Below are 56,096 nucleotides of genomic sequence, written 5' to 3' on the forward strand. Positions count from 1 at the left end.
GTGTAGTGGCTGAGGCCGTTCACCGCCTTGATGGACATCACCGGGCCTTCGAAGGTGCTCATGCCGTAGAAGGCAACGGAGGTCACCAGCATGCGCAGGACAGGGTCGGTGCGCAGCTTGTCCCAGGCGCCCGAGAGCGTCATCAGGCCGTTGATCATGCCACCCCAGGAGGGCATCCAGAGCATGATCGAGAAGGTCATGCCGAGAGTCTGCGCCCAGTCCGGCAGCGCCGTGTAGTGCAGATGGTGCGGACCGGCCCAGATATAGAGGAAGATCAGCGCCCAGAAGTGGATGATGGAGAGCCGGTAGGAATAGACCGGACGCTCCGCCCGCTTCGGGATGTAATAATACATGATGGCGAGGAAGCCGGCGGTCAGGAAGAAGCCGACCGCGTTATGGCCGTACCACCACTGGGTCAGTGCATCCTGTACTCCGGAGAAAGCCGAATAGCTCTTCGCGCCGGCAAGGGAGACCGGCAGGGAGAGGTTGTTCACGATGTGCAGCATCGCGATGGTGATGATGAACGCGAGATAGAACCAGTTCGCGACATAGATGTGCGGCTCGCGGCGTTTCCAGAGGGTGCCGAGGAAGACCAGCAGATAGGCCACCCAGACGATGGTCAGCCAGAGATCCACATACCATTCCGGCTCCGCGTATTCCTTGCTCTGGGTGATGCCCAGAACATAACCGGTCGCGGCCAGCACGATGAAAAGCTGATAGCCCCAGAACACGAACCACGGCGCAAGACCACCGGCCAGACGTGCCTTGCAGGTACGCTGCACCACGTGAAAGGAGGTCATGATCAGCACGTTGCCGCCAAAGGCAAAGATCACGGCGGAGGTGTGCAGAGGTCGCAGGCGTCCGAAATTCGTCCAGGGCAGGTCGAAATTCAGCACCGGGAAGGCGAGTTGCAGGGCAATGACCAGACCGACGGTGAAGCCGACAATGCCCCAAAGAGTGGAGGCAATGGCCCCGGCACGGATGACGTCATCCATATAGCCGACATCGTCACCGGCAACGGGAGTTGCTGGGTTTTCGGCCAGATCGTAGTGCCGCTTCACCAGCACGAAGCAGCCAAGTGTGAAGAATGCGAAGAACAGGAAGGCATGAAAACCCAATTCGGGGCTATCTGCTTTCGCCATCCAAAGCAGGCTGACAATGGAACCAAGCGCGAAGAGCACGCCCATGATCCATGCGCCACCGCTGTCGCGGTTTGCGGTTAGTGTGCTGTTCATGACTTCCCTCGCGATACTGAACACACCGGATTGACCATTCCGTTCCGGGAATGGCCGCTAATGGCACGCTAGGAGCGTTTGATCGCGGATACATTGATCCAGATCAAATTCCAGCGTCACCTCTGGCCCTGAGGCCGAAATTCCATCAAAAGGCGCGACGCGGCCATGTGGCCGGAACGCGCAGCGGCAAAGCGCCGCATTTTTGAGCGTGGAATATCCTCTGGCTGTCATACGGCCTGTGAATGCCGCGCTTTTCCCGTTTGCAGGTAGGCATCGAAGCATGCGGCCACGACGCGAACATAGGGACGGCCATCCGTGGTGATTTCGAGCACCGCGCCATCCCAGCTCAGGAGACCGTCCACCTGCATTTCTTCAAGGGCGGTCTGGTTGCCGAGTAACGTGCGAACGTCCATGCCCGCCTCGGCGCAACGCGTGGCGACGTCCGTCCTGCCGGCGCACATCAGGTCTTCGATGATCTGTCTGCGCAATCGATCCTCGGCACTGACGGCAATGCCGCGGGCAATCGCGAAACCGGTCTTGCGGATGCTTTCCTCGTACAGGCGCGTGTTGGCGATGTTCTGGATATAGCCATTGGGGAGCGAGCTGATGGAGGATGCTCCAAGCCCGAGCAGTGTGGCGGCATCGTCCGTGGTGTAACCCTGGAAATTGCGTTTCAGGGTACCGGCCTCGGTCACTTCGGCCATGCTGTCTCCGGGGCGTGCGAAATGATCGAGACCGACTTGCACATAACCGGCAGAGAGCAGCGTTTCTGTCATTGCCACTGCCTGGTCACGCCGGGCTTCCGCGCCCGGCAGGGCCTCGGCCGAGATCAGGTTCTGGTGCTTGCGCATCCATGGAACATGCGCATAGCCGAAAACGGCAACCCGGCTTGGCTCCAGGCTGAGAGCCATTTCGACACTGCGGACGGCGTCGCCGGTGCTTTGGTAGGGAAGCCCGTACATCAGATCGAAATTCAGGGCATCGATACCGGCGGCCCGGAGGGCGGCAACGCGATCCGCGACCAGATCAAACGGCTGCTCGCGGTGGATGGCGGTCTGCACGGCAGGGGTGAAGTCCTGCAAGCCGAGGCTGGCCCGGCTGATCCCGGCAAGCGCGTAGGCCTCGACAAGGCTGTCATCGAAACTGCGAACATCGATCTCAATAGCGATTTCCGCATCTTTCGCAAGCGTGAACCGATTGCGCAAAACGGCCATCAAGCTGCTGAAATCATGTGCATTCAAGCGGTTTGGCGAGCCGCCGCCCCAATGTATATGGCGGACGGTGCCCGGCTGTCCGATATGGCTGGCGACGGTTTCGATTTCCCGCTCCAGCACGCGGGCATATTCCGAAACAGGCCCGTATTTCCGGGCAACTTGGGTGGCGCACCCGCAATACCAACAGAGTTCCTTGCAGAAAGGGACATGCAGATAAAGTGACAGGGAGGTGTCGGCGTCCAACGCCCCAAGCCAGCTTTTATAGATCTCCGCATCGACGCCTTCATGGAAGTGCGGTGCCGTCGGATAGCTTGTGTAGCGCGGCACGTTGCGTGTTCCGTATTTTTGCAGAAGTGCCCGCTCTGTGATGTCTGCTGTACACATCATGTTCATTGGCTGGTTCACCTGAGTTTTATGATGGTTCGGGTTGTTGCTAGAGGCGGAGTTTTTGCTCGCCGGGAACGTGGTCGTTGGCTGGTTCCCGCGCGCTCTGCCAATCCAGGATCTCCTGGCGCAGGGAGCCGAACTGGTCTTCTCTCTGGTTGCCGAAAATCGGGTCCGCGATGTCGGAAAGGTCGGCGTCGAGAGAGTCCCAGTCTTCTCTGGTCAGAACGCGCAATGCCGTCGGGAAGAAGATGCTTTCCTCCATCCGGATGTGACGGCGCTGGGACTCGATGAATTCGAGTGCTGCATTCGTGAACTGGCTGCGGGTGATGATGCCCGCACCGAGGACATTCGAGAGCGCGGCGGCGAAAGCCTTTATGAAGGCTTCGCAGGCTTCGTGCTCTTCTTCGAGCGGGCCGATTTCCTGCGCGGCGGCAATGTCCCGTGCGGCGACCTTCTCGTAGATCCTGTCTTCTCGAACGTGGTGAAACTCGGCGGGGTAGGTGAGGAAGTAGTCGACGATCGCGGAAACAATGTCGTAGTCGGGCTCGCCCGTGAGGTGCGCGTCTTTCACCTGATTCTCGAGGATTGACAGCAAGATGTCGTGGTGCCGGTGGTCTTCTTCCAGGAGTTTCAATATTTTAGGCATGACGACCACCCTTGCTAGGTCTTCGGTAGCAAGAGCGTATGTGATCTGATCCCGGCCGACGTTGACCTATGTCAAAGAAGGTTCAGAAGAGATTTTACGGTCGCGAGTGTGGCCTCCACCGTGTCCCCGGCATCTATTTTTTGCCAGTCGCCGAGTGCGCCGTGCCCTTGTTTCGCCTGGGTAAGCATCACCGCTTCGGTGGCGTCCGATGCGTCATTGGACCGTCCGGCAATCCGCGTTGCCATCACCTCTTCGGAAACGTCGAGCCAGAAGCCTTTGAATGGAACGGAGCGGGACTGCGCCAGGGCCGCGATGGCACCCCTGTCTTCGGCGCGGTCATTCACCGCATCCATGATCACGGGATAGCCCGCCTGCAAGGCTTCATCGGCCCGGCGCAGCATGGTTTCGTAGACTTGTGCGCTGACGTCCGCGCTATACGCGGAAGCGGGAAGACGTTCCGTCGGGGCGCGCCCGTGAAGCCGTTTCCGGATGACATCGCTCCGCAGATGGATGGCACCGGGGGCCGGTAGGCATAACGGGGCAAGTGCCTGTGCCAGGGTGGACTTGCCGGAGCCGGAGAAGCCGCCGACTGCGATCAGGACAGGCTCCGCCGGTTGGAGCTGATGCTGTGCTGCCTGGAAGGATTGGCACGACTGTTCCAGCATTTCCGCTCTGCTGGACCGGTCCTCCTGTGCGTCCGCGCCACTCACCATGATTTTCGCGCGTATGGCGGACCGGGTGGAGATGAACAGGGGCAGGCACGGCAGGCCGTCATATCCGCCGTCGATGAAGTAACGATTGAAGGCCCGACTGGCGAGGTCGGGCAGACCCCGGATATCGAGATCGCTCAGGAAGTAGGCCAGATCGTAGAGCGTATCGATACAGGCGAAGCGCGGGTTGAATTCGAGACCGTCAAACAAGGTCGGCGTGCCGTCGATAACGCAGATGTTCCGCAGATGCAGATCGCCATGGCAATGTTTCGCCTGTCCGGCCTCGACCCGGGCGTCGAGCAGTGGCGTCACCTTCAAGAGCGTCTCGCGAGCACGGGCCGTATAGGTTTTTGCTTCGTCTGGCGCAAAGTGCTCGGGCTGGGAGGCGAATTCCTCGAGATTTTCCTCGATCACCCAACGCATTCCACCGGAGCCTGCCCCCGGAGCATCCTCGGCCGGGAGCGGTTCCGCCGCATCGTGAAAGGCGCGAATGCGCTCGGCCGTCTGCTCAATCAGCGCCGGGGTCAGCCGGCCTTTTTCGGCCATCCTGTCGAGCAGCAGCTCCTGATCGAAGCGCTGCATTTCGAGGACATATTCAATGGTCTTGCCTGCCCCATCAAAGGCAATTGTGCCGTCTTCCTCTCGTGTCAGACAGCGAATACCGAGATAAAGCGCGGGCGCGGTCCGGCGATTGAGCTCCAGTTCCGCTTCCGTGAACCTCTTCCGGCGCTCGAGAGTGCCGAAATCCATATAGGGGAAGGAGACGGCACGCTTGAGCTTGTAGGCCCGGTCTCCAGCAAGAAAGACATGTGAGCCATGGGTGACGATATGCTCGGGCTCTTCCGCCGGCCGGAGATCATGGTTCTCCGCGCGAGCCAGAAATTCCAAAGCCGCACTTTGGTCCTCGGTTTCTTCCATGGTTCGATGGCTCATGATGATCCGGTCCCGTATTTCGGTTGAGCGCCGACCCTGGCGCAGTGCCGTCTACGCGACCATGACATGACTCAATTAGGGACATGACTCAATCCGGGCCGTGCTCAATCGGACCGGGCGAGCGAAGGAGGAAATTGTGGGTAGAGCGGAAATCGACACAGCAAAGCAGGCTGGACCGTCAGAGGCGACACGCGCGCTGGCGGATTGGATCGTTTCGATCGGGGCTAATGATATTGGCGCCGCGCCGCGTGCCTGGGCGACCGATGCCATACTCGACTGGTTTGGTGTAACCATCTCAGGAAGCCGGGAGCCGTTGAGCCATATTCTCGCCGAAACCATGGGTGAGGAGGGTTCCGGGCCCGCACGTCTGATTGGCCGCGCCAATGCATTGAGCCCGCTCAATGCCGCTCTGGTGAATGGCGCTGCGTCCCATGCGCTCGATTATGACGATGTGAATTCCCGGATGCTGGGGCACCCGACCGTGCCGCTGGTTCCGGCATTGCTGGCGATTTCCGACATGCAGCCGGTATCCGGACGCGCCTTCCTCGAGGCCTTCATTGTCGGCTATGAAGCGGAAGTCCTGACGGCGGAAATGGTGGGCGAGGGGCATTACAATCTCGGCTGGCACATGACGGCCACTGTCGGCACCGTTGGCGCGGCTGCTGCCTCGGCCCGTCTGCTTGGGCTGGATGCCGAACAGACGGCGCACGCGCTTGGTCTTGCCATCGCGCAGGCCGCGGGTCTCAAGTCGATGTTCGGCACCATGTCCAAGCCTTTCCAGGTCGGCAAGGCGGCGATGAACGGATTGCTGGCAGCCCGGCTGGCGAAAAAGGGCATGACCTCGCGCACCGATGCCATTGAATGCGCGCAGGGCCTTGCCGATACCCAGTCCGACGGATTCTTCCCGGCCGAAATAACCTCCGGCGGCAACCGGGCCTTTGCGGTGGAGGGCAATCTCTTCAAGTATCATGCGGCCTGTTACCTGACCCATTCACCGATCGAGGCCGCCCGCCGGCTTCGAGAGCTTCACTCTATTAAGCCAGACGCGGTGGAACGCGCGACCATCGAAGTGAACAAGGACGCTTTGACCGTCTGCAATATCGATCGTCCGGACACTGGCCTGCAGATCAAGTTCAGCCTGAAGCATACGGTCGGCATGGCGCTAAGCGGGATGAATACGGGGGCTCTCGACACCTATACGGATGAGAATGCTCAGGATGAAACCCTGCGCGATCTTGGCAAGCGTTCCGTCGTGGTTGGTGTTGAAAGCGATATCTGGAGCCACGGCCGGGTTAAACTCGACCTGAAAGATGGGTCGTCGGTGGAAGAGGTAGAGAATGTGGGGGTTCCCGCATCCGACCAGCCGGAGCAGCGCCGGCGCCTGCTGGCCAAGTTCGGGACATTGAGCGAGGAGATCCTCGGCGCCAGCCGGGCTGACGAACTCGCGGATCGCATTCTGTCGCTGAACGAGATTGCGGACGCCAGCGTTCTTTCGGAAATGGCGCAGGCGGGCTGACGGCCCTCAGGCCAAGGCCGATCAACTCACTCCCGATGCGATAGCCGAAAGGGCCTGCAGGTCGGGGATAATGACCAGGGACGGGCGCGGCAGCCGGATGATTTCGGCTTTCTTGAAGCTGGACATAACCCGGCTGATGGTTTCCGGCTGCATGCCCAGATGATCGGCAATGCGTTCCCGCCGCATGCCGAGCTTCAGCTCTACCCCGCGCCTGGTTGCCTGGCCGGTACGTTCTGCCAGATCCAGCAGAAAACCGGCGAGGCGCTCGGCAGCGGATGAGCGGGCTAGCAGGAACATCCTGGATTGGGTGCGGCTCACTTCATCCCGGGCCGCACCGTAAAGAGCTTTCAGCAACCCTGCAGAGCCGGGCGCGCTGCGCGCAATTGGATCGACGGAGATGATGCAGAGCTCGGTCGGTTGTACGGCTTCGTAGAATTCGCGGATATCACCGGGCTTGAGGTGCGGCAATGGCCAGGACAGGTCGCCATTGGTCTTGAAGGCCGCTATATGGCGGCGTCCGTCCTCGGAAACATGCTCCTGCATGAGCATGCCGTTAACCACACGAAAGACCGTATCGGGGGCAAAGCCCGCGACATCCAGCTTCTCCCCCGCACGCGCGGACATTCGGGTCACGGCATTTGAGCATGTAGTGAGATCTGCCTCGCCGAGAGCCTGACGGATGGGGCAGGTCAGCTCTTCACACCCATGACAGGGCATGAGGCCGGTTTGTTTCGTCAGCTCGGGGGCAGCTACATCCATCGCCAGCTCGCTCTCCTGTTTCATATGCTTCTCAGCATGAAAACAAGGGGAGCATGAATACCGGCCTGCCGGCCTGCATTGATCCAAATCAATTGAAGCTGGAGGTCAGCCCCGGGCGGCGAGGCGCATCTTGATCGGGCCACGGGCCTGACCGTTGATCATCTGTTCGAGATAGGGATCGCCAGCCTCCGGAACGTCGTCGCGTTTTCCGGACCATTTGATCTCTCCGTCGAACAGCATGGCGACATTGTCGAACCGGCTGCGCGCCGCCTTCATGTCGCCGGTTACGACAAGCACGGTGGTGCCCTTGCCCGATGTCTCACGCTCGATCAGCGAGAGGATTGTATTGGTCAGGATCGGGTCGAGTCCCGCCGTCGGGTCGTCGAGGATCAGCAGTTCCGGATTACCGACCATGGCGCGCGCCACGCCGACCCGTTTCTGCATGCCGCCCGACAATTCCACAGGATAGAGATCGGCCATCTCCTCGCCGAGACCGACGGACGCCATGCGTTTAACAGCACGGTCGCGGGCCTCGCCCCGTGGAACGCCTTCATGATGGGTCAGGCGGAAGGCGATGTTTTCCCAGATTCTGAGGCTGTCGAAGAGGGCGTTCTGCTGAAACAGCATGCCGATCCGGCCCTGGAAATCGCTCCATTCACCGGTACTCAGTCCGCTGAGTTCGAGATCGCCATACCGCATGCTGCCGCTATCGATCTGCATCAGGCCGACCAGACATTTCAGCAATACGGATTTGCCGCTCGCCGACGGTCCAATCAGGACCGTCGACTGCCCGGCGGGAATGTTCAGGGAGACAGACCGCAGCACCTCATTGTCGGCGAAGCTCTTTGCGAGCCCGTCGATATGGATGTCCGGGGCGTTTCCTGATCCCATGCTTCTCTTCCTCGGCTTTTCTTTAGCTGGTGGCGCGAAGACCTTTTGTTCGGGCTTCGTCCACCGCGCCTTTTCCATCGACGGCGACACCATATACCGTCTCTGCCGCCTCGGGCGAAACAAAGCCGAGCAGGACGTCGCGCGCGACGTCCGACGGATCGCGCTCATGCGGGTTTCCTAGGCCGCCGCCGCCGGGCATGGAAATGATCAGTTTGTCATCCCCGTTGACGCTCTGCCGGCCTTTCGAATTCAACCGGCTGCCGTCATTGGCCCGTTCGATGATGCCGGCCGTGCCGTCACCGCCGCCGTTACGGCCGCGTGGCGGATAGGTCACCCGGTCGAACATGCAGTTGATGGCGAAGGGGGCATGCTGGGAATGGGAGATTTCCATCACCTGACCGACCCCGCCGCGATACCTTCCGGCACCGCCGCTGTCGGCCCGATATTCCTTACGCCAGATGATCAGGGGAGCGATGGTCTCGTTCACCTCGATCGGGGTGTTGCGCACGCCTGACGGAAAGGCCGTTGCGTTGAGGCCGTCCTTGTCCGGGCGGGCGCCCGTGCCGCCTGCATGGAAGGTGTTGATGGCGAATGGCGTTGCGTCACCATAGTCCGAATCCGTCAGACCATGCCCGCCGAGCAGGACCGGATTCCACAGGCAGGAGGTTCCTTCGGCCGGCACACGGTCCGGGATCACCTGATTGAGGCAGCCGAGCACGACGTCCGGCAGCATCTGGCCGATCACGTGCCGGGCAGTCACGGCGCAGGGATGGGGCGCGTTCAGGATACTGCCTTCCGGCGCGGTGATGATGACCGGGGCGAGGGAGCCCGCATTGTTCGGCACGGCCCCACCGATGACGCAGCGGATGCCGAAACTGGCATAGGCCTGCGTGTAGGTCAGTGGCACGTTGATGCCGAAGGTCGAAATGCCGGAGGTGCCGGTGAAATCGACCTCGATCTCCTCGTCGCGGATGGTCAGGGCGGCGACCAGATCGATCGGGCTTTCATAGCCGTCGATCCGCATGGAATTGTGGTAGGTGCCGTTCGGCAGCTCACGGATTTCCGCCGCCATGCCCGCCCGGGCGCTCTCGATCACATAATCCGCGAGCGTGTCGAGCGTCTCCATGCCGAACTCGCGCATCATGTCGATCAGGCGGGTGCCGCCGACATCGTTGCAGGCGGCGAGAGAGTAGAGATCGCCTTCGACCTCGATCGGGTTGCGGACATTGTTCCGGATGATGGCCAGCACCGGCTCAACGAACTCGCCGTTCTCGGCGAGTTTCATGATCGGGATATTGATCCCTTCCTCATAGATCTGCCGTCCGTCCGGGCCGAAGCCCTTGCCGCCAACATCGACCACGTGGGTCGTGCAGGCGAAGAGGGCGACGATCTCGTTACCGAGGAATGTCGGAGTAACCACAGTGAAGTCGTTCAGATGGCCGGTGCCGCGCCAGGGGTCGTTGGTGACGAAGACATCGCCCGGTTTCATGGTCGAAAGCGGGAACTTCTCCATGAAAAAACCGACCGAGGCGGCCATGGCATTGACGTGACCCGGCGTGCCGGTGACCGCCTGGGCCAGCATGCGGCCCCTGCAGTCATAGACACCGGCGGAAATATCGCCGGCTTCACGGGCGGAGGTGCTGAAGGCGGTCCGGATCAGGGTCTGGGCCTGCTCTTCCACGACGGAGAGCAGCCGGTTCCACTGGATCTGCATGCGGATCTGATCGAGGGCTGATTTCTGGCTCATGTCTATGCTCCCTCAGGCCGCTTGCTTGCGGGTCAGGATGAGATACCCGAGTTCGTTGACGGTCGCGTCGAATGCGGATGTCACGATGGTCGTGGTCTGGGATTCGGAGATGATCGCCGGGCCCTGAATGGATGCTCCAACGGGCAGGTTGTCGCGCCAATAGATCTTGGCCTCGACATAGGTGCCACTGGCCGGATCGAATAGCTCGCGCTTGCCGGTTGCTTCCGCCGCACCGCCGCTTGGTGCAGTCAGCTCCGCCGGGATTTGCGGCCGTGGTGCTGTCATCGTTAGAGTCCAGCTCAGGATCTCGGGCTCCGGTCCCGGGATGATCCGGCCATAGAGGCGCTTGTATTCGCTTTCGAACGCCGCCCGGATCGTTTTTGCATGCTCTGCTGTCAGGTCACCGTCCGGCAGGGGGACGGCAATCTCATGGCCTTGTCCGACATAGCGCATGAAGGCTGTCCGGGTTTCCTCAAGCGCGGCACCGCCGGCGCCACTGGAAACGATGACGCGGGCCTCGTCCGCCATGCCCGAGAGCAGGGCATTGATTTCGCCCGCATCGAAGTCCGCAAGCTTCACATATCTGGAGCGCACGACTTCGTAAGAGATCGGCGCGCGCAGGAAGCCGATTGCCGAGCCGACACCGGCGCCGGTCGGCACCACGACGGTCGGAATGTCGAGCTTCTCTGCCAGTCTGGCTGCGTGCAGTGGGGCGGCGCCGCCGAAAGCGATCATGGCCCGGGCCGCGATATCCTTGCCCCATTCGATGGCATGGACGCGGGCAGCGTTGGCCATGTTCTCGTCGACGATCTCGCAGACACCGAAGGCGGACAGCACTTCGGAGAGGTCCATCTTGTCGCCAACCTCGGTTTTCAGGGCCGCTTTGGCCTTGTCCGGGTTGAGGGAGACGGAGCCTCCGGCGAAGCTCGCCGGATCGATTTTGCCGAGCACCACGTCCGCGTCCGTCACGGTCGGTTTTGTGCCGCCCTGATCGTAGCTGGCAGGTCCCGGATCGGCACCCGCGCTGTGCGGCCCGACGGCAATCCGGCCGAGCTTGTCGACAGCCGCGATGGAGCCGCCGCCGGCACCGATCTCGACCATCTCGATGGCGGGAATGCGGACAGGCCAGCCGCTGCCCTTCATGTTGCGGTAGACACGCGCGACCTCGAAGGTGCGCGTCGTCTGCGGCATGAAATCGTCCAGCAGGCAGATCTTTGCTGTGGTGCCGCCCATATCGTAGGAGACAACGCTGGCAAGATCGCACTCGCGGGCAATTTCGCTGGCCAGGATGGCGCCGCCAGCGGGGCCGGATTCGACAAGCCGGATCGGGAATTTCATTGCCGTGTCCAGCGTGGTCAGCCCGCCGCCGGAGGTCATCAGCAGAACCGGGCAGGCGAAACCGCGTTTCTTCAGATCCTCGCGCAGAATACCGAGATAGCGGGACATGATCGGCTGCACATAGGCGTTCGCGGAGGCCGTCGATTGCCGTTCATATTCCCGGATTTCCGGGCAAACCTCGCTCGACAGCGTGATGCTGAGATTGGGGAGCGCCTTGCCCAGGATTTTGCTGACACGCTCTTCATGTGCGCCGTTGGCGTAGGAGTGAATGAGACCGATGGCGACCGAGCCGATCTCGTGGCTCTCTATCAGCGGGACCAGCGCCTCGACGCTCGCCTCATCCAGCGGGATCAGCACTTCACCTTTGAAATTCAGGCGTTCGCGCACGGACCAGCGCAGATTGCGCGGCACCAGCGGGTCCGGTCGGTCGATATTGATGTCATATTGTTCGAACCGGTTCTCGAAGGCCATTTCCACGGAGTCCCGCAGGCCTTCTGTTGTGATCAGCGCCGTCTTGGCGCCTTTCCGCTCGATCAGGGCATTCGTTGCCAGAGTCGTGCCGTGGATAATCAACCCGATATCGGCCGGTGACGCATTGGCCACCTCAAGCGCCTTTTCGATACCCTCCATCACACCACGCTCGGGCATTGACGGGGTTGTCAGGACCTTCGCCGTGAAGCGTTTGGGGCCAAATTCAAGTGCGACATCCGTAAAGGTGCCGCCGACATCGACCGCGAGGCGGCCTTGTACAGAGGTCTCAGGCATTTCGATACAATCGGTTTGAATAAGAGAGAAATCGGAGAGGAGTGAGCATTAGTAAAGACGTATGTTTGCCGGGCGTCAATGAATGACAGCGATCATAACCGGACAACATTGACCGGCTCCGCTTTCAGCACCTCGACGCAGTATCGCCGCGCCTCGGCTTCAGCCTGATCCTGATCCTCGTAAAGGGTGGATGTGTGCGAGGATTCGACCTGACGGCCATCCTGCCAGACTGACCATGGATACCGGATTCCGTCCGGGCTGGCCCAGCATTCTATGTAGATCTCGATCATGACCTCGATCCCAAAGCCGGCTTGAAGAGGTGTAAGATATTAGTCGGTTGCACGACTGTTTTTGAAGCTGGCTTATTTAATCATCCCGGCGGGGGCATGGCGAGTGTCTGGTTCCGTTTTTCCGGCCGAAAGGCAGTACACGGTTGAGCTGGCGGGTAAAATTGGATCGGGCGGAAGCGGGTTGATGGGCATCCCGTGTCCGGATCAGCCGGCGGCTCCCTGAAAACGCGAAAAATATGATTCTGCCGGTGGCGGCAAAGCGCCATCCACGCCGTTGATGGTGTTTTCCAGATAGGCCTGCGCCGGCTGCTTCAGCAGAGTGTATATCCGCGCGGTAAGTTCGGTGGCCCTGCGGCCACTCCACGCCTCCGGCATGATGCCGGAGGGAAGGCCGGGATCCCGGAGCAGGGCGCGCCGATAGACGTGGATCATCAGCACCCGCAGCAGGAAAGCCGTATCGGGTGCGAGAGTTTCGCGCGTGTTTTCAAGAATATCCAGAACAGGCATGAAGCCTTCGACAAAGGCCCGATAGGCAGTGTCTGTCTTTTCCAAGTCCCAGGCTTCCCGGCATAATGCCCGCAGGGTCATTGCGGCGGAATCCGGGGCGGCTTCGAACAGCGCGACCCGGTCTTCGAGGCCAAGATGTGCGAGTTCCTGCTTTGCGCCGCCGAGGTCTCCACCGATGCCAAGCAGGACCTGCGGGCCGAAAGCACCATATCCCGCCCAACCAAGCGCCTTCCTGAGGGCTTCGCGCTCTGTGCTGTTTATGGTGCTGGTCAGCAAGGCAATTTGCCAGGGCTCTCCAGTCATCTCGCGACTTCGGGCCGGTGCATAGATTCTCCGCTGGGCGGCATCGAAATCCTGGCGACCGTTTTCTGTCAGCGAATAGATACTGCGGCGTCCGATCTGCCGTGCCGTCAGGATCTCGTCCTGAACCAGCCTGAAAACAGCCGTCCGAACCACCCGTTCACCGATGCCGAAAAGCTCCATCATGCTGATCAGGTCGCTGAGCCAGGCGGTGCCGCCATGCGGCAGGATGGCGTCCCCGTAGACAGTTACGATCAGGGATTTCGCGCGCGGCTTCAGCCCCGAGAGCATGTCCCGGGCGAGAACGGAAAGCGTGTCTGGGCTCATGGCGAGGGTCATCAGTGAGGCGTGTCCTCTATGAGCGCGCCGCCGAGGGTGCGGGATTTGCCGCGAAAGAAGGCGACGGGTGTGCCATCGAACGTTGCCACGGCCGTATCGTAAATTCCCGAACGGCCGCGCTGAAACCGTTCTTCGCAGGTCGCGACAAGTTCGTCGCCCTCGCGTGCCGGATTGACGAAACTGATGTCGCAGCTCTGGGCCACCGTCAGGGTGTTTCCAGAATTGCAGGCGAACGCAAAGGCGCTGTCGGCAAGGCTGAAGATCATGCCGCCATGGCAGGTGCCGTGACCGTTCAGCATGTCGGCGCGGACTTTCATGCGCAGCCGCGCGTATCCGGGCGTTACCTGCTCCACCTTCATGCCGAGAGCCCTGGTTGCCGGGTCATTTTCATACATCCAGTCGGCAACGCGCCGGGCGGTCTCGTCAGCGGTGTTCTCCGCAGCATTCTTGGCGGCATCTTTCGCCTGTTTGTCGCTCATGCTGTGCGGTTCCCATGCGTTAATGTGATACAATTTTTCTGGACGAATTGAAAAATATGTATCACATTGTTGTTGCTATTCGGCAACGTCCGAGTTAAGCGAGGAAACGCAATGGTGGAAAGCCAAAGTCCGGGCCAATCCTCCGAAACGGAACAAGCGGCACGTTTCCAGGCGCGGGTCGATCAGGAAATCAAGATCGAGCCGCGTGACTGGATGCCGGAGGCTTACCGGCAAAATCTGGTCCGCCAGATGTCCCAGCACGCTCATTCAGAAATCGTCGGTATGCTTCCGGAAGGTTGCTGGGTCACCCGCGCGCCCTCCCTGCGCCGCAAGGTGCAACTGCTGGCCAAGATCCAGGACGAGGCGGGGCATGGTCTCTATCTCTACAGCGCTGCTGAAACCCTCGGCACGCCAAGAGCGGAGATGATCGAGGCACTGCATGACGGCCGGGCGAAATATTCCAACATTTTCAATTACCCGGTCCTCTCCTGGGCGGATATCGGCACGATTGGCTGGTTGGTCGATGGCGCCGCCATCATCAACCAGATCGCGCTTTGCCGGTGTTCCTACGGACCATATGCACGGGCGATGGAACGGATCTGCCGGGAAGAGAGCTTTCATCAGCGGCAGGGCTACGAAATCATGATGTCGATGGCCTTCGGGACCATGGAGCAGAAACGCATGGCGCAGAGCGCGCTGGATCGCTGGTGGTGGCCGTCGCTGATGATGTTCGGGCCGAGCGACCGGGACTCCGCGCATTCCTCGCAGTCAGTGGCGTGGAAGATCAAGCGTGTCTCGAATGACGATCTGCGGCAGCAATTTATCGATATGACGGTGCCGCAGGCCGATTATCTGGGGCTCAAGATGCCGGACCCGGACCTGAAGTGGAACGGGGAGCGCGGCCATTATGATTTTGGCGAAATCGACTGGGCCGAGTTGAAGCGGGTTGTCTCGGGAGACGGGCCCTGCAACAGGGAGCGTATGGCGGCCCGGATCAAGGCGCATGAAGACGGCGCCTGGGTGCGTGAGGCCGCTATCGCCTATGCGGACAAGAAACGCCGGCGTGAAAGCGCGGCGCGTGTTGCCGCTGAATAATTTACGATCACCATGCCTGCCGGGCTTTGGCTCCGGCCGATCAGGAGAAAAACATGAAAGCCGGAGATGACTGGCCGCTTTGGGAAGTCTTCATCCGTGCCCGTGAGGGCCTGTCTCACAAGCATGTCGGCTCATTGCATGCGTGCGATGCGGAGATGGCGCTGCAGCATGCCCGGGATGTCTATACAAGGAGGCGGGAAGGCGAGAGTATCTGGGTGGTCCAATCGACCGATATCGTTGCCTCTGCGCCGGCCGACAGGGAATCCCTGTTCGATCCTGCCGATGCCAAGATCTACCGTCATCCGACCTTCTACGACGTTCCGGATGAGGTGGAATGCCTGTAATCCGGGCCCGCTGGAGACCATGACATGACAGCCGCCGCACAACGCGAAGCGCTCTTCGAATATCTGCTCCGGCTTGGGGACAATTGTCTGATTCTCGGGCACCGGTTGTCGGAATGGTGCGGCAAGGGACCTGTGCTGGAAGAGGATATCGCTCTCTCCAATATCGCGCTCGATCTTGTCGGCCAGTCCAAGCTCTGGCTTGAACTGGCGGCCAAGGTGGAGGGTACGGGCCGGGACGCTGATGCGCTGGCCTTCAAACGCGACGTGCTCGACTGGCGGAATTTCCTGTTGGTCGAGCAGCCGAACGGCGATTTCGCCGAGACCATAGTCCGCCAGTTTCTGTTCGACTGTTTCCATGTCGAATTGCTGCAGGCGTTGACGAAATCGGCCCATCAGGACATCGCCGATATCGCGGCCAAGGCGATCAAGGAGGCGGTCTATCATCGCCGTCACAGCGGCCAGTGGCTGATCCGTCTTGGAGACGGTACGGAAGAAAGCCGGGCTCGGGCGCAGGCCGCGCTGGAAAAGCTCTGGGGCTATACGCGCGAGCTGTTCGATGGCGATGCCATCGACGAGATGATGATGCAGGCCGGGATCGGAATTGATCCCGGAGATTTTCATGAGAACTGGCGCGATGCGATCACGGCGGTCCTCGGAGAAGCCACTCTGACGGTCCCGGAAGCCTCCTGGTCCATTGGCGGTGGCAAGAAAGGCGTGCATTCGGAGCATCTGGGATTTCTGCTGGCGGAAATGCAATTCCTGCCGCGGGCCTATCCGGATGCCAAATGGTGAGGCATGGCCAAACCCGTCCCTGTTCCTGAAGATGCGGTGGGACGCCTTTGGCGGGCTCTTGAAGCGGTGTGCGATCCGGAGATCCCGGTTCTGTCGGTGGTGGATCTCGGCGTGGTGCGGGGTGTCGAAGTTTCCGGTGGTGCGGCGGTTGTAAGCATTACGCCAACTTATTCCGGCTGCCCGGCCATGGCATATATCGAGATGATGGTGCGTGACGCTGTGCTTGGAGCCGGTTTCGACAAGGCCGAGGTGAAGACGGTGCTGGCGCCTGCCTGGACGACGGACTGGCTGAGCGAGGCGGGGCGGGAAAAGCTCAAGGCGATCGGTATCGCGCCTCCGGCGGAGCAATCCACTTCCAGAAAATCATTGCTCGGTATTGATCCGGTCGTTGCCTGCCCGCGGTGCGGCTCGGAGCATACCGAGAGTCTCAGTCAGTTCGGCTCGACCGCCTGCAAGGCGCTCTACCGGTGCGTGGACTGCGCCGAACCATTCGATTACTTCAAGTGTCACTAGGGGGTGGCGATGGTGCGCTTCACCAGTCTGCGTGTTCGGGAGGTGCGCCCGGAAGCACCCGGCAGCGTGTCCATTGCGTTCGATGTGCCTGAAGAGCAACGCGCGGCATTCCGGTATCTGCCGGGGCAGTATCTGACGCTGCGGCACCAGATCGACGGTAAGGACGTGCGCCGGTCTTATTCGATCTGCAGCGGTCTGGGGGATGGCGAGATCAGGGTGGCGATAAAGCGGATCGAAGGCGGAGCCTTTTCCAGCTTCGCGAATGATGGGCTGAAATCCGGAGATATGCTCGATGTCATGCTGCCGGAAGGGCGCTTCACTGTGGAGCCGGACCCGGAGACTGCCCGGACGTATGTGGCATTTGCCGCAGGAAGCGGGATCACACCGGTTCTCTCGATCGCAAAGTCGGTGCTGGCGGTGGAGCCGGAAAGCCGTTTCACCTTGTTCTACGGCAACAGGTCGGTACGGGAGATCATGTTCCGCGAGGCTTTGCTCGATCTGAAGAATAGCTATCCGTCACGTTTCAGCGTTCTGCACGTGCTGAGCCGGGAGCCGCAGGAAGCGGCTCTGCTGAACGGGCGGATCGACAGGGATAAATGCGAGAGCTTTTTCCGCTCGATCCTGAACGTGCATGCGGTGGATCGCTTCTTCCTGTGCGGGCCGGAAGGCATGATCGGTGACGTGCGGGCTGCGCTCGCGACGCATGGTGTCGGGGAGGAAAGGGTGCTTTTCGAGTTGTTCGCGCCGGCGGGTGATGCGGCGGCGAAAGCGGCCGCGGCCCGGCGCAGCCGCCTGGCGAACAGGGCCAAAGCGGTGCGCACAGGCGCGGACGTCGCCATCATACTCGATGGGGTGCGTACTGAATTTACGCTCGGTACTGACGACGTCTCCATTCTCGACGCGGCCCTGGGGGCAAGACCGGATATGCCCTACGCCTGCAAGGGTGGGATGTGCTGCACATGCAGGGCAAAGGTCCTGGAAGGCCGCGTCGAGATGGATCTGAATTATACGCTTGCCGAGGAAGAGGTGGCGCGGGGCTTTGTCTTGACCTGTCAGTCCCACCCGGCAAGCGAGACGGTGATCCTAGATTTCGACGCCCGGTAGTTAGTTGTCAGGCAGCCGCGGCATTAAAGCCGCGACGTGGTATCAGGTATTTGGTCCGGTACCGGATCAGGCTGCCCAGAACGGCTTGTTGATCTCGTACTCGACTTCGGCCCGGCTGATGCCCATGTCGGAAAGCTCACGGTCGCCGAGATCCCGGAGGGACTGGCGCTGACGCAGCCGGTCCTGCCAGGTGAGCAGGGTGGTGACGATCGTGTGCACAACACCGTTCCGGCCACGCTTGTGCGTGAAGACCGATCCGTTGGTTCCTGCTGTCATGCATGCGGCAGGAGCGACATTCAGGGTTTCGTTCTTGAACATGAAAGTTCTCCTTAATCAATTCGTCACACACGCTCATTCGTGTCTGTCGGTGATTGAGAATTTGAGCTACAAATGAGCATTCATCAAACGAGTTAATCTGCCATATGGATTAGTTCAGCTAAATCATGTTGAGCCGTTTACCCCTGAATGGTCTGCGCTGCTTTGAAGCGGCGGCACGCCACATGAGTTTCAAGCTCGCGGCCGGAGAGCTGTTCGTGACCCCGGCTGCCATCAGCCAGCAGATCAAGGCCCTGGAGGCGGAGCTCGGCTGCCCCTTGTTCCTGCGGCGCCCCCGGGCGCTGGAACTGACGCCGGAAGGCGCGCGTCTCGCCCCGGCTGTGCGCGAGGCCTTTTCCCGCCTGCTGTCGGCTGTGAATGATCTGAAGGAGCATGAGGAAGGACGCCCGCTGACCGTCAGCGTGCTGCCGTCATTTGCCGTGAAATGGCTGATCCCGAGGCTGTCCCGGTTCCGCATGCGGTATCCCGAAATCGATGTCCGGATCGCGGCGGAAGACCGCAAGGCGGATTTCGTCACGGACGGTGTCGATGTCGCGTTGCGCCTCGGTGAGGGGAAGGAAGAGGGCGTCCACGTCCAGCAGATCATGACGGAGTGTATCTATCCTGTTTGCAGTCCTGAGGTAGCGGCGAGACCACCGGGACTGAAGCGCCCCGAAGATCTGAAGCATTATCCGTTGTTGCATGATGTGAACAGTTTCCCCGGGGAGACCTGGGCGCATTTTCTGGAGCATTTCGGCATCGAGGGCGTGGATGTGCGTCGCGGCGCTTTCTTCACGCAGATGGACATGGTCCTGCAGGCGGCAATCGAAGGGCAGGGCGTTGCCTTAGCCCGCTCTCAGCTTGTGACGGAGGATCTGCGCGCGGGGCGCCTGATCAGGCCGTTCGAGGTCGAGACACCGGCGCCGCTGGCCTATTATTTTGTCTGCCGGGAGGAATCACTGCGCTCCAACAAGGTTTCCGTTTTCCGCGACTGGGTGCTGGACGAGGTCCGGCGGGATGGAGAGCCTCGAGGCGCTGATTGAGGGCGCTCTGTCCGTTACCCCGAGTGATTCAGCAGGAAGATGGGTGGCTTGAGGGCTGCTGAAATGCGCCTGTTCCGTCGGCTTTCTGCATTTCAGGTGCCTGTTTTCCATTTGATCGAGCAGCCCATGCTGGCGATCTGCTCTCTCGGGCCATTGCCTGTCTCCGCCACCTGCTTCATGGCCTCGAACAGATCGCGCCGGGCCCCCTCGACCGGTGAAGCCCTGCTTTCGTCAAGGCGCCCTCTATATTGCAAGCCGAGATCCGCATCGAAACCGAAGAAATCAGGGGTGCAGACCGCATCATAGATGCGCGCGACCTGTTGCGTTTCGTCGATAAGATAAGGAAAGGTGAAGTTATGTGTGGCGGCGAACCGGATCATGTTGTCGAAGGAGTCCGCCGGATAGGCTTCCGTATCGTTCGACATGATGGCAATGGAGGAAACGCCAAACGCGGCCAGCTCCGCTGTGTCACGTGAGATTTTGTCCGCGATTGCCTTCACATAGGGGCAGTGATTGCAGATAAACATGACGAGCGTGCCGTTCGGGCCGCGAAGATCCGCAAGGCTGTGCTCCGCGCCGTCGATGCCCTTCAGCCGGAAGTCGGGTGCTTTCCAGCCGAAGTCGCAGATCCCGGTCGTGTGAAGGGCCATGACGCATCTCCCGCTTTTGGCAATCTCTCTGTCCGCTCAGTGCATCAGAAAGAAGGTGCATAGTCAAAATTCGTTAACCATATAGCGCGAATGGCGGGATGAAACCTGCCGCTATCGTGCTGTATCCTGATCTTGCCTGCTCGTGGCGGGATGCTGAAAGGAACCCGAATGCCCAAAGACACGTCAGATATCCTCGGATATCACGCCCATGTTTATTTCGATGAAGCCAGCAGCGAAGCCGCCCGCTCTCTGCGTGAGACGATCGAGCAGACGTTCGATATCGAGATGGGGCGCTTCCACGAGAAACCTGTCGGCCCGCACCCGCGCTACAGCTATCAGGTTGCGTTCACGCCGGAAAAGTTTGGCGAGATCATTCCCTGGCTTGCTCTTAACCGCGGTGAGCTGACTGTGTTTGTGCATGCGGAGACCGGGGACGCTCTGGCGGATCACACGCAGAATGTGATCTGGCTCGGTCCGTCGGAAGACTTGAAAGTCAGCATGTTCGAAACATAACGGGCCGGCATGCTCAGGGCACCAGCCAGGCCCCGGTTTCGTTCAGAATATCAAGACGGTATCGCCGGTTTCCGGCACGAGTCAGTTGCAGGATGTCGACTGTCTCGGCCGTGAAGTGAAGCACATCGAAATTCTCGTAACCCGACTGGCTGTCCGGCTGAATGGTGTTGCCGTCCGCCCCGCTGATTTCGGATCCGGTCGGCAGGCTTGAGTGGTAGTTCGGCCGGTTGGTCACCGGAAGTGCCTGCCAGACAGCTTTTTTCTCCGGGGTATCGGCCATTCGTCCCATGATCCCTTTAAGCCGCATCTGCAGGCCGGCTTCGTGGTCGTAAAACACCAGCATCGCCATACTGTTTTCGGTCAGCTCGGCGACTTTCTCCGACCGGCTGTCCGTATGCAGCGTGGCTTGCCAGTTTACGGCATTCGCTGTCCGCAGCACCAGAACGCGGCCGTTCGGGCTTCCATCCCGTCCGATGGTGGCCAATACAGGATAGCGAAACGAGGCCTGCGGGTTTTCAGGGGCGGCCGTGAAGAGTGCGGATGCCCTGCCGATAAGGTCTTGTGCATCTTGATCTCTTGTCGGGCTTTTGCTCATTCGGCGGCGATTTCCTGTTCTTGCGGTACTTCGGGCGTCTGATTGCGGACGAGGGTCAGGCTTGCCAGCGCACAGCACGCCCCGACCATGACCGTCACGGCGAGCGCAATGAAGTCTGTATCGCTCTGGAAATAGCCGACCGTCACCGTCGCCAGGCCGGCGAAGACCATTTGCATGAACCCCATCAGCCCCGACGCGGTGCCGGCAATCAGCGGATTCACGCTGACCGAGCCGGCGATGGCGTTGGGCTGGCTCATGCCGTTGCCGAAGGCAATCAGAGCAAAGGGGAGGAATATGGCGAGCGCGGACAGGAACCCGAGAATAGACAATGTTGTCAGGACAACGGCGCCGGTCAGGGAAAAGCAACAGCCGAGCAGGATCATCCGGTCGATCCCGAGACGCCGGGATATCCGGGTGGCGATGAAGTTCCCGGACATATAGGCGAGAGAAACGATGATGAAAAAGAAGCCGTAGACCTGCGGCGGGATCTTCAGAATCTCGATGGTGACGTAGGGCGCGGAAGACAGAAAGGCAAAAAAGCAGCCAATGGAAAAGGACGTGTTCAGCGTGTAGCCGAGATAGGCCCGCGAGCTGAGTAATGTGCCGTAGTTGCGTGCGAGATTGACGATATCAATCCGGTCAGTGCGTGCATGGTGCGTCTCATGCAGCGTCGGTATGGCGTAGACCAGCGCGGCCCCGCCCATGGCCGCCACGACATAGAAACCCGCGTACCAGCCAAACGCGCTGTCCAGGAAGCCTCCTATTGCCGGGCCGATCATCGGGGCGATGGCCATTGCCATGGTGATGAAAGCGATCACTGGAGCGGCATCTTCCCGTTTGTAGACATCCCGTACGATGGCCCGGCCGAGAACCATGCCGGCGCAGCCGCCGAGAGCCTGGAAAACGCGGCCGGTTATCAGCCACTCGATGGACCCCGCGAAGGCGCACAGAAGGCTGGCAAGCGTATATATGGCCAGACCCGCCAGAAGGGTCGGGCGGCGGCCGATCCGGTCGGAAATCGGACCGTACATAAGCTGACCAACGGCGATACCTACGAGATACAGTGTCAAAGTGTATTGAACGGTGTGGTAGTCGGTCCCGAAAATCGGCACGAGACCAGGCATTGAGGGAACAAAGAGATTTAATGCAAGTGGTCCCGTCGCGGTTGCAACAATGAGCACGAGAATTGGGGGAGCCTTGGTCTCTGCGGTCACGGGGTACCTGTTCTGGTTTGGACGCCTGGAAGGAGAGTTCTAATCTAGTTGAGGCGCCGAGCATAAATAGTGCAAATACGGCGGGTTACAATTCTCGATTTGTATGAAAGAGCACCTGGTTGTGATGCCGCCTTGGTTGACTGGATCGAACCAAAGACTTATTTTGGAGTTTCCAGGTATTCCGGGCAGAATCCCCGGTAACTAGGGATAGGTATGGTCTCTGGCGTTGAAAACAGTCTCATCATACGGAGCAACAGCACGATATCCGCTGCTGTTTTTGCTTCTCCGGGCGATGAAGATAATCCACAGAACGCGATAGGCAGGACAGGTGCGTCGACAGCGATAGGGCTGACGGCTTCGTCTGCGCTGACGCCTTTCGGCCAGGGTGAGCAGGCCGATGGTGGCGACGAGGGGCCGTTTTTCGTCTCCGGCCTCAATGGCCTTTTAGCCCCCCGGAATATTGCCGCCGTTCAGGAAGAGAGCGGTAGCGAGGAAGAAGAGCGCACCGCGATTGAGGAGCCGTCCGACCCGGCTACCGAGGATGCCGCCGGTGCGGAAGGTGAGCAGGCACAGGAAGCCGGCTCGGAAGAAGAAGAGGGCGCGAACGGTCTGACCGAAGAAGAGCAGGAGACCGTAGACGATCTCAAGGAACGCGACACCGAGGTCCGGCGCCACGAGCAGGCTCACAAGGCCGCTGGCGGTCAGTATGCCGGGTCCATATCCTATACTTATCAGGCCGGACCGGACGGACGCCGCTATGCTGTCGGTGGCGAAGTGCCGATTGAAACCAGCCCGGTTGCCGGTGATCCGGACGCGACGATCCGGAAGCTGCAGCAGGTTCGCAATGCCGCGCTCGCTCCGGCGGAGCCATCGGCGGCGGATCAGGCCATTGCTGCCCGCGCGAGCCAGGGAATTCAGCAGGCAAGGGCGGAAAAGGCGCAGGAAGTGACCGAAGCTCTTGAAGAGCTTAACGGTGATGGTGAGTCGAATGAAGCGGCGGAGGGCATCTCCGGGACGGCATCGGAGCCGGGAGACTCTGCTCCCGGGACGGCATCTGGAGCAGCCGGACAGGGCGGCTCGGAAAGCTCTGGCATAAGCAGTAGTCCGTTTGCGCCTGAGAGAGTGTCGCCATTTGCGGATGCAAGCGCTGCCAATGACAGCGGCGCCTTCTCTGTCACTTCCGCGAGTGCTTTCGGGGTGACGGAAGCGGGCCAGGACGATGACCGTCAGTCCGGCTCTTCCTTCTTTGAACGCGAAGGTCTGTCGCCGTTTGACTTCTCTCCTGTACCTACTTCTTCCAGGCTTGATATTTCAATATAATCAATAAATTATTCGTCTTTATTCAAGCAAGATTTGAAGCTTTCTTCGGACTGGTCCGGGCTTTCACTGCAGCTGACAAAGCGGTTGCGGCAGGTTCCGTAATCCGTATCGCTGCCGACGAACCGGAGTTCCTCACAAAAATCGAGATAATGCCGGGCGAGAGTTTCAAATGTCTCGTTCCGGCGTTGCGGTGCAGCTTCCGGAGCCCGGTTGAGCGGTGCGATGTTCAGCATCTGTGCAATCGCCTCGTTCGCGCGCTTCAGAGGAATTTCAGCCTGTTCCATCTCGCCGGTTGAGGTCCAGTAGCGGACATGCAGAGTCTCGCCGAGCATGAAGTTCCGCAGCGGCGGCGGCACCTGCCCCTTTTTCAGGGCGCCCCACAGAATGAACTGAACGCCTTTCTCGCTAATCTCGTAAAGCGTCGGCTTGAAGCCGACTTCCAGCTCTTTCAGGGCTTCGAGATTGACCGGATCGTTGCCGTCTATCCAGTAGGTCGGAAGCCGTTTTCGGCTGATCATCTTTTCGACGTGACGGGGCATCCGGAATTCAGCCCAGAGCGAGTTGTCATCCCGCTTCATCAGGTGAAAGCGATAGCCGCGGCGCGACAGGATGCGGGCTTCGAGAATGGGGGCCTTGGTAATCGGGTCCGTCAGAACCTCAATGTACCACTGGATGGATTGCGCCCGGGCCGGTGTGGCCGCGACGAGAAACGACACGAGCAACGCAAGCAGAAGGCCGGAGTGCCAGCCAGTACGGAAGAGCCGTTTGTCCATACCGGTGTGCGATCCCTTCGTTCATCCGAATGATCTTTCTCACATAACACGTTACGGCAGATGGCGCACGCGACGGTCCATGCAGGGTTCCGCTTGTAAAAAGGGCCGCTGGAAACTATTTTTTAAGGCAATTGGCTTATTGGTAGGCGCATGAGCATTTCAGGTGCATTGAACACAGCGGTGAGCGGCATCCTCGCGGCGGGCAACCAGACCCGCAACGTGGCCAGCAATCTCGCGAACATCTCCAGCGTCGCGGCGCCGGCGGATGAGGTTTTGCGCCCGGGCCAGCCGATCCCCGAAACCAATGCCAATGGCGAGACGATCTTCCGCCCGACGGAGATCCAGTCCACCACGACCGGTGCCGCCGGTGTGCGGACACAGACCTCGCTGGTCGATCCGGCATCCTTTCCTATCTACAACCCGAGTGCCCCGGATGCGAATGCCGATGGCATATCATCTGTTGCCAATGTGTCGATTGCCGACGAAACGGTGAATCTGATCCAGGCGCAGCGTCAGCTTGAAGCAAATGTCGCCGTGCTCCGGACTGGCGATGAACTTCTCGACGAAACCATCGACATTCTCGCTTAGGGTACTGGCGTCTAGAATGCCGGGTTTTTCTCCAGAGCGTCTTTCAGGGCATTAAGCGCCGCATCGAACGGCAGACGCACACAGTCATGCCGCGACTTGAAATCCCTGACGGGGGCGAAGCTCTCCAGCTCCGGCCAATCGAGGCCGTCTTCCCGAGTTCCCGCAAGATAATCCAGAAGCTGTTGGCGCACTGTCTCCAGCTCGCCCAAGTTCCGCCCCGGGGCGTTTAATCTGATCAGGGCGGCGGACGCCTCGCATAGCGCGCATCCCTGCACCCGGTGCCCGACCCCGGCGATTTTTCCGTCCTGCGTCTTCAGATCGACAGTCACCCGATCCCCGCAAAGCGGGTTATCGACGCGGGCACTTCCGTCGGCATTCTCAAGCCGTTGATTGCCCCGGCCTTCCTTGGCCAGCCGCAGGATCTCCGCCTGATAGAGGGCGTCGCTCATCTTATTCGGCCTTCTCAAGCATGCCGCCAGCATTGCTCAGCATTTCCGGAGTGTCGATATCAAGGTGGACAGCATTGTCCGGAGCATCCACTTCGGCAACCAGATGGGCGAATTCCGCAAGCAGGCCCCGCGCGCCCTTGTCGCCTTCCAGCTCCTGCATTTCCTCGAAGAAGCGGTGATCCCACAGGATCGGGTTGCCGCGCTTGCCGGCATGGACCGGAACCACAATGGCCCGCCCCTCGACCGGATCATAGGCCGAGATCAGAGCATCCAGCATGTGTGCGGTGATGCTCGGCATGTCGCCGAGACAGACGAGTGCGGCATCCGTGCCTTCGGGCAGGGCGGAAAAGCCCGCCTTGACGCTGGTGCTCATTCCCAGGGCGTATTGCGGGTTATGCACAAACTCTGCGTCCAGACCGGAGAGGGCGGCTGTGACCTTTTCCGCTTCGTGGCCGGTCACCACGATGAGGCGGCCCGCCGTGGATGCAAGAACGGCTTCCGCCACCCAGCGGACCAGCGGCTTGCCATCCAGTGTGCCGAGAAGTTTGTTTGTTGCGCCCATGCGGGAAGATTGTCCGGCCGCCAGCAGAATGGCTGCAATTTCCGGACGGCTCTCCGCCGGTTTTCGAGACGCGGGGGCTGGATCCGTGCGCTTGGCGCTGGCCCGGGGCAGGGGGCGGTGTGGAACGTCCTTCAGCAGGCCGCCGGCACCCATGCGCATGATGTCGCGCGGTTGAATATCGAGGCCGGCGCAGATCCGCTGCAAGGCCCAGTCGAAACCGTTCAGTTTGGGCGAGCGGGCGCAGCCGGGCATGCCGATCACGGGGATTTTGCCGATGCTGCCGATCAGCATCAGGTTTCCGGGATCGACAGGCATGCCGAAATGCAGGATCTCGCCGCCAATACTTTCGATGGCGCCCGGAATGACATCGCGCCGGTCAACGACGGCGGAGGCTCCGGAGACCAGGATCAGCCCCGGTTTTGCGGAAACGGCACGGCGCAGCGCATTGGTGAGGGAATCATGATCGTGCTCGCAGCGGGATTCCGATACCAGCTCGGCGCCAAGTGCGGCCAAACGGTCCGTTGTCACGCGTAGCGTGCTGTCGAGCACGCTTTCCTTGGTGCCCGGCAACCGGGACTGGATCATGATTGTATCGCGGGGCTGGAACGGGGCCACCCGCAAGAGCGGTGTTTCCTGGCCCGCCAGTGCTTCGGCAATCCGCACGGGGCTTTCGCGCACGGCAAAGGGAATGATCTTCAGCGTGCCGATCATCTGGCCCCGGGTTACGGCCTGATAGGGCTGCACCAGCCCAAGGGTGATGGTCTCGTCAACCAGGTTGAAGCTGTCGAGCCGCTCCGGGTCGTACAGGACAATGCCGTCTGCTTCGGCGAACAGGTTCGCGCGCCCGGTAAAGGCCGGACCGACACGGACCTGAGTGCCGCAACAGGCGGTCGCCAGCAGATCCGCGGCTTTGTCCTCGGGAATGTCGCCATCATCGAGGCGGGCGCAGACGATCCGTTCGATACCGGCCGCCTTCAGGGCGGCAAGGTCATCCGTATCAAGAATGCGGCCTTTCTTGAGCGCCCGGCCTTCCAGCCGGCGGCTGTGAGCAAGGATTGCGCCTTCAGCCTCCGAGACTGGCAGTTCACCGAAATACATATGCGCCTCAGGCCGCGGCTTTGAGCGGTTCGGCTCCGTGTTTGACGGCGGTCATCTCCGCCATCACCGATATGGCGATCTCTGCCGGGGAGACGGCGCCGATGGGCAGGCCCGCAGGACCGTTGAGGCGCCGGAAGTCGGCATCGGTGAAGCCTTCCTCGCGGAGCCGCTCCAGGCGCCGTGCATGGGTCCGCTTGCTGCCGAGGCAGGCGATGTAGAAGGCGTCACTCTTCAGCGCCACGTGGAGCGCCGGGTCGTCCAGCTTGGGATCGTGCGTTAGCGTGATGATGGCGGTTCTGCTATCCGGCTTGAGGGCCTCCATGGCTTCGTCCGGCCAGTCGTCGCTCAGCTCGACGCCGGGGAACCGGTCTTCGGTCGCGAAGGAGGCGCGCGGATCGATGATGGATACCGCATAGCCGGAGAGCGCTGCCATCGGGGCCAGAAGCTGGCTGATATGAACGGCGCCGACGATGATCATGCGCAGCGGCGGATTGTGCACATGGGTGAAGTGGGTGCTGTCCGCACTGATGCCGCTGCGGTCGTCCCGCATGCGGGTGCGCGCTTCGTCGATCCGTGCGCTCGAAAGCTCGAGCGTCCCTTCCGTGCCGGACGGCGTGACCAGTGCCTGCACGCCATCTTCGAGGCGTGTGACCATGGCGACGGGCGTCTTTTGCTCCCGATATACCATCAGGGCGTCGAACAGCTCGGCTTGCATCTTATTGTCCTTCGATCCGTTCCACGTAAACTTTTACCTCGCCGCCACAGGCGAGCCCTACATCCCAGGCCTGCTCGTCGCTGACCCCGAAATCCAGTGTCCGGGGCTTGCCGTCCTGAATGGACTGCATTGCCTCGCGCACCACGGCGCCCTCGATGCAGCCGCCGGAAACCGAGCCGATCATGGCCCCGCTATCGTCGATGGCGAGCTGACTGCCCACCGGACGCGGAGAGCTTCCCCAGGTTTTGATAACCGTTGCCACCGCGATGCGGCGCCCGTCGCGCCGCCATTCGGCGATCCGTCCAAGAATATCGTCCTGCTGTGCAGGATCGTATCTGTCCATTGCCGGTTCCTTCCCATACAAGGACCTGTCCCAGGTCCGCACGCGGGGAAGAGGCTCCCTATGCCACCTCCGCCGCTTCGATCTCGGCCAGTTTCCCGAGCCAGCCCGACATGCCGCTCCGTCTTATTCCGGCGGGTTTGCCCAACAGCTCTGCGAGATCCTCAAGGCTGTCGAGCGAATGTACCGGCCGGAATTCGTCCACATGCGGCAACAAGGCCCGCACCCCCAGTGATTTGGGGGCGAAGCCATCGTACCGCAACAGCGGGTTCAGCCAGATCAGCCTGCGACAGGACTTATGCAGTCGTTCCATTTCAGCACCAAGGCCCTTGCCGGCTTCCCGGTCGAGCCCGTCGGTGATGAGCAGAACGACCGCTCCCTGGGTCAAAACCCGGCGGGACCAGTCACGGTTGAAGTCCTGAAGGCTATGCCCGATCCGGGTACCGCCGGACCAATCCTCCACCGCACCGCTGATCTTGTCCAGTGCCTCGTCCACGTCCTTGTGCCGGAGATAGCGGGTGACATTGGTCAGGCGGGTGCCGAACAGGAAGGTGTGCACCCGGTCCCGGTCGTTGGTCACGGCATGCATGAAATGCAGCAGCATGCGCGAATAGCGTGTCATTGAGCCGGAAATGTCGCACAGGACAACCAGCGGCGGCGGCCGTGTCCGGCGTTTCTTCAGCTGCAGAGGAATACTGTCTCCGCCGGAGCGTAGAGCCTGGCGCAGGGTGGCGCGCAGATCGACCTTGTCGCCATACCGGCTGGGAGAGAAGCGGCGGGTCGGAATGTCCGCCAGTGGCAGGTGCATCTTCTCGATGGCCCGGTGCGCGGCGCGGATTTCCTCCGCGCTCATCTTCTCGAAATCCATGCCCTGCAGCAGTTCCTGCTCGGAATAGGTCATCACCGCGTCGAGCTGGATTTCCTGTTCGCTATCCTCTTCCGGCGCGCTGCTTTCCATGCCGGTTTCCTGCTGCTGACTCAGCGCTTCTGCGACGCGGCGGCTGATCTGCTCCGCCTCGTCTTCGCTGCCGTCGGTTGCCAGCTTCATCTCCGGCAGCACCATCTGCATCATCTTCTCGAGGATGCGCGGATTACGCCAGAAGATGTGGAAGGCCTGATCGAATATCTCGCGCTGGTCCCGCCGGTTCACGAATACCGCGTGCAGCGCCCAGTAGAACACCGTCCGGTCTGTGATGCCGACCGTGCGCACCGCCTCGATGGCGTCAAGCACCTTGCCGGGGCCGACAGGCAGCCCCGCCGCGCGGAGAACGCGGGCAAAGAAAAGGATATTGTCGACCAGCTTGCCGCCGGGGCCTTCCGGTGTTTCCGGAAGAGCGGTGCGGTCTTCGGGCGGTTGGTTCTCGTCGAGCGGCGCCATGGGCGTCCTAACCGGCCATCGCCAATTCGCTGCGCACCTGCGTCAGGATGCGGTTGGCCTCGCTGCCTTGGATCTTCTGGATATCGTCTTGATACTTCAGCAGCACGCCGAGGGTGTTGTCGATGGCGGCCGGATCGAGTGCCAGATAATCGAGCTGCACGAGTGCGTGGGTCCAGTCGATGGTTTCGGCTACGCCCGGCTGCTTGAACAGGTCCATCTTGCGCAGCTCGTGTACGAAGGCGACGACCTGCGCGCTCAGCGCCTCGGGTGCGCCCGGCGCTTTCTTGCGCAGGATTTCCAGCTCGCGCTCGGCATTCGGGTAATCGACCCAGTAATAGAAACAGCGCCGCTTCAGGGCGTCGTGGATTTCGCGGGTCCGGTTCGAGGTGATGATCACGATCGGCGGCTCTTCTGCCGTGAAGGCACCGATCTCCGGGATCGTCACCTGATAGTCCGACAGCACTTCCAGCAGAAAAGCCTCGAAAGGCTCATCGGTCCGGTCCAACTCGTCGATCAGCAGCACCGGGGCGCCGCCCTCGGTTTTCTCCAGCGCCTGCAGGATCGGGCGCTTGATCAGGAATTCGTCGGAGAACAGATCGTCCGCCAATGCTTTCCGGTCGGTGCCGCCTGCGGCCTCCGCCATGCGGATTTCCAGCATCTGCCGGGAATAGTTCCATTCATAGACAGCGGAGGAAACGTCGAGGCCTTCGTAACATTGCAGCCGGATCAGTTTCCGCCCCAGCGTTTCCGACAGCACCTTCGCGATCTCGGTCTTGCCGACACCGGCCTCGCCCTCGAGAAACAGCGGCCGTTTCAGTTGCAGCGCCAGATGCAGGGCCGTGGCAAGCGGCGTGTCGGCGACATATTGCCCTTCTGCAAGCAGGGACAGCGTGTCGGCCACGGAAGCGGGAAGCGAAACGGTCATGAACTGGTCCGGATCATTGATCGATGATGGTCTTCAGATAGCACGCGGCAGGGGGTGATTAAAGGGCAGGGCAGTGGCACCTGTTAGATGCTCCCGGGGAATGGATGCTCGCTCACGCTCCCTGTTTGACGGCACCCGCCGCGATCAGGGTTTCGATTCCGGCGGCCTCAAGCCCTGCCTCGCTCAGGATTTCCGTGCTGTGCTCCCCAAGGCGCGGGGCGCCGCGGCGATAGCTCGCGGGTGTATCCTCGAACCGGATCGGCTGGCCGACCATGCGGATTTCTCCCTCGCTCGGATGCTGGAACAGGGGCCAGAAGCCGATTTCATCGAGATGCGGGTCCTGCAGCAGGTCCTCGGTGTCGAGCACCGGCATGGCCGGGACGTCGATCTCGCTGAACAGGGCAAGCCATTCGGCCGAGCTGCGGGTCGGTGTGGTCTCGGCGACGATCTCATAGAGTTTGCCGACATTGCGGGATCGTTCAGCCGGATCGGTGACCCAGCTTTCGGATGTGATGTCGCTGCGGCCGATGGCGTCGAGATAGGCGATCCAGTGCCGGGTTGTATAGGGCAGCAGGGCGACATGCCCGTCGCTGGTACGGTACGGTTTGCGGTGCGGGGCGAGCACCCGGTCGTAACCGGTCGTGCCGCGTGGCGGCTCGAAACTCGCGCCCTGAAGGTGCTCGACATGCATGAAAGCGACGAGGCTCTCGAACATCGGCACCTCGACGAACTGCCCCTTGCCGGTCCGGCCACGGGCCACCAGCGCCATGGTGATGGCGGAGAGGCACATCAGGCCGGTCACCTTGTCCGCCAGCACGGTGCGGCTATAGGCAGGTGCGCCGTCCGCCCGTTCATGCAGGGCGGCAAGGCCGCTGGCGGCCTGGATGATGTCGTCATAGGCGGGGCGCCCGGCATAGGGACCTTTCTCGCTGAACCCGTATGCACCGCAATAGATCAGCCCTGGATTGAGCGATTTCAGGTCATCATAGGAAAGGCCGAGACGGCGCATGGCGCCGGGCCTGATCGAACAGACCAGCACATCCGCATCGGGCACCAGCCTGAGGAATGCCTCCCGCGCGGCGGCATTCTTCAGGTCGATGCTGAGGGAGCGCTTGTTGCGGTTCACGTTCATGAAGACCGCACCCATGCCGGGTGTCCTGAAAGGCGTCACGTTGCGGGTGACATCTCCTTCGAGAGACTCGACCTTGATGACATCGGCGCCCATGTCGCCCATGATCTGCGTCGCATAGGGTCCAAGCAGGACCGATGTCATATCCAGCACCCTGAGCCCCGCAAGGGGCCCGGCGGCAAGTTCATCAGCCATTTCGATCAATTTTCCCGAGAAGAACAGTGACAGACGCACCGATCATAGAGACCGGATACGAAAATCTGAACCCCGTCGAGGAGGCTGTCTCGCAGCGCCGCTCCGTGCGGGCCTTCCTGCCCGACCCCGTGCCCGAGGAAACGATTGCCCGCATCCTCTATCTCGCTGGCCGGGCGCCAAGCGGGACCAACATGCAACCCTGGAAGGTCGAGGTCGTCACCGGGAGCGCTCGTGACGCGCTGTGCGCTGACCTGGTGGCGGCCCACCATGAGGGCGGCTATAGCGGCGAGTATCAGTATTATCCGAAAGAGTTCTTCGAGCCCTTCAAGGGGCGCCGCCGTGCTGTTGGCTGGGCGCTTTACGGGCTACTGGGGATCGAGAAGGGCGATTTCGAGAAAACCAAGACGCAGCATGCCCGGAACTTCACTTTCTTCGATGCCCCTGTCGGCCTGATCTTCACCATCAACCGCGGGCTGGAAATCGGCAGCTGGCTCGATTTCGGCATGTTCATGCAGAACGTCATGGTGCTGGCCCGGAGCCATGGGCTGGAGACTTGCCCGCAAGCAGCCTTCGCCACCTTCCACAAGGTCATCCGTGAGCATGTTCCGATTGGCGAAGAGGACGTGGTCGTGGCCGGAATGGCCCTCGGCAAGGCGGATTGGTCGCAAGCCGAGAACACACTTATTACAGATCGCGTGCCGCTGGAGGATTACGTCCGCTTTCATCACGGCTAAACTCATTTCAACTGAAACGATAATATAAAAGACCGGAGGAACGTTCATGGATTTCCAGCTGACGAGTGAGCAGCGCGAACTGCAGGAGACGGCGCGCAGCTTTGCGACGCAGGAAATGACGGAAGTCGCCCGCGAGCTTGAGGAAAAGGACGAAGCGCCGTCCCGGGAGCATATCAAGCGCTATGCGGAGATGGGCTTCCTCGGGATCAATGTGGCGGAGGAATATGGCGGGCTCGGGCTCGGCAATCTCGAGGCCCTGATCGTTCTGGAGGAATTCGCCAAGGTTTCGCCGGCTGTTGCCTTTCCGATCTTTGAATCTTCTGTCGGCCCTTGCCGCGCGGTCGAGCACTTTGCCTCGTCGGAGCTGGCAAAGCAGGTACTGCCCAAGGTCTGTGCCGGTGAGCTGACCGTCGCTGTCGCCATGTCGGAGCCGGATGCGGGCTCTGCTTTGACGGACCTGAAAACCCGGGTGAAGGAAGAGGGCGGCAAGCTGATCCTGAACGGCCAGAAGCGCTGGTGCTCCGGCGGCGGGCACGCGGAGGCCTATGTGGCGTACTGCAAGATGTCCGATGCACCGGGGGCCAAGGGGATTGGCGCGGTCTATGTCGAGAAGGGCATGAAGGGTGTCAGCTTCGGGGAGCGGGAACGGCTGATGGGCTTCCGGGGGATCCCGAGCGCGGACATCTTCTTCGACAATGTGGAGATCCCGGAAGAGAACGTCATCGTTCCGGCGGGCGGCTTTCGCCAGCTTATGGAAGCGTTCGACCTGGAGCGCTGCGGCAACGCCACCATGTGCCTCGGAATTGCATCCGCCGCCTTCGAGACGGCACTGGCCTACACGCAGGAGCGCAAGGCCTTCGGCAAGGAGCTGGTGGAGTTCCAGGCAGTGCAGATGAAGCTCGCCGAGATGGCCATGCGGGTAGAGGCATCGCGCCTGCTGATCTACCGCGCGGCCAAGAATGCCGAGGACGGCCTGCCGTCCGTGCTGGATTCCAGCCTCGCCAAATGTTTCGCCAACGAGATCGTCCGTGATGTCACCGGCTCCGCCCTGCAGGTCATGGGAGCTTACGGTTATTCCAAATCCTACGGCATGGAACAGCGTCTGCGTGACGGCTGGGGCTGGGGCATTGCCGGTGGCGCCATCGATATCCAGAAGGTGAACATCGCGGCCGCTCTTGTCGGGCGGCGGTTTAACCAGCGGGCCTGAAGGTCTGAGCCCCTAAAGGCCCAACAGCCGTCGCGCTTCCCGCGTATGTGAGCACTATCAGAAAACCTGGAGCCGCGTCCTGCGCCCCAACACGTGCGATGTGATTGGGGAGTGGGAGGCGGCCAAGAATGCTTTTGCTCGTTCAGACGACAGAGCGAAAAAAGAAGACCTTTCCCGCCACCACTATCAACAGGCCACCGCGTCGTGCATGATTGGCACCGCGTGTGGCGAATGATTATCATTTGCAATAATTATACGTATATTAATTGTTGATATTTTCCGGGTGGGGCGGTTTGAGCATGGGGATATTTCATCCGGTAAAAGAGATTTTGCGCGATTTCTGGAAATTTTCATATCTGACAATCCTGCTGATCGCCGCTGTTGTGATCATCTCCTCTTTGAGTTCGGTATATGCGCCATACTTGTTCTCGCGCCTTGTGGACGAAGCGGCCTCCTCGGCTTCGTATGAAAGCCTCCTGTACGGTTTCATCGCCTATGCCCTGTTCATGGGGCTGGGGCATGCGCTGCAGCATTCGATCAATTATTTATCCGCTATGTGCTCGGAGAGCCTGAGTTTCATAGCCTCCATCAGTTTTTTCAAAAGGCTGGCGCGGAAACGCGCGGACTTCTTCCTCGATCACAACCCGACCGAGATACAATCGGCCCAGGCGCGAGGAACGGACGCCCTCGCCATTCTGCTACAGCTCGGGCTGATCGTTTTTGCGCCGGGTGTTGTGCAGATTTTGCTGACGCTGACCGTGCTTGGTTACGCGATCAATCTTGATGTCGCGGTGGCGGTGCTTGTTTATGGCATTGTTTTCGTTGGGCTGACTTATCTGGGAGCTCAACGCTCCCGGCCATTCCTGAATGCAGCAATGGAGACACAGCAAAGGAATGCGAAGCTCGTCGGCAACGCGCTGAATTCAATGGAAACATTGCGCTATTTCAGCAGCACCAGCTGGATAACGGACCGGTTTGCCGAAGGGGCACAAAGCACTTATCAGAGCTGGCGGGATTTCTGCCTCAAGAAGCTGGGCTTCAGCGCCCTCTACGGGGTCGCGCTGGCAACTCAGATAGCGATCACTTTTTCCATGTTGGTTCCCCGATATCAGGAGGGAGCGATCTCTATTGGGGATATGGTTCTGTTCAACACCTTGCTGCTCCAGTTGAACGCTCCCTTTCAGATGATCGGGAGTGCGATTGACAGCCTGACGGAAGCATTCGCAAAATTTCGCGTCTTTACCCGTATCTGGGATGCACCGGAGGAAAGCGCGCAGACTGGCTTGTTGTCCTTCACACCTGTGGCCGGAGATCTGGAGTTCCGGAACGTCTCTTTCAGCTACGGGGAGGGGAGTGGTGTCGAAAATGTCAGTTTCACTGCCAGAAGAGGCCAGATTACGTTTATTACCGGGAAAACGGGGGCCGGAAAGTCGACGATTCTGAGGCTCGCGCTGAAGTCAATGGAGCCGAGCGCCGGCGCTATATTTCTCGACGGAGTGGATGCGCAGGGTATCGACAAGGCTTCCTGGCTTCAGTCTGTCGGGGTTGTGCCGCAGGAGATCTTGCTGCTGAACGACACGGTAGGTGTGAACATCACCCTCGGACGAGACTCTGATCCAGATCGCTTGCGGGAAGCTACCCGAAGGGCATCGATTCTTGAGCGTATCGAGACCATGCCGGATGGTCTCGATACGGTGGTCGGGGAACGTGGTTTGAAATTATCGGGTGGAGAACGGCAGCGGGTTGCGATTGCCCGCGCGCTTTATTCCAACCCCGGCTTCCTGATCCTCGACGAGGCCAGTTCGGCTCTCGACGAAGAGACCGAGCGGGAGATCATGGATTATGTACGCCTGCTGGCGGACGAGGTCACGGTGCTGGTCGTGACGCACCGGAAGAGTTCGATCCGCCTGGGCGACTGCGTTGTCGAGCTCTAACGCTCAGACAAACGCGCGGAAATAGTCGATTGTCTTGCCGAGACCGGTGCGGAGATCGACCTTTGGCTCCCAGCCGAGCAGTGCCTTGGCCTTGGCGATGTTCGGCTGGCGCTGCATCGGATCGTCCTGGGGTAGCGGATGGTACGAAATCCCGTTCTTGCCGCCGACCAGCTCCGTCACCGTCTCGGCCAGCTCCTTCACTGTCATTTCAGACGGGTTACCGAGATTGATCGGGCCGGTCACGCTGTCTTCGCTGTCCATCAACTTCATCAGGCCGTCGACCAGATCGTCAACGAAGCAGAAGGAACGGGTCTGGCTGCCGTCACCATAGAGTGTCAGATCCTCGCCGCGCAGGGCGGAGAGTACGAAGTTGGAGACAACGCGGCCGTCATTCGGATGCATGCGCGGGCCGTAGGTATTGAAGATGCGGGCAACCTTGATGCGCAGCTTGTGTTGGCGCAGATAGTCGAAGAACAGGGTCTCGGCGCAGCGCTTGCCTTCGTCGTAACAGGCCCGGATGCCGGTGGTGTTCACGTTGCCCCAATATTCTTCGGTCTGCGGATGCACGGTGGGGTCGCCATAGACTTCGGATGTCGAGGCCTGCAGCACCTTGGCTTTCACCCGTTTCGCCAAGCCCAGCACGTTGATGGCGCCGATCACGCTGGTTTTCGTCGTCTGCACCGGATCGCGCTGGTAATGGATCGGCGAGGCCGGGCAGGCGAGATTGTAGATCTCGTCCACCTCGACATAGAGCGGGAAGGTGATGTCGTGCCGCATCAGCTCGAAATTCGCGTGATCCAGCAGATGGACCACATTATGCCGCATGCCTGTGTAGAAATTATCGACACAGAGAACGTCGTCGCCGCGCTCCAGCAGGCGTTCGCAGAGGTGCGAGCCGACAAAACCGGCGCCTCCTGTCACAAGAACGCGCTTCGGGACTGTTTTCATGGGGCGACCGCCGAATTGTCACGTTAAAAGCATATCTTCACAATCTGCATACCGCATCCACGGCCGGGTGCAAATGGGGCAGGCACGGGACGCGGTTCAGGCGTCTGTTTGAGTCTTGTGAGAACGTTTCCCCGTAAGTCTTTGAATCGGCGCGAATCGTTTCGATATTTCCGAATCACCTTGAACAATAACCACAAGAAAGAGTAGTCTCCTCCTGCGTCGGCACAACATATTGCGTCTTTTGGATGCAGTGCACATCCGGTTGAGCCGGGGAGCAGCCGACAGTGGAAGTTACACTTGGAGGGCACAATGGCTGATAGCGCAGTCAGCGCATGGACCGAGGATCGTCTGAGCCAGCTTACTCAGCTTTGGGCGGACGGATTGTCGATCACACAGATCGGAAATGAACTCGGGGTTTCGCGGAATGCCGTGGTGGGCAAAGTTCACCGCATGGGGTTGCCGAAGCGGCAGTCACCAATTGTCCGCTCCGATAAGCCGGTCGAGCCGAAGAAGCGGAAAGTATCGCCGCTCGCGGCGCAGGAATGGGACCGGAACAAATGTTCCTGGCCCATCGGTGACCCGAAGTCTCCGGACTTCAAATTCTGCGGTGATGGCGTTTCGCCGGGCCGGCCGTATTGCTCCACGCATTGCGCGGTGGCTTACACCAACATGCGGGACACCAAGGCGGCCTGATCGCCTGGTTCCCAATTGCTGATCAATTAGGGGGTGCTGCAGAATAGTGCGGCGCCCCTTAATTTTTTCTCCGCTTCGGCCACGATGCGCGGCACCAGATCTGTGGCGGAGGGGACATCCCGGATGATGCCGGCAGCCTCTCCTGCAACAACGGGGGCGATCTCCATATTCGCCGCCGCCGCAGCTTCCTCGAACTCCGCAATCGCGGCTTTGGACAGCTCCTTGCCTTCCCATTGCTCGGCAAAACTGTTTTGGAACGTGCGCAGCGCATAAGGCGCCGGCCAGACGAATCCGCGCGCCTTGTCGAAGGTGCTGCCTTTCACGGTGACATCCCCACTTTCGCTGGAAATCGCCTGTTTGGCGGCTTCGGGCGCCAGGGATTCCCTGGTCGCGACAAACCGGGTGCCAAGCAGGACGCCGCTTGCACCAAGCATCAGGGCCGCCGCCAGTCCGCGCCCGTCGGCGATGCCACCCGCGGCAACGACGGAAATACCCGGCAGGGCATCGACCACTTCCGCGACAAGGGAAAAGGTGCCGCGATTGGCGCCATGGCCGCCTGCCTCGCCGCCTTGGGCAATGACGATATCGGCACCTGCACCGGCTGCCCGCTTTGCCTGTTCCAGACTTTGAACCTGGGTGATGAGGGTTGCTCCGGCGGCTTTGATCTTGCCGGCAAAAGGCTTCTCGTCGCCAAAGGAAAGCATCACGGCAGCCGGTTGGCGTTCAAGCGCGCGGTCGAGCACATCGGGAAACTGTTCAAGGCGCCAGGTGATGAAGCCGATGCCGATTCTGGCATTGCCCGCAGCGGCGAACTCCGTGTCGATCCAGTCCGCATCGCAATAACCGCCGCCGATCAGACCAAGGCCGCCTGCCTGGGACACCGCTGCCGCCAGCTTTCCACCGGAAACTCGTGCCATTGGAGCGCAAAGTATCGGATGCTCGATACCGAGCCGTTCCGTCAGTGTCGTGGTTATTGCCAAATCACCCTCCCCATTTATTGTTGAGGGAAACCTAGTCGTCTCACGGGCGTGCCGCAATCCTTCCTCCCGACCGCCGCACCTGCCCAGACCCCGGAGATATCATGCGCCTCAAGCACAGAACCGCGCTCATTACCGGCGCCGCCTCGGGCATCGGAAAAGCCATCGCGCTCCGGTTCGCCGAAGAGGGCGCGCGGATCGTGATCGCCGATCGCACGGACGAGCCGCGAGAGGGCGGCGAGAAGACGCTGGACCAGATCAAGGCAATGAGCGGGGAAGCCGTCTTCACGGAGATGGATGTGGCGGACTGGGGCTCCGTCGATGCGGCCGTCTCGCTTGCGGTCGAGAAATATGGAGCGCTCGACATCATGGTGAACAACGCCGCCATCGGGGTCAGCAAGCCGATCCTGGAGACCACGGAGGAAGACTGGGAAAAGGTCATGGGAGTGAACGCCCGTGGCGTTTTCTTCTGCTGTAAGCGGGCTATCCAGCAGATGATCTCCCAGCCGGAGCGGGACGGCGTGCGCGGACGCATCGTCAATATCTCCTCGCAGCACGGCATGGTCCGGTCTCCGAACGATTTCGCCTACGGGACGGGCAAGGCCGCCGTTGTTTACATGACCCGGCAGATCGCGGGGGATTACGCGGCGGACGGGATCGTCTGCAACGCCGTGGCGCCGGGCAAGATCCTGACCGGGAAGAGCGGCCCGGCCACCGATCCGGCGATCCTGGCCTACTCGCATGCACGTACACCCTGGCCCCGGCTGGGCCTACCCCGCGACGTCGCCAATGCGGTTCTGTTTCTCGCCAGCGACGAGGCTACCTACATTACAGGGGAAAACCTGATGGTGGATGGTGGCTGGATGGCCAACTAGCCCGACTGCCCAATAATCGAACACACCGAATTGCGGAGCTGACATGGAACGCGTTGATAACGTCCCCGGAGCGAAAGTGAAGAAGCTTGCGGATTACGCGCCGCCGACCTTCCTGATCGAAACGGTCAATCTCAATTTCGATCTCCGGGACGGGGAGACAATCGTCACCTCTGTCCTGAAGGGGAAGCGCAATCCGGACTCCGCGTCTTTGTCCGACGAGCTGGAACTGGACGGTCAGGAGCTCCGGCTGGTCTCCCTGACGCTGAACGGGGACACGGCCGGTGAAGACCGGTACGAGCTTGCCGGTGACCGTCTTACGCTGACCGGCGTGCCGGATACATTCACGCTTGAGGTCGTGACGGCGATTGTGCCGGAGAAGAACACGGCGCTTGAAGGGCTTTATATGTCCGGGGGCATGTATTGCACCCAATGCGAGGCCGAAGGCTTCCGGCGCATTACCTATTTCCCCGACCGGCCCGACGTGATGGCGGTCTATACGACGCGGCTTGAAGCTGATGTGAAGCGGTTTCCGGTGCTGCTGTCGAACGGCAACCTGATCGAGACCGGTGCTGCGGGCGAGGGCCGTCACTTTGCCGTCTGGAATGATCCGTTTCCGAAGCCGTCCTATCTGTTCGCGGCCGTGGCCGGCGATCTTGCCTGCGTCTCCGACAGCTTCCGGACGATGTCAGGCCGGGACGTGGCGCTCCGGGTCTATGTCGAGCATGGCAACGAGCACCTTTGCGCCCACACCATGGATAGCCTGAAACGCTCCATGAAGTGGGACGAGGAGGTGTTCGGCCTCGAATATGATCTCGACCTGTTCATGATCGTCGCCGTCAGCCATTTCAACATGGGGGCGATGGAGAACAAGGGGCTCAATATCTTCAACAGCAAATTCGTGCTGGCCGATCCGGAAACCGCGACGGATGCCGATTACGAGCGGCTGGAAGGCATTGTTGCACACGAATATTTCCACAATTGGACCGGCAACAGGGTGACCTGCAGGGACTGGTTCCAGCTCAGCCTGAAGGAAGGGCTGACGGTGTTCCGGGACCAGGAATTCACCTCCGACACACATTCCCGGGGTGTGAAGCGCGTTGCCGATGCCCGTTTGCTGCGCGCGGCGCAGTTCCCGGAAGATTCCGGCCCGACCGCCCATCCGATCCGTCCTGAAAGCTATTCCGAGATCAACAATTTCTACACGGTGACGATTTACGAGAAGGGCGCCGAGGTCATCCGCATGATCTACAACCTGCTGGGCGCCGAGGGCTTCCGGAAAGGCATGGATCTTTATTTCCAGCGGCATGACGGGCAGGCGGTCCGGTGCGAGGACTTCGTCGCTGCCATGGAAGATGCAAGCGGTGTCGATCTTGGCCAGTTCCGGCTCTGGTACAGTCAGGCGGGAACGCCGGAGATTGAGGTCTCCCTCGATCATGATCCGGCCGCGAAAACCGCAACGCTGAAGGTCCGTCAAATCGTTCCGCCGACGCCAGGGCAGCCGGACAAGAAGCCGATGCTGATCCCGCTCTCCATGGCGTTGCTTGATCAGTCGGGCAAGAAAATGCCGTTGCAGTTGCGCGGTGAGAATGTGGATGAAGCACCGGCAAGCCGGGTGCTCCCGGTCACCGGGCAGGAGCAGGAGTTCATATTCGAGAATATCGAAACAGCGCCGGTTCCCTCACTGCTGCGGGGGTTCTCGGCGCCGGTGAAGTTGCGGAGCAATCTGGGCGCGGATGAAGAGCGCTTCCTCTATCAGCATGACAGCGATCCCTTCGCCCGCTGGGATGCAGGACAAAGCTATCTCACCCGGATGCTGCTTGCCGCGGCCGGAGACGGGCGGGAGAGTGTTCTTGAGGAGGCCTTCCACGATGCTGTCGCGGACATCCTGCGTGATTCGTCCATAGAGCCCGCCTTCGCCGCCGAGTTGCTGACATTGCCGGGCGAGTCCGTGCTTGCGGAATCCATGCTCCCGGCAGACCCGGAGGCCATCCACCGGGTGCGCCGGGCTGCGCGCACGGAAATAGGCCTGAAGCACGCAGATGTCTTCAAGGCACTCTACGGACGTCTGGCCGGGGCCTATGCGGCTGACGACATGTCGACTGCCGCGATGGGCTCGCGCGTCCTCAAGGCGGTGGCGCTGGGCTATCTGGTGGCTGGCGGGGAGGCTGCCGCGCTGGCTCTCGCCGCCCGGCAGGCATCGGAAGCGGTCACCATGACGGACTCGATGGCCGCCCTGCAGGCGCTGAACGGCACGGATTGCCCGGAACGAACGACAGCTCTTGCCGCGTTCCATGACCGTTGGGAGAACACACCGCTGGTGCTCGACAAGTGGTTCACCCTGCGGGCGACCAGCAGCTTGCCGGACACGCTGTCCGAGGTTGTGGCGCTGCTGGAGCATCCAAAATTCGATATCGGGACACCGAACCGGGTGAGGGCTCTTGTCGGGGCATTCGCATCAGGAAATCCGGTGCGTTTCCATGCTCCGGACGGCGCCGGCTACAGCTTCCTCGCGGATCAGATCATCAAGCTTGATGGCCTTAACCCCCAGGTGGCGGCCCGGATGGTAGCCCCCCTGACGCGCTGGAAGAAATATGACGAAGCCCGTCAGCGGATGATGCAGGAATGTCTTGAGCGGATACTGAGGCAGCCCGGCCTGTCGCCGGATGTCACCGAACTAGCAACCAAGGGACTTGGATAAGGGGAAAGAATGTGACGAAGCCAATTGTCGTCATTAATCCGAATAGCACCGAGGCCGTTACCGAGGCGATGAGTGCGGCGCTCGACCCACTGCGTCTGCCGGGCGGGCCGGAGATCGAGTGCCTGACCAACGCGGACGGACCGCCCGGTATCGAAAGCCAGGCGGATGTTGATCTTGCCGCGGTCCAGACACGGGAGATCGTCGCCCGGCGTGCGAACAGTGCTTCGGCCTTCGTTATCGCCTGCTACTCGGATCCCGGAATTCATGCCTGTCGGGAAGCGACGGACAGCCCGGTCTATGGCATTGCCGAGTCGGGGGTACTGTGCGCCATGAGCACGGTGGAGCGGTTCGGCGTTGTCGCGATTCTCGAGAAATCCATCCCGAGGCACATGAGATATATCCGGACGCTTGGTTTCGAATCACGGCTCGCTGGCGAACGTCCTCTCGGGCTGGGGGTGGTCGAGCTTTCAAATGAAAGCGTCACCTATGGGCGGCTTCTCGAAACGGGCAAACAATTACGGGATATCGACGGGGCTCAGGCAATCGTGCTGGGTTGCGCCGGTATGGCGCGGTACCGCGCGACGCTGGAAGACGATCTTGGCGTTCCGGTTATCGATCCGACTCAAGCGGCGGTTAGCAATGCGTTAACCATTTCCCTGCTAAAATCACCATGAAATCAATACAATGTAATATAAATTCGAGTACTGTTGTAACTTTTAGTACTTGAAAAGGTAAGAAAAGAACCGCTCAATAACCTTTGGTTAGTTGCTGCGGGCCTGGGGCGGGCATTTCTCTCGATGGATGAAGCGACACTTAAGGAAATTATCGTGCTCCATCGAGGATACCTCGATGGCGTTCCGGGGTGTAAGCGCGCTGATTTAAGAAACGCAAGCCTCAAGGGGCTGAGCGCGCCCAATGCCAAGTTACATAATGCGCTTCTGTCCGGCGCGGATATGACCGGTGCGGCCTTTGTCCGTGGTGATTTTTCCGGCTCTGACATGTTCGGTGCGGTCTTGCGCCGGGCAAATCTCGCGGGGTGTAACTTCTTCCGGGCGGACCTCCGGGGGACCAAGTTTACCGGTGCGCGCCTTGGCGGTGCGGATTTCCGCGAAGCCGACATGCGCCCGGGAGATATCCGGGATGCCGGCATGAAGCGCACGCAGAGCGTCGATATGTCGGACGCCGTTCTGGATAAATCGAACTTCTCACGCGCTAACATGAGCCACAGTAACCTTGAGGGTGCATCGCTTCGCAACAGCAACCTGTCTGAGGCTGAGCTCGTCGCGGTCAATCTCTCCGGTGCCGATCTTGAAGGGGCAAACCTGGAGCTGGCCCGCATGAAGAATGCGGTGATGGCGGGTACAAACCTCAAGGGGGCAAGTCTGCGCGGCGCCGATCTGGAAGGCGCGGTACTGCGTAATGTCGACGTGTCGGTCTGCGACATGAAAGGCGCGCGCCTCGATAATTGCCGGGTGTTCCTGGGGATCAGGGAGCTTAAGGATGAGCTCAAGCTCAAGGTTCAGCGCCATATGAAATGGCTGGCGACCGACGGCAAGGATGGTGAGCAGGCCGATTTCTCGGGCGCCAATCTGGCAGGGATTGATTTTCAGTATGCCGATCTGAGCGTTGCCAAGTTCACAGGCGCCAATCTTGAGAAGTGCAACCTGGGAAAATCGTTCCTGACCATGACGGATTTCACGGGAACGAACCTCGCGGGGGCCAATTTCAGGGGCTCCGACATGCGGGGAGCCATCCTGATGAATGCAGACCTGACCGCCACTAATCTGGCGGATGCGGATCTTGGCTATGTCAATATTCTAAGCACTCGTGGTGACCGCCGCGTGGTCCGCTTTCCGGCAACCCTGACAGGTGCAAATTTCGACAGAACGATTTGCACGAATACGAATTTCGATGGTGCGAGGCTTGACGGGGTGTCGTTCGAGACAGCAGCAACGAACGGGGCCATCTTCAGGGCCACCGATACTGATGACGATCCAGAGACATCCCCACAGACGCCCACGGGCGCCTGAGCGGCCTTACCCGAATGCTTTGAAGGTAATGATCGTGAAGGTGTCCTTCACGCCCTTGATGCTATGGATTTTTTCGGTCACAAACCGGCCGATATCGGTATCGTCAGGCAGATAGCATTTCATCATCAGGTCGTACTGTCCGGAAGTTGAATGCACTTCCGAGACTTCCTCGAAATCCATGATGGCGGCGTCGGCGACATTGTAAGCTTCGCTGAGTTCGCATTTAACCTGAACAAAAATAGTCTGCATCGGGGAACCTGATCTCTGGAAGCTGAAGGCTTCCGATGGTTTCCGAAAAGGGCGCCGAAATCAAGCGGCGCCGCTTGGGGTGGCTGTCTTTCCTACTTGCGGAGCAGGAAGGCAGGGACGTGGTCGCCGAGGCCGACCACCTTTTCGTTATTACCGGAGTCATCGTCCCGGTCGCGCCGTGGTTTGCGGCCGCGGGTTTCCTGCGCCGGAAACTCCGTGACGTTGCCCGGACCCGGTGTCCGCTCGCCGGGATATGCACGTTCCCGATCCCGTCCGCCGCGTGTACGGGGCTTCTTGCGGTTGCCCGCCGTTGTGCGGCCGCCGCGTTTCTCGTCACCGCTCTCCGCGCTGCTTGCGCCCTCTTTCGCGGGCGAGGTGCTTTCGGTCTTGGCGGCTTCCGTCTTCGCTTCAGGCTGGGCTTGAGAGTCCGCAGTGCCGTCCCGCTCACCCGCCGTTTGTTCACCGGCCGGTTTGCCGATATTCTTGAAGACCGGGATTTCCTTGCCAATCAATTTGATGATGGCCTGGAAATATTTACCGTCCTCAGGAGAGACCAGCGTAAAGGCACGGCCTTCTTTGCCTGCGCGGCCCGTGCGTCCGATCCGGTGCACATAATCTTCCGCATTCGTCGGGACATCGAAATTGAACACGTGGCTGAGGCCGGCGATATCCAGTCCGCGTGCGGCGACGTCGCTTGCACAAAGCAGATCCGCATCGCCGTCCTTGAAGCGCTGAAGCGTTTTCATGCGATCCGGCTGGGACATGTCTCCATGCAGCTCAACGGCGTTGTAGCCGGACTTTTTCAGGGACCGGTGCACAATGCCGACATCGCGTTTGCGGTTGCAGAAGATGATGGCGTTGGCCGGCTTTTCGCTCTCGATCAGATTGCGCAGCGCGTCGCGCTTGTCTTTCGCGTTCACATCGACGCGCCACTGGCTGACCGTCTCGGCAGCAGAAGAGGCGGCGGCAACAGTGATTTCGCGCGGGTTGATCAGGAAAGCATCGGCCAGCTTGCGGATCACCTTGGAAAGCGTGGCGGAGAAGAAAAGGGTCTGCCGGATACGCGGCAGAAGTCCGACGATCCGCTCGACATCGGGAATAAAGCCCATATCGAGCATGCGGTCGGCTTCGTCGATCACCAGAACCTTGACGTCGGTCATCAGGATGCGGCCACGCTCGAAATGATCGAGCAGGCGCCCCGGGGTCGCGATCAGAACGTCGACACCGCGATCAAGCTTCTTCTCCTGTTCGGCAAAGGCAACGCCGCCGATCAGGAGAGCCATGTTGAGCTGGTTGTATTTGCCGTACTTGACGAAATTATCCGCGACCTGGGCCGCAAGTTCCCGTGTCGGACAGAGGATCAGGGAGCGCGGCATGCGCGCTTTGGCCCGTCCGGCCGCCAGGATGTCGATCATCGGCAGGGTGAAGGACGCGGTCTTGCCGGTCCCGGTTTGTGCGCAGCCGAGAATGTCTCTACCCATGAGAACATGGGGAATTGCCTGCTCCTGGATAGGAGTGGGTGTTGTGTAACCAGCATCGGTTACCGCAGAAACAACTGCGTCGCTAAGTCCAAGGTCTGAAAACGTCAAGGTACCGCCTATTTTATCGCGTTGGCTGAGGCGTTACAGATTGTCTGTAAGGTGCTCGGCGCGAAGATGAAGCGGATATTATGTGTAGCGTTGCCGCTGTCAACAATAGAGATCGCTTAATTCCGCGTACCAGCCATGTTTTGGTGATGGTGTAGTATCCGTACCATACTTTCGTAATATTTATGAAACTATAAGCCTTCCCGGTATTTTTGAAGATATTTTCCGGCTGCGGGATCAGACGTCGATATCCGTGACGAATTTCGCGTTTTCCTGAATGAATTGGAAACGGAGTTCAGGCTTCCGTCCCATCAATGTTTCAACTGTCTGTTCGAGAGCCCGGCGCGCCTCTGCATCCGCGCTATCGGGATCCAGTCCCTTGAGTGACGGGGGGACGGCGACACGCAGCAGGATGCGCTTCTCCGGGTCCATGGTGGTTTCCTTGAGCTGCTTCGGCGGCATTTCGCCGAGGCCTTTGAAGCGCGAGACCTCGATCTTGGCCCGCCCGGTCATTTCCGTCCGGATCAATTCCTCACGATGGGCATCGTCTCTGGCATAGACCGATTTCGTCCCCTGTGTGAGGCGGTAGAGCGGGGGCAGGGCGAGATAAAGGTGCCCCTGTTCGACAAGCTTGGGCATCTCCCGGAAGAAATAGGTCATCAGCAGCGAGGCAATATGCGCGCCATCGACATCCGCGTCGGTCATGATGATGACTTTGCCGTAGCGCAACTGGTCTTCGTCATAGCGATCGCCGGTGCCGCAGCCGAGGGCAAGCGAGATGTCTGACAGTTCCTGGTTGCCGCGCAGCTTTTCGATCGAGGCACTGGCGACGTTCAGGATCTTGCCCCGAAGCGGCAGGATGGCCTGGGTCGCGCGATCGCGGGCCTGCTTGGCGGAGCCGCCGGCGCTGTCGCCCTCGACCAGGAAGATTTCGGTGCTTTCCTGTTCCGACTTGCTGCAATCGGCGAGCTTGCCGGGCAGGCGGAGTTTCCGCGTGGCGGTCTTGCGGGAGACTTCCTTTTGCTGACGCCGGCGCAGGCGATCATCGGCCCGCTCGGTGATCCGCTCGAGAAGCTGGTTGGAGGTTTCGGGACTCGCGGAAAGCCAGTGATCGAAATGATCCTTGACCGTTTGTTCGACGAGCTTGGCTGCATGGGCGCTGACGAGGCGTTCCTTCGTCTGGCCCTGGAATTGAGGGTCCCGGATGAAGACGGACAGCATGATGCAGGCGCCGCCCATGACGTCTTCCGCGGTGATCTGTGCGGCTTTCTTCTGGCCGCCGACCATTTCCGCGTAAGCCCGGATGCCGCGCAGCAGAGCGGTTCTGAGGCCCGCTTCATGGGTTCCGCCGCTGGGGGTCGGAATGGTGTTGCAATAGGCGTTCATGAAGCCGTCGTCGCGGTCGTCCGGCCAGGTCACGGCCCATTCGACACGTTCGCGCGTGGCGCCTTCTTCCTTGTCACCGGCGAAAGCCTCGCCGATCAGAACGCGGTCGCCGAGCGTGCTGTTCAGGAAGTCCGCGAGACCGCCCGGATAGTGCAGGGTGGCCGCGGCAGGGGTTCCGTCTCCTTCGCCGATCAGTGCTGTATCGCAGGACCAGCGGATCTCGACGCCCTTGAAGAGGTAGGCCTTGGAGCGGGCCAGCCTGTAAAGCTGGGCCGGACGGAAGCGGGCCTTGCCGAAAATCTCTTCGTCCGGATGAAAACGTACCGTGGTGCCGCGCCGGTTCTGCACCGGGCCGCGGCTTTCCAGCGGCCCCTGGGTGATGCCCCGGCTGAAGCGCTGGGCAAAAAGCTGTTTGTCCCGCGCGACCTCGACTTCCATCACGTCGGAGAGCGCGTTGACCACCGAGATACCGACACCGTGCAGGCCGCCTGAGGTGCTGTAGACCTTGTCCGAAAACTTGCCGCCTGCGTGCAACGTCGAGAGGATGACTTCCAGCGCGGACTTGTCCTTGAACTTGGGGTGCGGGTCGACGGGGATGCCCCGGCCGTTATCCCTGATCGTGACCGTCATGTCGGCGCTGAGGTCGATCTCGATCCGGCTTGCGAAACCCGCGACGGCTTCGTCCATGGAATTGTCCAGGACCTCGGCCACGAGATGGTGCATTGCACGCTCGTCGGTGCCGCCAATATACATTCCCGGCCGCCGGCGCACTGGCTCCAGGCCCTCGAGGACCTCGATATCCTTCGCGGAATAATCATCATCGCTGCGGGCGGCATTGCTTTGGAACAGGTCCGACATGGATAGGGTGCGTCCTCGGAAGCCAGAAAATAGGTTATCCTGTAGTCTGTCAGGCGAATACTACAAGATATAGGCGACACTCGCCAAGCAATCAGGAGTGGTTATGACAGAAGTTGCACGTCAGCCGGTCGGGACACTGCAGGTCCGGACGATCGCGATGCCGGCGGACACGAACCCGAGCGGTGATATTTTTGGCGGCTGGGTATTAAGCCAGATGGATATAGCCGGAGGAACCGCTGCTGCACAGAGGGCAAAAAGCCGCGTGGCGACGGTTGGTGTCGAGGCGATGTCCTTTCACAAGCCCGTCCGGGTGGGTGATGTCCTGTGCTGTTACGCCAGTCTGGAAAAGCAGGGAACCACATCGCTGACCTTCCGGATCGAAGCCTGGGTTATTCGCGCGGGCACCTATCGCGGAGATGAAGTTCTCGTGACCGAGGGCCATTTTACCTTTGTTGCGCTTGACGGGAATGGCAGGAAGCGGAAGCTGGAAAACGCCTGAGAGAGCTTGCCAAGCGATATATGGAGGCGTACTGTGTGCGCATATTTGGCGTGATGAACTCCTTTCTGATCCAGAGTCGAGCCAGTCTCTGTATGGCCATTGCCGTGTTTCTGTTGCTCGGAGGCAGTGGGGCATTGGCCGGGCAGGCCGATGTTGAGAATGTAAAGGTCGAGCGGGCAGCTGATGGCTCATACAGCTTTCATGTGACCGTACGTCATGCCGATACGGGGTGGGACCACTATGCGAATGCCTGGTCGGTACTGGCGCCGGATGGAACGCTGCTCGGCGAACGTGTGCTGTATCACCCGCACGTCAATGAGCAGCCCTTCACCCGATCGCTTTCCGGCATTTCCATACCGGAGGGCATCAGCAAGGTAATTGTGAGAGCGCGTGACAGCCAGCATGGCGAGGGAGGGCGCAGTCTCGAAGTCGAATTGCCGTGAAAGAGTCTGCCTGCGAAGGGTTTAAGCGGGGCGCAAGCCACGGCAACAAGACGGAGAGATGATGTTTACGATCGCGGTAGCGAATACCAAGGGCGGCGCCGGTAAAACCACGCTGGCGACAACATTGGCGGCGCATTACGCGGGACGGGGGTTGCAGACGGCGTTGGGCGATCTGGATTTGCAGCAGAGCTCGTTGGGCTGGCTGCGCCGGCGCCCGTCCGAAGTGCCGAAGATCAGCGGTGTCGACCTTGAAGAGGATGGCGCCAAACCACGGAAGAAGACGGATGTCCTCGTCGTTGACTGTGTTGCCGCGATGAGCCGCGACGTGGTGAAGGATGTGGTGAAGCGCGCGGATGTTATCGTTATTCCAGTCCTGCCGTCGGCGTTCGATGAGGACGGGACAAGGCGTTTCATGGATCAGCTCGCGGACCTGAAGCCAATTCGCAAGAACAAGCGGGCGGTCGCGTTTGTCGGCAACCGGGTGCGGTTGCGCACGAAGGCTGCAGAGCGTCTGGAGCATTTTCTCGAAGATCTCGGTTTTCCCACAGTCGCGACCTTGCGTGATACGCAGCTCTTTGCTCAGGCGGCGCAGGATGGCCTGGCGATTATGGAGTTGCCGAGCCGGCGTACCTTCGACCATGTGATGGACCTTCAGCCGCTGATCGATTTCATCGAGGAATCACGTTTGTCCGCTTAATTTTTGATGGGCGCCGCGTCTGTACATTTTTGTGCCGTATGACTTGCAGCAATGTTGGTTGCGGCAGGCGCCCGTGCTCACGATGATCCGCCGGTCAGAAATTCTGATTGGACTCAGAAAATGCCGGCGGGATCTGCGTTGAAGACTGCTTTTCTTGTGATTGTATCCTGTGCCTTCTTCGCGGGGGCGAACGCCTGTGCAAAGGGGGTGCAGATCCTGGATGTGGGACCGGATCTGCATCCGCTGCAGATTGCTTTCGCGCGTTTTTCATTCGGGTTTCTGACCCTGTTACCGTTCATTCTGCGCCGTGGCCGTGGTGTCTTCCGGACGCAAATTCCGCTCAAGCACGGATTGCGCATTGTCTTCGGGGTGGCCGGGGTCACCGCCTCCTTCGCGGCTGTCGGCATGATGCCGTTGGCCGACGCGATTGCGATTGCCTGGACCAGCCCGATCTTTGCCATGATTTTCGCGATCATCTTTTTGGGTGAACGTGTGGTGCCATTACGATGGGCCGGGGCCGCACTCGGGCTTGTGGGGGTGGTGATCATGAACCAGCCCGGGGCCGGCGTGCTTCAGACAGGGGCCCTGGTGGCGCTCCTGTCGGCGTTTTTTGTCGGAGCGGAGGTGGTGACCATCCGTCTGCTCGCACAATCCGATGATCCTCTGACCATTCTCGCCATCAACAATCTGTCGGGCGCTGTGATATCGGGCTGCGCGGCCATTCCCGTCTTCCAGATGCCCGACCTGGCTCAGCTCCCTTATCTTATCGGAGTTGGCTCGGTGATGGTCTGCGGTCAATTGCTGTTCATCCGGGCGGCGGCGATTGGCGAGGCCAGCTTTATTGCGCCATTTTATTACAGCACGCTGATTTACGCGGCGCTTTTCGGGTTGCTGTTTTTCAGTGAAACCCCGGGGCTGCATCTGCTTGCGGGTGGCGGCCTGATTGTGCTCAGCGGTCTTGTCATCGCCTTTGCCCGGCCGCGCGCTGCTGCCTGAACCAGCGCCCCGTCTCGTAAAACGGACTTCATAAAACGAGCACAAAAAAACGGGCCGCACGAAGCGGCCCGAGTTTTGGGAGGAAGCCTGCCGGCGATACACGCGTAGCGACGGCAGGACTTGGAGACGCCCAAGGCGAAGCGGCCGGGAAGCCCGGCCGCCCGTTGCCTTAGACGGAGTAGTACATTTCGAACTCGACCGGATGCGGGGTCTGTTCGAAGCGGATGACCTCATCCATTTTCAGTTCGATGTAGGCATCGATCTGATCGTTGGTGAAGACGTCGCCCTGGGTCAGGAACGAACGGTCCGCATCGAGGCATTCCAGAGCTTCGCGCAGGCTGCCGGCAACGGTCGGGATGTCGGCCAGTTCTTCCGGCGGCAGGTCGTACAGATCCTTGTCCATCGGGTCGCCCGGATGGATCTTGTTCTGGATACCGTCAAGGCCGGCCATCAGCATGGCGGAGAAGACCAGGTACGGGTTGCCGGCGGGATCCGGGAACCGGACCTCGACGCGTTTGCCCTTCGGGCTGTTCACGAACGGGATACGGCAGGAAGCGGAACGGTTGCGCGCGGAATATGCGAGCAGAACCGGAGCTTCAAAACCCGGAACCAGACGCTTGTAGCTGTTCGTCGTCGGGTTGGAGAAGGCGTTGAGGGCCTTCGCGTGCTTGATGATGCCGCCGATATAGTAGAGGCACATCTCGGAGAGATCGGCATAACCGTTGCCCGCGAAGAGCGGCTTGCCGTCTTTCCAGATCGACTGGTGAACGTGCATGCCCGACCCGTTGTCGCCAGCGATCGGCTTCGGCATGAAGGTCGCGGTCTTGCCATAGGCATGCGCGACGTTATGCACGACGTATTTGTACATCTGCAGGGCATCGGCGGTCTCGATGAGGGTGCCGAATTTCATGCCGAGTTCATGCTGGGCCGGAGCGACTTCGTGGTGGTGCTTCTCGATATCCACACCCATTTCGCCCATGACCGCGAGCATTTCGCTGCGCAGATCCTGTTCGCTGTCCACCGGCGGAACCGGGAAGTAACCGCCCTTGACGCCCGGACGGTGACCCATGTTGCCCTCTTCATAGGCGCGGGCGGAGTTGTACGGGCCTTCCGGGTGATCGACTTCGTAATAGCCGATGTTGGAGCCGGTTTTGATCTTCACGTCTTCGAAGACGAAGAACTCGGCTTCCGGACCGAAGTACGCGGTGTCACCTATGCCGAGGCTGTTCAGGTGGTTCAGTGCGGCCTTCGCCGTGGAACGCGGGTCGCGCTCGTAAGGCTGTCCGGTGATCGGGTCCACGACATCGCAGAGGATCATCAGGGTCGGCTGTGCAAAGAACGGATCGACGCGCGCCGTGGACAGGTCCAGCTTCAGGCTCATGTCGGATTCGTTGATGGCTTTCCAGCCGGCGATGGAGGAACCGTCGAACATGAAGCCTTCAATCAGGCTTTCTTCGTCGATCGTCTCGATGGCCTGCGTCACATGCTGCATCTTGCCGCGCGGATCCGTGAAACGGAGATCAACGAACTTGCAATCATGTTCCTTGATCATGCTCAAGACGGTGTTCACATCAGACATAGTCTTCCTTCCTGACTTGGTGGGGCTTTGCCTCTCCGGGCGTTCGGAGCAACCGCTGGCGGTTTGTCCGAAAGCCTTTGTGGCGAATATCCCTGGTTTGACGGGGGTTCGTGCATTTGCGCGGCCCCGCCGATTCATTCGTCCGGGATTTCATTCCGGACGGCTTACGTCCCTTCCGAAGCAGGGACGGGTTCAGTAATCGCTAGAGGGCATCTCCACCGGATTCACCGGTTCGGATACGGATCACGTCATCGACAGTGGAAACAAAGATCTTTCCGTCACCGATACGGCCTGTGCGCGCGGCGGACTGTATGGCATCCACTGCACGCTCGACCAGCGAGTCCTCCATAACGACCTCGATTTTCACCTTGGGGAGAAAATCGACGACGTACTCGGCCCCGCGATACAGTTCGGTGTGCCCTTTCTGCCGTCCGAAGCCCTTGGCTTCAGTCACGGTGATCCCCTGGATCCCGACTTCGTGCAGCGCTTCCTTTACCTCGTCCAGCTTGAAGGGCTTGATTATGGCTTCGATTTTTTTCATTTCGCCTTGCTCTTCTCGTTGATGTCCCGGTCCTCGGGTCACACTCCCCTAAAAGCATGCCGCATGCCAGTTGCGCAAAAAATCGTAACGCATTGAAAATGCAAGGAAGAGGGTGCCTGAGTAGAGGCTGAAATGGCGCTTTCGTGCTCCAATTTCGCGCACCTGATCAAAAAACAGGCAGCAAAAAAGAGGCACGTCCACGCCGGGATCAGGCTATGCGAGGCATTTCCGTATGCGGGCGATGGCCTCGATGATGTTTTCCGTTGAGTTGGCGTAGGAAAAGCGCAGGTAGCCTTCACCGAAACCACCGAAGCTGGTGCCGGCGATGACCGCGACACCGGCTTCCTCCAGGAGTTTCTCCTGCAATGCCTGAGCCTTCATCCCGGTGCCTTCGATATTCGGGAAGGCATAGAATGCGCCACCTGGCTCGATGCAGCGGAAGCCGGGAACGTCGTTCAATTCCTTGACAATCACCTTGCGGCGCGCGTCGAAGGCCGTGAGCATTTCCGAAACGGCATCCTGCGGGCCTGTCAGAGCTTCCAGGCCGGCGAACTGTGCCGCCGCATTGACGCAGGAGTGAATGTTCACGCAGAGCTTCTCGGCGTGCGGAAACACGTCTTTTGGCCAGACACTGTAGCCAAGGCGCCAGCCGGTCATGGCATAGGTCTTGGACCAGCCGTCGAGCAGGATCAGGCGATCCGCGATTTCAGGATATTGCAGCAGGCTGACATGCTCGCGGCCGTCATAGAGCATTTCGCTGTAGATCTCGTCGCTCATGATGGCGACATCGGGCCAGGCTTGCAGGCCGGCCACCAGTTTGTCGAACTCGGCCCGGGGCACGACGCCGCCGGTCGGATTGGCCGGGCTGTTGACGATGATCAGCCGGGTCCGCTCGGTAATGCCCGCCAGCACTTCCTCCGCCGAAAAGGCAAAACCGTTTTCCTCGCGCAGCTGGATGGAGACAGCCTTAGCGCCCGAAAACTCGATGGCGGACTGGTAGATTGGAAAGCCGGGATCCGGGAACATGATTTCCGCGCCGGGCTCGCCGAAGATCATCATGGCGAGGAACATCGTGACCTTGCCCCCCGGAACGACCAGAACCCGGCCTGGATCGATGGCGACGCCATGCCGTTTTTCAAGGTTCGCCGCGACAGCTTCGCGGAGCGCGGGAATGCCGTTCGCGGGCGTATAGCCATGATGGCCGTCATGCAGGGCCTTGACCGCCGCCTCGACGATATTGTCTGGCGTGCGGAAGTCGGGCTGGCCGATGCCGAGATTGATGATACTGCGTCCTTCGGCCGCCAGTTTGTTGGCCCGCGCCAGAACGGAGAATGCGGTTTCCGTTCCTAGATGATTCAGTCGCTCCGCGAGCTTGGTCATGACCCTGTTCCTTCCGATTTTATCGGGAATTTATTTATTTCCGTATCGCCCTTATAGCGGTGTGGAAAGGGCCGCTCAATTGGCAGTTTCGTCACGCGCAATGCGTGCTGCATTGCAGCACTGCCGCGGGGGCCTTGCATTGGCCGCAACCTTGGGCTAAGCGCCATGCCACTCTTTTTGCGGAATGCCCTGGAGTCGCATAGATGAAGCCTGCAAACAGCCTGCTTTCCTCGTTCGGAACAACCGTGTTCGAGGTCATGTCACGTCTGGCGATCGAGCATGGCTCTATTAACCTCGGGCAGGGTTTTCCGGATGACAGCGGTCCCGACGCGGTCTTGCAGCAAGCGTCGAACTTTCTGTTCGACCGTCCGAACCAGTATCCGCCGATGCTTGGTGTTCCGGAACTGCGGCAGGCCGTCGCCGATCACAACAAGCGGTTCTATGATCTTGATGTGGACTGGCAGACCGAGGTCATCGTCACCACGGGGGCGACCGAAGGGCTGGCCGCCTGTTTCTTCGGTCTGATCGAGCCGGGCGACGAGGTCGTGCTGATCGAGCCGACATATGACTGCTATCAGCCGATCATCAAGCGGGCAGGGGGCATTCCCAAAGTCGTGACCCTGCGGCCGCCGGAATGGAAACTCGATGTTGCGGCCTTCAAGGCGGCGTTCAGCGATAAGACCAAGCTCGTGGTGCTGAACTCACCGATGAATCCGGCTTCCAAGGTGTTTACCGAGGCCGAGCTGAAAGTCATCGCCGAGACCGTGATCGAGCATGACTGCTACGCGGTCTGTGACGAGGTTTACGAACATATGGCCTTCGACGGTCGCCGGCATCACCCGCTGATGACGCTGCCGGGAATGCGGGACCGGTCGGTGCGGATCGGCTCCGCCGGCAAGACTTTCTCCGTGACCGGCTGGAAGGTCGGCTATGTCACGGCTCCGGCGGATCTGTTGCAGCCGATTTCCAAGGCGCATCAGTTCCTGGTCTTCACCACGGCGCCGAATCTGCAGCGCGCGGTCGCCTTTGGCCTCGGGCAGGATGACAGCTATTTCAACGGACTGCGGGATACGATGCAGGCCAAGCGCGATCGCCTGGCGGACGGGTTGAGCCGGATCAACGGCTTCGAATGCGTCGAGTGCGAGGGAACATATTTTCAGTTCGTCGATATTTCCGGTCTTGGTTTCGATGGGGATGACGCCGCGTTCTGCCGCTACATCACGACCGAAGCCGGGGTCACGGCATTGCCGGTCAGCGGCTTTTACTCCAACAATGCGTCGAAGAATTTCATCCGTTTCTGCTTTGCCAAGCAGGACGCGATCCTGGATGAAGCGGTCGGCCGGCTGGCGGCGCATTTCGGCGGCTGAAAAGAACCGGCATGACGACACGGTAAACCGGTTGACGGGCCTGCTATGTTACAGTAGGTAAACGGCCCTCGCGAATGAGCGAGCGGAATTGTGGCGGGTGTAGCTCAGCTGGTTAGAGCGCCAGATTGTGGATCTGGAGGTCGTGGGTTCAAGACCCATCACTCGCCCCACTCCCTCTTTTAGAATTATCTCTCCTTAAAGCTTTCCTGGGACCGAGCGGGCTCCGGCAACACCGAGAGTCAGCCAGCCGAGCATGAAGGACACGCCGCCATACGGGGCGAGCGCGGTCGTCGTGGCGCCGCCGCTGAATGCGCTGGCATAGAGTGATCCCGAGAAAAGCAGCATCCCGAGCAGAAACAGGCCGCCGCTTGCCGTGGCCAGCGGCGAGGTTGTGCGTCCGCTGACGAGCAGGGAGACCGCCAGGGCACCGAGATGCACGAGGTGGTAAAGCAGGGCGCTGGCAAACCGGTCATGGGCGACGCTGTCGAAGCCGGCCGCATGTGTACCGTAGGCGCCGATACCGACGGCGATCAGTCCGGCAAAACCAAGAGCGATCCAAAGAGCACGGTTCAGAACGGTCATCGAGGATTCCAGAGATTGTTGTGAGCGGGGTGACTGGGCAGCGCGGATTTACCGCATTCCAAGACCGGCACTCTCGTCCTATCCTCCGCCCGACTCAAGGGCTGGAGAGGCATGTGGACGATCTGACGCTG

At 60.4% G+C, this 56,096-nt stretch carries 56 protein-coding genes and 1 tRNA gene (1 of these 57 running past the window's edge); 25 read left to right on the forward strand and 32 right to left on the reverse strand.

Features of this window, described 5'->3' with window-relative positions; genetic code table 11:
* The 4 genes from AAC126_RS02810 to AAC126_RS02825 all read right to left on the reverse strand — a co-directional run.
* A partial coding sequence (locus AAC126_RS02810; protein ID WP_339849990.1) for a cbb3-type cytochrome c oxidase subunit I occupies nt 1-995 on the reverse strand: 995 nt, incomplete at its 3' end.
* A 467-nt stretch (nt 996-1,462) separates the two neighbouring features.
* Nucleotides 1,463-2,836 (reverse strand): oxygen-independent coproporphyrinogen III oxidase, encoded by a 1,374-nt coding sequence (gene hemN / locus AAC126_RS02815; protein WP_339849832.1) that lies wholly within the window; start codon nt 2,834-2,836, stop codon nt 1,463-1,465.
* A 46-nt stretch (nt 2,837-2,882) separates the two neighbouring features.
* Complete coding sequence (locus tag AAC126_RS02820) at nt 2,883-3,482, reverse strand: hemerythrin domain-containing protein (RefSeq protein WP_339849835.1); 600 nt, start codon at nt 3,480-3,482, stop codon at nt 2,883-2,885.
* A gap of 71 nt (nt 3,483-3,553) precedes the next feature.
* On the reverse strand, nt 3,554-5,125 hold the full coding sequence (locus AAC126_RS02825) for an AAA family ATPase (protein WP_339849837.1): 1,572 nt from the start codon (nt 5,123-5,125) through the stop codon (nt 3,554-3,556).
* A 136-nt stretch (nt 5,126-5,261) separates the two neighbouring features.
* On the opposite strand from AAC126_RS02825, the gene AAC126_RS02830 reads away from it, so the two are divergent.
* Complete coding sequence (locus AAC126_RS02830; protein WP_339849839.1) at nt 5,262-6,641, forward strand: MmgE/PrpD family protein; 1,380 nt, start codon at nt 5,262-5,264, stop codon at nt 6,639-6,641.
* Between the two features lie 21 nt (nt 6,642-6,662).
* On the opposite strand, the gene AAC126_RS02835 is transcribed toward AAC126_RS02830, so the two are convergent.
* The 7 genes from AAC126_RS02835 to paaI all read right to left on the reverse strand — a co-directional run bounded on the left by AAC126_RS02835 (nt 6,663) and on the right by paaI (nt 14,056).
* Complete coding sequence (locus tag AAC126_RS02835; protein ID WP_339849842.1) at nt 6,663-7,424, reverse strand: Crp/Fnr family transcriptional regulator; 762 nt, start codon at nt 7,422-7,424, stop codon at nt 6,663-6,665.
* 81 nt (nt 7,425-7,505) lie between these two features.
* A complete protein-coding gene (locus AAC126_RS02840; protein WP_339849844.1) occupies nt 7,506-8,291 on the reverse strand; it encodes an ATP-binding cassette domain-containing protein in 786 nt (261 codons plus the stop codon).
* A gap of 22 nt (nt 8,292-8,313) precedes the next feature.
* Nucleotides 8,314-10,038, reverse strand: a complete 1,725-nt coding sequence (locus AAC126_RS02845) for a hydantoinase B/oxoprolinase family protein (RefSeq protein WP_339849846.1) — start codon at nt 10,036-10,038, stop codon at nt 8,314-8,316.
* 12 nt (nt 10,039-10,050) lie between these two features.
* Nucleotides 10,051-12,141 carry a hydantoinase/oxoprolinase family protein gene (locus AAC126_RS02850; RefSeq protein ID WP_339849848.1) on the reverse strand — a complete coding sequence of 697 codons (2,091 nt, stop codon included), beginning with the start codon at nt 12,139-12,141 and terminating at the stop codon, nt 10,051-10,053.
* Between the two features lie 92 nt (nt 12,142-12,233).
* Nucleotides 12,234-12,431, reverse strand: a complete 198-nt coding sequence (locus AAC126_RS02855; RefSeq protein WP_339849851.1) for a hypothetical protein — start codon at nt 12,429-12,431, stop codon at nt 12,234-12,236.
* A gap of 204 nt (nt 12,432-12,635) precedes the next feature.
* Nucleotides 12,636-13,577 (reverse strand): PaaX family transcriptional regulator C-terminal domain-containing protein, encoded by a 942-nt coding sequence (locus tag AAC126_RS02860; RefSeq protein ID WP_339849853.1) that lies wholly within the window; start codon nt 13,575-13,577, stop codon nt 12,636-12,638.
* Nucleotides 13,577-14,056 (reverse strand): hydroxyphenylacetyl-CoA thioesterase PaaI, encoded by a 480-nt coding sequence (gene paaI, locus AAC126_RS02865; RefSeq protein ID WP_339849855.1) that lies wholly within the window; start codon nt 14,054-14,056, stop codon nt 13,577-13,579. The genes AAC126_RS02860 and paaI overlap by 1 nt, the downstream gene beginning before the upstream one ends.
* A 111-nt stretch (nt 14,057-14,167) precedes the next feature.
* Here paaI and paaA point away from each other — a divergent pair, with 111 nt between their 5' ends.
* From paaA to paaE, 5 genes are read left to right on the forward strand one after another with little or no spacing between them, the layout of a single operon-like run.
* Nucleotides 14,168-15,151, forward strand: coding sequence for a 1,2-phenylacetyl-CoA epoxidase subunit PaaA (gene paaA, locus AAC126_RS02870; protein ID WP_339849857.1), 984 nt, complete (start codon nt 14,168-14,170; stop codon nt 15,149-15,151).
* A gap of 53 nt (nt 15,152-15,204) precedes the next feature.
* Nucleotides 15,205-15,495 carry a 1,2-phenylacetyl-CoA epoxidase subunit PaaB gene (gene paaB / locus AAC126_RS02875; RefSeq protein ID WP_339849860.1) on the forward strand — a complete coding sequence of 97 codons (291 nt, stop codon included), beginning with the start codon at nt 15,205-15,207 and terminating at the stop codon, nt 15,493-15,495.
* A 24-nt stretch (nt 15,496-15,519) separates the two neighbouring features.
* On the forward strand, nt 15,520-16,287 hold the full coding sequence (gene paaC, locus AAC126_RS02880) for a 1,2-phenylacetyl-CoA epoxidase subunit PaaC (protein WP_339849863.1): 768 nt from the start codon (nt 15,520-15,522) through the stop codon (nt 16,285-16,287).
* A gap of 3 nt (nt 16,288-16,290) precedes the next feature.
* Entirely contained in the window at nt 16,291-16,800 is a 510-nt protein-coding gene (paaD, locus tag AAC126_RS02885; RefSeq protein WP_339849866.1) for a 1,2-phenylacetyl-CoA epoxidase subunit PaaD, read from the forward strand.
* Between the two features lie 9 nt (nt 16,801-16,809).
* Nucleotides 16,810-17,904 (forward strand): 1,2-phenylacetyl-CoA epoxidase subunit PaaE, encoded by a 1,095-nt coding sequence (gene paaE / locus AAC126_RS02890; protein ID WP_339849869.1) that lies wholly within the window; start codon nt 16,810-16,812, stop codon nt 17,902-17,904.
* Between the two features lie 66 nt (nt 17,905-17,970).
* Here the strand turns inward: paaE and AAC126_RS02895 are convergent, their stop codons facing one another.
* Entirely contained in the window at nt 17,971-18,222 is a 252-nt protein-coding gene (locus AAC126_RS02895) for a DUF1127 domain-containing protein (RefSeq protein ID WP_339849872.1), read from the reverse strand.
* A gap of 125 nt (nt 18,223-18,347) precedes the next feature.
* Between AAC126_RS02895 and gcvA the strand changes: the two genes are divergently transcribed.
* Nucleotides 18,348-19,262: a transcriptional regulator GcvA gene (gene gcvA, locus AAC126_RS02900; RefSeq protein ID WP_339849875.1), complete on the forward strand. Its 915-nt coding sequence runs from the start codon at nt 18,348-18,350 to the stop codon at nt 19,260-19,262.
* Between the two features lie 92 nt (nt 19,263-19,354).
* Here the strand turns inward: gcvA and AAC126_RS02905 are convergent, their stop codons facing one another.
* The gene (locus AAC126_RS02905; protein WP_339849877.1) at nt 19,355-19,912 is read right to left on the reverse strand and encodes a thioredoxin family protein; all 558 of its coding nucleotides are present in this window, start codon (nt 19,910-19,912) and stop codon (nt 19,355-19,357) included.
* A gap of 168 nt (nt 19,913-20,080) precedes the next feature.
* On the opposite strand from AAC126_RS02905, the gene AAC126_RS02910 reads away from it, so the two are divergent.
* A complete protein-coding gene (locus AAC126_RS02910; protein ID WP_339849879.1) occupies nt 20,081-20,425 on the forward strand; it encodes a DOPA 4,5-dioxygenase family protein in 345 nt (114 codons plus the stop codon).
* A 13-nt stretch (nt 20,426-20,438) separates the two neighbouring features.
* Here the strand turns inward: AAC126_RS02910 and AAC126_RS02915 are convergent, their stop codons facing one another.
* Both AAC126_RS02915 and AAC126_RS02920 read right to left on the reverse strand, forming a co-directional pair.
* The gene (locus tag AAC126_RS02915; RefSeq protein ID WP_339849880.1) at nt 20,439-21,020 is read right to left on the reverse strand and encodes a pyridoxamine 5'-phosphate oxidase family protein; all 582 of its coding nucleotides are present in this window, start codon (nt 21,018-21,020) and stop codon (nt 20,439-20,441) included.
* Nucleotides 21,017-22,234 (reverse strand): multidrug effflux MFS transporter, encoded by a 1,218-nt coding sequence (locus AAC126_RS02920; RefSeq protein ID WP_339849882.1) that lies wholly within the window; start codon nt 22,232-22,234, stop codon nt 21,017-21,019. The genes AAC126_RS02915 and AAC126_RS02920 overlap by 4 nt, the downstream gene beginning before the upstream one ends.
* A gap of 213 nt (nt 22,235-22,447) precedes the next feature.
* Between AAC126_RS02920 and AAC126_RS02925 the strand changes: the two genes are divergently transcribed.
* Nucleotides 22,448-23,554, forward strand: coding sequence for a putative metalloprotease CJM1_0395 family protein (locus tag AAC126_RS02925; protein WP_339849884.1), 1,107 nt, complete (start codon nt 22,448-22,450; stop codon nt 23,552-23,554).
* Nucleotides 23,555-23,562: 8 nt separating this feature from the next.
* Here the strand turns inward: AAC126_RS02925 and AAC126_RS02930 are convergent, their stop codons facing one another.
* The gene (locus AAC126_RS02930) at nt 23,563-24,327 is read right to left on the reverse strand and encodes a hypothetical protein (RefSeq protein WP_339849886.1); all 765 of its coding nucleotides are present in this window, start codon (nt 24,325-24,327) and stop codon (nt 23,563-23,565) included.
* Between the two features lie 150 nt (nt 24,328-24,477).
* Between AAC126_RS02930 and AAC126_RS02935 the strand changes: the two genes are divergently transcribed.
* Complete coding sequence (locus tag AAC126_RS02935) at nt 24,478-24,915, forward strand: flagellar basal body rod C-terminal domain-containing protein (protein WP_339849888.1); 438 nt, start codon at nt 24,478-24,480, stop codon at nt 24,913-24,915.
* An 11-nt stretch (nt 24,916-24,926) separates the two neighbouring features.
* Here the strand turns inward: AAC126_RS02935 and AAC126_RS02940 are convergent, their stop codons facing one another.
* The 7 genes from AAC126_RS02940 to AAC126_RS02970 all read right to left on the reverse strand — a co-directional run bounded on the left by AAC126_RS02940 (nt 24,927) and on the right by AAC126_RS02970 (nt 31,706).
* A complete protein-coding gene (locus AAC126_RS02940; protein ID WP_339849891.1) occupies nt 24,927-25,364 on the reverse strand; it encodes an iron-sulfur cluster assembly scaffold protein in 438 nt (145 codons plus the stop codon).
* Nucleotide 25,365: 1 nt separating this feature from the next.
* The gene (locus AAC126_RS02945; protein WP_339849894.1) at nt 25,366-27,024 is read right to left on the reverse strand and encodes a molybdopterin-binding/glycosyltransferase family 2 protein; all 1,659 of its coding nucleotides are present in this window, start codon (nt 27,022-27,024) and stop codon (nt 25,366-25,368) included.
* A 7-nt stretch (nt 27,025-27,031) separates the two neighbouring features.
* Nucleotides 27,032-27,739, reverse strand: a complete 708-nt coding sequence (locus tag AAC126_RS02950) for an XdhC family protein (RefSeq protein ID WP_339849896.1) — start codon at nt 27,737-27,739, stop codon at nt 27,032-27,034.
* A gap of 1 nt (nt 27,740) precedes the next feature.
* Nucleotides 27,741-28,082, reverse strand: coding sequence for an XdhC family protein (locus AAC126_RS02955; RefSeq protein ID WP_339849898.1), 342 nt, complete (start codon nt 28,080-28,082; stop codon nt 27,741-27,743).
* Nucleotides 28,083-28,140: 58 nt separating this feature from the next.
* Nucleotides 28,141-29,457: a VWA domain-containing protein gene (locus AAC126_RS02960; protein ID WP_339849900.1), complete on the reverse strand. Its 1,317-nt coding sequence runs from the start codon at nt 29,455-29,457 to the stop codon at nt 28,141-28,143.
* Nucleotides 29,458-29,464: 7 nt separating this feature from the next.
* Complete coding sequence (locus AAC126_RS02965; RefSeq protein WP_339849903.1) at nt 29,465-30,382, reverse strand: MoxR family ATPase; 918 nt, start codon at nt 30,380-30,382, stop codon at nt 29,465-29,467.
* A gap of 112 nt (nt 30,383-30,494) precedes the next feature.
* A complete protein-coding gene (locus tag AAC126_RS02970; protein WP_339849905.1) occupies nt 30,495-31,706 on the reverse strand; it encodes a CoA transferase in 1,212 nt (403 codons plus the stop codon).
* A gap of 26 nt (nt 31,707-31,732) precedes the next feature.
* On the opposite strand from AAC126_RS02970, the gene AAC126_RS02975 reads away from it, so the two are divergent.
* The 3 genes from AAC126_RS02975 to AAC126_RS02985 all read left to right on the forward strand — a co-directional run bounded on the left by AAC126_RS02975 (nt 31,733) and on the right by AAC126_RS02985 (nt 35,581).
* Nucleotides 31,733-32,440, forward strand: a complete 708-nt coding sequence (locus AAC126_RS02975) for a nitroreductase (protein WP_339849906.1) — start codon at nt 31,733-31,735, stop codon at nt 32,438-32,440.
* 46 nt (nt 32,441-32,486) lie between these two features.
* Complete coding sequence (locus tag AAC126_RS02980) at nt 32,487-33,647, forward strand: acyl-CoA dehydrogenase family protein (protein WP_339849908.1); 1,161 nt, start codon at nt 32,487-32,489, stop codon at nt 33,645-33,647.
* A gap of 266 nt (nt 33,648-33,913) precedes the next feature.
* Nucleotides 33,914-35,581, forward strand: coding sequence for an ABC transporter ATP-binding protein (locus AAC126_RS02985; RefSeq protein ID WP_339849909.1), 1,668 nt, complete (start codon nt 33,914-33,916; stop codon nt 35,579-35,581).
* A 3-nt stretch (nt 35,582-35,584) separates the two neighbouring features.
* Here AAC126_RS02985 and AAC126_RS02990 read toward each other — a convergent pair whose 3' ends face one another.
* On the reverse strand, nt 35,585-36,529 hold the full coding sequence (locus AAC126_RS02990; protein WP_339849911.1) for a UDP-glucuronic acid decarboxylase family protein: 945 nt from the start codon (nt 36,527-36,529) through the stop codon (nt 35,585-35,587).
* A 309-nt stretch (nt 36,530-36,838) separates the two neighbouring features.
* Here AAC126_RS02990 and AAC126_RS02995 point away from each other — a divergent pair, with 309 nt between their 5' ends.
* Nucleotides 36,839-37,222 (forward strand): GcrA family cell cycle regulator, encoded by a 384-nt coding sequence (locus tag AAC126_RS02995; RefSeq protein ID WP_193170506.1) that lies wholly within the window; start codon nt 36,839-36,841, stop codon nt 37,220-37,222.
* A gap of 26 nt (nt 37,223-37,248) precedes the next feature.
* On the opposite strand, the gene AAC126_RS03000 is transcribed toward AAC126_RS02995, so the two are convergent.
* Nucleotides 37,249-38,202, reverse strand: a complete 954-nt coding sequence (locus AAC126_RS03000; protein ID WP_339849913.1) for a nitronate monooxygenase — start codon at nt 38,200-38,202, stop codon at nt 37,249-37,251.
* 101 nt (nt 38,203-38,303) lie between these two features.
* Between AAC126_RS03000 and AAC126_RS03005 the strand changes: the two genes are divergently transcribed.
* The 4 genes from AAC126_RS03005 (at nt 38,304) to AAC126_RS03020 (ending at nt 43,802) form a co-directional block, all read left to right on the forward strand.
* Nucleotides 38,304-39,074, forward strand: a complete 771-nt coding sequence (locus AAC126_RS03005; protein WP_339849916.1) for an SDR family oxidoreductase — start codon at nt 38,304-38,306, stop codon at nt 39,072-39,074.
* 43 nt (nt 39,075-39,117) lie between these two features.
* A complete protein-coding gene (pepN, locus tag AAC126_RS03010; RefSeq protein WP_339849918.1) occupies nt 39,118-41,772 on the forward strand; it encodes an aminopeptidase N in 2,655 nt (884 codons plus the stop codon).
* An 11-nt stretch (nt 41,773-41,783) separates the two neighbouring features.
* Nucleotides 41,784-42,446, forward strand: a complete 663-nt coding sequence (locus AAC126_RS03015) for an aspartate/glutamate racemase family protein (protein WP_339849919.1) — start codon at nt 41,784-41,786, stop codon at nt 42,444-42,446.
* Between the two features lie 123 nt (nt 42,447-42,569).
* Nucleotides 42,570-43,802: a pentapeptide repeat-containing protein gene (locus tag AAC126_RS03020; protein WP_339849920.1), complete on the forward strand. Its 1,233-nt coding sequence runs from the start codon at nt 42,570-42,572 to the stop codon at nt 43,800-43,802.
* Nucleotides 43,803-43,808: 6 nt separating this feature from the next.
* On the opposite strand, the gene AAC126_RS03025 is transcribed toward AAC126_RS03020, so the two are convergent.
* The 3 genes from AAC126_RS03025 to parE form a co-directional block, all read right to left on the reverse strand.
* Nucleotides 43,809-44,051: an Lrp/AsnC ligand binding domain-containing protein gene (locus tag AAC126_RS03025; RefSeq protein ID WP_028464819.1), complete on the reverse strand. Its 243-nt coding sequence runs from the start codon at nt 44,049-44,051 to the stop codon at nt 43,809-43,811.
* A 92-nt stretch (nt 44,052-44,143) separates the two neighbouring features.
* Nucleotides 44,144-45,640, reverse strand: coding sequence for a DEAD/DEAH box helicase (locus AAC126_RS03030; protein WP_339849926.1), 1,497 nt, complete (start codon nt 45,638-45,640; stop codon nt 44,144-44,146).
* 234 nt (nt 45,641-45,874) lie between these two features.
* Nucleotides 45,875-47,881: a DNA topoisomerase IV subunit B gene (gene parE / locus AAC126_RS03035; protein ID WP_339849928.1), complete on the reverse strand. Its 2,007-nt coding sequence runs from the start codon at nt 47,879-47,881 to the stop codon at nt 45,875-45,877.
* Between the two features lie 103 nt (nt 47,882-47,984).
* Here parE and AAC126_RS03040 point away from each other — a divergent pair, with 103 nt between their 5' ends.
* The 4 genes from AAC126_RS03040 to AAC126_RS03055 all read left to right on the forward strand — a co-directional run bounded on the left by AAC126_RS03040 (nt 47,985) and on the right by AAC126_RS03055 (nt 50,516).
* The gene (locus tag AAC126_RS03040; RefSeq protein WP_339849930.1) at nt 47,985-48,380 is read left to right on the forward strand and encodes an acyl-CoA thioesterase; all 396 of its coding nucleotides are present in this window, start codon (nt 47,985-47,987) and stop codon (nt 48,378-48,380) included.
* Between the two features lie 50 nt (nt 48,381-48,430).
* Nucleotides 48,431-48,823, forward strand: coding sequence for a hypothetical protein (locus tag AAC126_RS03045; RefSeq protein ID WP_339849932.1), 393 nt, complete (start codon nt 48,431-48,433; stop codon nt 48,821-48,823).
* Nucleotides 48,824-48,884: 61 nt separating this feature from the next.
* Entirely contained in the window at nt 48,885-49,520 is a 636-nt protein-coding gene (locus tag AAC126_RS03050) for a ParA family protein (RefSeq protein ID WP_339849935.1), read from the forward strand.
* Nucleotides 49,521-49,658: 138 nt separating this feature from the next.
* Nucleotides 49,659-50,516, forward strand: a complete 858-nt coding sequence (locus tag AAC126_RS03055) for a DMT family transporter (RefSeq protein ID WP_339849937.1) — start codon at nt 49,659-49,661, stop codon at nt 50,514-50,516.
* 169 nt (nt 50,517-50,685) lie between these two features.
* Here the strand turns inward: AAC126_RS03055 and glnA are convergent, their stop codons facing one another.
* From glnA to AAC126_RS03070, 3 genes are all read right to left on the reverse strand, one after another.
* The gene (gene glnA, locus AAC126_RS03060; protein WP_339849939.1) at nt 50,686-52,095 is read right to left on the reverse strand and encodes a type I glutamate--ammonia ligase; all 1,410 of its coding nucleotides are present in this window, start codon (nt 52,093-52,095) and stop codon (nt 50,686-50,688) included.
* 202 nt (nt 52,096-52,297) lie between these two features.
* On the reverse strand, nt 52,298-52,636 hold the full coding sequence (locus AAC126_RS03065) for a P-II family nitrogen regulator (protein WP_028464826.1): 339 nt from the start codon (nt 52,634-52,636) through the stop codon (nt 52,298-52,300).
* Nucleotides 52,637-52,849: 213 nt separating this feature from the next.
* The gene (locus AAC126_RS03070) at nt 52,850-54,016 is read right to left on the reverse strand and encodes a pyridoxal phosphate-dependent aminotransferase (protein WP_339849943.1); all 1,167 of its coding nucleotides are present in this window, start codon (nt 54,014-54,016) and stop codon (nt 52,850-52,852) included.
* Nucleotides 54,017-54,219: 203 nt separating this feature from the next.
* Between AAC126_RS03070 and AAC126_RS03075 the strand changes: the two genes are divergently transcribed.
* Together AAC126_RS03075 and AAC126_RS03080 are read left to right on the forward strand one after the other, a co-directional pair.
* Complete coding sequence (locus AAC126_RS03075; RefSeq protein WP_339849945.1) at nt 54,220-55,383, forward strand: aminotransferase; 1,164 nt, start codon at nt 54,220-54,222, stop codon at nt 55,381-55,383.
* A 93-nt stretch (nt 55,384-55,476) separates the two neighbouring features.
* Nucleotides 55,477-55,553 (forward strand) — tRNA-His (locus tag AAC126_RS03080).
* Between the two features lie 25 nt (nt 55,554-55,578).
* Here AAC126_RS03080 and AAC126_RS03085 read toward each other — a convergent pair.
* Nucleotides 55,579-55,965 carry a DUF423 domain-containing protein gene (locus AAC126_RS03085; protein ID WP_339849947.1) on the reverse strand — a complete coding sequence of 129 codons (387 nt, stop codon included), beginning with the start codon at nt 55,963-55,965 and terminating at the stop codon, nt 55,579-55,581.
* Between the two features lie 113 nt (nt 55,966-56,078).
* Between AAC126_RS03085 and AAC126_RS03090 the strand changes: the two genes are divergently transcribed.
* Nucleotides 56,079-56,096, forward strand: partial view of an NAD(P)H-hydrate dehydratase gene (locus tag AAC126_RS03090; RefSeq protein ID WP_339849948.1) — the 5' end (the start) only. 1,491 nt of this gene lie beyond the right edge of the window; only the first 18 of its 1,509 coding nucleotides appear in the window; it begins with the start codon at nt 56,079-56,081; its stop codon lies off the right edge, out of view.

The organism is uncultured Nisaea sp. (genome assembly GCF_963974195.1).
Classification (GTDB): Bacteria; Pseudomonadota; Alphaproteobacteria; order Thalassobaculales; family Thalassobaculaceae; genus Nisaea.

Coding starts and splice junctions, on each gene's coding strand:
- hemN (WP_339849832.1), bottom strand. CDS start 2,836: ATGATGTGTACAGCAGACATCACAGAGCGGGCACTTCTGCAAAAATAC.
- AAC126_RS02820 (WP_339849835.1), bottom strand. CDS start 3,482: ATGCCTAAAATATTGAAACTCCTGGAAGAAGACCACCGGCACCACGAC.
- AAC126_RS02825 (WP_339849837.1), bottom strand. CDS start 5,125: ATGAGCCATCGAACCATGGAAGAAACCGAGGACCAAAGTGCGGCTTTG.
- AAC126_RS02835 (WP_339849842.1), bottom strand. CDS start 7,424: ATGAAACAGGAGAGCGAGCTGGCGATGGATGTAGCTGCCCCCGAGCTG.
- AAC126_RS02840 (WP_339849844.1), bottom strand. CDS start 8,291: ATGGGATCAGGAAACGCCCCGGACATCCATATCGACGGGCTCGCAAAG.
- AAC126_RS02845 (WP_339849846.1), bottom strand. CDS start 10,038: ATGAGCCAGAAATCAGCCCTCGATCAGATCCGCATGCAGATCCAGTGG.
- AAC126_RS02850 (WP_339849848.1), bottom strand. CDS start 12,141: ATGCCTGAGACCTCTGTACAAGGCCGCCTCGCGGTCGATGTCGGCGGC.
- AAC126_RS02855 (WP_339849851.1), bottom strand. CDS start 12,431: ATGATCGAGATCTACATAGAATGCTGGGCCAGCCCGGACGGAATCCGG.
- AAC126_RS02860 (WP_339849853.1), bottom strand. CDS start 13,577: ATGACCCTCGCCATGAGCCCAGACACGCTTTCCGTTCTCGCCCGGGAC.
- paaI (WP_339849855.1), bottom strand. CDS start 14,056: ATGAGCGACAAACAGGCGAAAGATGCCGCCAAGAATGCTGCGGAGAAC.
- paaA (WP_339849857.1), top strand. CDS start 14,168: ATGGTGGAAAGCCAAAGTCCGGGCCAATCCTCCGAAACGGAACAAGCG.
- paaB (WP_339849860.1), top strand. CDS start 15,205: ATGAAAGCCGGAGATGACTGGCCGCTTTGGGAAGTCTTCATCCGTGCC.
- paaC (WP_339849863.1), top strand. CDS start 15,520: ATGACAGCCGCCGCACAACGCGAAGCGCTCTTCGAATATCTGCTCCGG.
- paaD (WP_339849866.1), top strand. CDS start 16,291: ATGGCCAAACCCGTCCCTGTTCCTGAAGATGCGGTGGGACGCCTTTGG.
- paaE (WP_339849869.1), top strand. CDS start 16,810: ATGGTGCGCTTCACCAGTCTGCGTGTTCGGGAGGTGCGCCCGGAAGCA.
- AAC126_RS02895 (WP_339849872.1), bottom strand. CDS start 18,222: ATGTTCAAGAACGAAACCCTGAATGTCGCTCCTGCCGCATGCATGACA.
- gcvA (WP_339849875.1), top strand. CDS start 18,348: ATGTTGAGCCGTTTACCCCTGAATGGTCTGCGCTGCTTTGAAGCGGCG.
- AAC126_RS02905 (WP_339849877.1), bottom strand. CDS start 19,912: ATGGCCCTTCACACGACCGGGATCTGCGACTTCGGCTGGAAAGCACCC.
- AAC126_RS02910 (WP_339849879.1), top strand. CDS start 20,081: ATGCCCAAAGACACGTCAGATATCCTCGGATATCACGCCCATGTTTAT.
- AAC126_RS02915 (WP_339849880.1), bottom strand. CDS start 21,020: ATGAGCAAAAGCCCGACAAGAGATCAAGATGCACAAGACCTTATCGGC.
- AAC126_RS02925 (WP_339849884.1), top strand. CDS start 22,448: ATGGTCTCTGGCGTTGAAAACAGTCTCATCATACGGAGCAACAGCACG.
- AAC126_RS02930 (WP_339849886.1), bottom strand. CDS start 24,327: ATGGACAAACGGCTCTTCCGTACTGGCTGGCACTCCGGCCTTCTGCTT.
- AAC126_RS02935 (WP_339849888.1), top strand. CDS start 24,478: ATGAGCATTTCAGGTGCATTGAACACAGCGGTGAGCGGCATCCTCGCG.
- AAC126_RS02940 (WP_339849891.1), bottom strand. CDS start 25,364: ATGAGCGACGCCCTCTATCAGGCGGAGATCCTGCGGCTGGCCAAGGAA.
- AAC126_RS02945 (WP_339849894.1), bottom strand. CDS start 27,024: ATGTATTTCGGTGAACTGCCAGTCTCGGAGGCTGAAGGCGCAATCCTT.
- AAC126_RS02950 (WP_339849896.1), bottom strand. CDS start 27,739: ATGCAAGCCGAGCTGTTCGACGCCCTGATGGTATATCGGGAGCAAAAG.
- AAC126_RS02955 (WP_339849898.1), bottom strand. CDS start 28,082: ATGGACAGATACGATCCTGCACAGCAGGACGATATTCTTGGACGGATC.
- AAC126_RS02960 (WP_339849900.1), bottom strand. CDS start 29,457: ATGGCGCCGCTCGACGAGAACCAACCGCCCGAAGACCGCACCGCTCTT.
- AAC126_RS02965 (WP_339849903.1), bottom strand. CDS start 30,382: ATGACCGTTTCGCTTCCCGCTTCCGTGGCCGACACGCTGTCCCTGCTT.
- AAC126_RS02970 (WP_339849905.1), bottom strand. CDS start 31,706: ATGGCTGATGAACTTGCCGCCGGGCCCCTTGCGGGGCTCAGGGTGCTG.
- AAC126_RS02980 (WP_339849908.1), top strand. CDS start 32,487: ATGGATTTCCAGCTGACGAGTGAGCAGCGCGAACTGCAGGAGACGGCG.
- AAC126_RS02990 (WP_339849911.1), bottom strand. CDS start 36,529: ATGAAAACAGTCCCGAAGCGCGTTCTTGTGACAGGAGGCGCCGGTTTT.
- AAC126_RS02995 (WP_193170506.1), top strand. CDS start 36,839: ATGGCTGATAGCGCAGTCAGCGCATGGACCGAGGATCGTCTGAGCCAG.
- AAC126_RS03005 (WP_339849916.1), top strand. CDS start 38,304: ATGCGCCTCAAGCACAGAACCGCGCTCATTACCGGCGCCGCCTCGGGC.
- pepN (WP_339849918.1), top strand. CDS start 39,118: ATGGAACGCGTTGATAACGTCCCCGGAGCGAAAGTGAAGAAGCTTGCG.
- AAC126_RS03020 (WP_339849920.1), top strand. CDS start 42,570: ATGGATGAAGCGACACTTAAGGAAATTATCGTGCTCCATCGAGGATAC.
- AAC126_RS03025 (WP_028464819.1), bottom strand. CDS start 44,051: ATGCAGACTATTTTTGTTCAGGTTAAATGCGAACTCAGCGAAGCTTAC.
- parE (WP_339849928.1), bottom strand. CDS start 47,881: ATGTCGGACCTGTTCCAAAGCAATGCCGCCCGCAGCGATGATGATTAT.
- AAC126_RS03040 (WP_339849930.1), top strand. CDS start 47,985: ATGACAGAAGTTGCACGTCAGCCGGTCGGGACACTGCAGGTCCGGACG.
- AAC126_RS03050 (WP_339849935.1), top strand. CDS start 48,885: ATGTTTACGATCGCGGTAGCGAATACCAAGGGCGGCGCCGGTAAAACC.
- glnA (WP_339849939.1), bottom strand. CDS start 52,095: ATGTCTGATGTGAACACCGTCTTGAGCATGATCAAGGAACATGATTGC.
- AAC126_RS03065 (WP_028464826.1), bottom strand. CDS start 52,636: ATGAAAAAAATCGAAGCCATAATCAAGCCCTTCAAGCTGGACGAGGTA.
- AAC126_RS03070 (WP_339849943.1), bottom strand. CDS start 54,016: ATGACCAAGCTCGCGGAGCGACTGAATCATCTAGGAACGGAAACCGCA.
- AAC126_RS03075 (WP_339849945.1), top strand. CDS start 54,220: ATGAAGCCTGCAAACAGCCTGCTTTCCTCGTTCGGAACAACCGTGTTC.
- AAC126_RS03085 (WP_339849947.1), bottom strand. CDS start 55,965: ATGACCGTTCTGAACCGTGCTCTTTGGATCGCTCTTGGTTTTGCCGGA.